The sequence below is a fragment of the Psychrobacter piscatorii genome (assembly GCF_904846415.1).
GTDB lineage: Bacteria > Pseudomonadota > Gammaproteobacteria > Pseudomonadales > Moraxellaceae > Psychrobacter > Psychrobacter piscatorii.
In genome coordinates, this window is record NZ_CAJHAR010000008.1 from 57,672 (window position 1) to 115,342 (window position 57,671).

A 57,671-nucleotide genomic window follows, 5' to 3' on the forward strand; every position below is an offset into this window, starting at 1 on the left:
CCATTCTCCACCAAAGCACCTGCCAGTAATCCATCGCCCACTTCTTTTTTGAGCGCTATTGACTCACCTGTTAAGTGACTCTCCACGCACCAGCCGCTACCATCTGTGACGATGCCATCGGTCGCGACACGGCTGCCTTGCTTGGCACGCAAGATATCGCCTATTTGCACATCAGACAGTGCAATGTTATGAAAATCACCATTTGGCTGCTGCTGCTCGACTTCATCAGGCGTCAATGACAATAATAAATCAATGCTGTTGAGGCTATGCTTCTTGGTACGTTCCTCCAAGTATTTACCAGTCCGCACAAAAGCAATAACCATTACCCCTGCTTCAAAATATACGGCTGGGCTATCACTGACAACGTGTGCGCCCATGTGTCCACTTTGCAAGAGGCTACCTAAAGTGCCATCGCCATGCGTGAGCCACAGATAAGTCGAATATGCCCATATCGTCACGGTACCAATCACCACCAGTACATCCATATTGGCAAGACCACCTTTGATGGATGCCCATGCGCTCTTATAAAATGGTAACGCAAAGCCAAACTGTACAATCGTCGCTAAAATAAACTGAATCCAAATGGGCGGCATCCACGCCATCCCAGCACCCACCAACATGCCTGCCATGCCCACCAAAAATGGCACCAAACACAACCATAAACCAATCAATCGCCATGGATATTGGGTGGCTGTGTCTTCATCTGTTTTTGCAAATAAACTGTCGCTGACTTGTAGGTTGGCAACAAAACCCGTCTTGTTTACCCACTCTGTGACCTGTTCTGGCGTCGTTTGCGTCGGATCATAATCTACATTTGCCGTTTCACCAGCAAAATTCACACTCACTTCATACACCGAAGGCTTTTTATTCAGCACCTTCTCAATCCGTGAAGCACAGGCCTGACACGTCATGCCATCAATCGCCAATTGTAGATGCGCATGTTGCGGTGCAAGTGGCGTATTTGATTGGATGTCAGTCTCAACATCGTAGGATTCATCACTAGTGGTACGGGTATTATCATTCATAAAAATAACTCTTTATAGCGTCTATATGTCCATAGAAGCCATAATAAAATATCAGTGGATTGACAAAAAAATCAAATGAAACAAGTAAAACACGATAACAATCAGTATGAATACGCTGTTTAGAATATCCAGTGATTATAGACAGACATATTGCAATATATTCAGGTAGCGCCTATTAGATGGTCACAACCATCATCTATTCAAGTAAGCCTCAATCATTTAGTAAATAGCAGCAAACTAGGACAGCCATGGACGTAATCTATAATCGGAATTTTTAACCATTAAAAAAACCAGCTATCATGCTAGTAATAACATGATAGCTGGTTTTTTAATAAATGATGCAATCTATGAATTAGCGACTGTTGCCTCAAATCCAGCATCATCAATAGCTGAAGCAATGGCCTCTGCACTGGTTTTGCTATCATCAAAAGTGACCGTCGCTAGATTATCAGCTAGATCAACGGTGATCGTATCTAAACCGTCAATGTCGGCAGTAGCAGTATGTACACTTGCCACGCAACCGCCACAAGTCATGCCATCAATTTGAATAATACGTGTTTGGCTTGCCATGGTTGGCTCCTTATTTTTATTAGTGAAAAGTAGCCTTGATAGCTGTTCTTCAATATTTACTTCTCAAAACCTATCAAAGCACCACTAAACAAGCATAAGCTCTATCATCAGCGACAGCAAGACACTTTGGTTGTTACTTTATTAACGAGATGCTATTAACAAGACAGGAACTTCTTAATAAAAACCTAAGCGCTACTCATTGCTTATTTAGCATCCAGATCGTCTATATATCTTAGTCGTTATGATGCGGATTTTGCGGCGCATCGATAGGAAATGGCTGAGTGACATAATCAACCATACTAATCGCCGCCGTCAAGGCATGGATACTCGTATCCGTATCATCATAACTGACCGTTGCAACATCATGCATAGGATCTAGATCGATAGCAGTCACGCCTGAGATATTTTTAAGAGCGGTCATTACACTATCTAGACCATCTTCATCGTTGATATTTTCTATACTGACTTTTGCCATCTGAATTGCCATTGCCTAATCCTCTTTTCACTTACCGTATCAATGCGTATCTAACATATCGAAGCCTTTGACCAAATCATCAATTTGCTTAAGCTGACGTAAGAACGGCTCTAACTGACTCATGCGCAGCGCACATGGTCCATCACATTTCGCCGTTTCTGGACTTGGATGTGCTTCTAAAAATAACCCTGCCAATCCTGTTGCCATACCGGCACGTGCCAGTGTGGTAATCTGCTCACGGCGGCCGCCTGCACTATCACTACGCGCGCCTGGCTGCTGCAAGCTATGTGTCACGTCAAAAAATACGGGGATATCCATCTGCTTCATGGTGTCAAAACCTAGCATATCGACGACCAGATTGTTATAACCAAAGGCACTACCACGCTCACAAAGTATCAGCTTATCATTACCGCCTTCTAGACACTTATTGACGATATGACGCATCTCATGAGGGGCTAAAAACTGCGCCTTTTTAATATTAATGACGGCATCTGTTTTTGCCATTGCATGGACTAAATCCGTCTGGCGTGACAAAAAAGCTGGCAACTGGATAATATCAGCAACTTCAGCGACTGGTGCTGCTTGATGCGGCTCATGTACATCAGTGATAATCGGTACTTGGAATTTTTCTTTGATTTGCCCGAGCCAATCGATACCTTGCTCTAGTCCCGGACCTCGGTAAGAATGCAAGCTTGAGCGGTTGGCTTTATCAAAACTCGCTTTAAACACATAGCCGATACCCAAGCGCTCACATATCTCAACGTATTGCTCAGCAATCTCAAACGCCAACTCTTTAGATTCTAAGACGTTCATCCCACCAAATAATACAAAGGGTTGATCATTACCAATGTTGATCGTCTTATTATTAGGCGTGTTAAGTGCAATGTGTGATTGCGACGTTAATAGGTTTTCCATTTAGCCATTACCTCTTATTTTGTTATGAATATGTCTGTCCCATATTGTAACGGATAGCTTGATGAAAAAAAGTATGCAAGCGTAATTAGATAGCATCAATATCGATAATCATTGAGCAACTATCCGCATTGCTCAAAATCAAGCAAAAAAAAGACCGATCCGAAGATCAGCCTTTTTTATAATAAACTCTTTCGATACACATTACATTCTGAGAGCTATTTTGCTTCGCTGTGGTTTTTCGCAGCTTTGACAAAGCTATTGAACAGTGGATGACCACCACGTGGTGAGCTAGTGAACTCTGGATGGAACTGTACGGCAACGAACCATGGATGCTCGCTAATCTCAACCGACTCTACCAAGTGCTGTTTGGCAGAATAACCAGAGATCGTCATACCCGCTTGCTCTAATGGCTCAATATAACGGTTGTTCATCTCATAGCGATGGCGATGGCGCTCAGTGATATTGCTCGCGCCGTAAATTTGGCTTAGCTTGCTACCAGAAACCAATTCGGCTTGCTGTGCGCCTAGACGCATCGTGCCACCAAGGTCTGAGTCATCACTGCGAATCTGTAGCTCGCCGCGCTCATCTAACCATTCAGTGATAAGCCCAATGATTGGCTCAGCTGTCTTACGATCAAACTCAGAAGAGTTGGCATTGATATTAAGTACATTACGCGCATACTCAATCACGGCCAACTGCATACCAAGGCAAATGCCTAGATATGGCACATTATTTTCACGAGCATAAGTAATGGCTTTTATTTTACCCATCGTACCGCGCTCACCAAAGCCACCTGGTACTAAGATAGCATTGGCATCTTTTAGCTGCGCCAATAGAGTGTCGTCACCTTCTAAACGCTCAGCATCGATATAGTCGATTTTGACATCAACTTTATGCGTGATACCTGCGTGTAGTAATGCTTCGTTGATAGATTTATAAGCATCTGGTAGCTCAACGTATTTGCCAACCATCGCAACTGTCACTGTCCCTTCAGGGTTAAGCTGGGCTTCAACCACTTTATCCCAATCGCTCAAATCTGCTTCGGGCACATCAAGACCAAAACGCTCACAGATGAGATCATCAAGGTCTTGCTCATGTAGCGTGCGCGGTATTTGATAGATACTTTGCGCATCTTCACACATAATGACCGCACGCTCTTCAACGTTAGTGAATAGCGCAATCTTACGACGGTTGTCTTGTGAGATATGGTGATCAGAGCGGCAAATTAGGATATCAGGCTGTAGACCGATAGAGCGCAGCTCTTTTACAGAGTGCTGTGTCGGCTTGGTTTTTGTCTCACCTGCACTGGCAATATAAGGTACTAAAGTGAGATGCATTAGCATAGCTCTGTTACGGCCAAGCTCTACTTGCATCTGACGTACGGCTTCCATAAATGGAAGCGATTCGATATCACCAACCGTACCGCCGATCTCGATAATCGCGATATCATAGCCTTCGCCACTAGCAAGAATTTTACTTTTGATTTCATCAGTAATATGCGGAATAACCTGTACCGTACCGCCTAGATATTCACCGCGGCGTTCTTTATTTAAAACGTTCTGATAGATACGACCACTGGTGAAGTTATTACTTTTGCTCATTTTTGAGTGACGTAAAAAACGCTCATAATAACCCAAATCCAAATCTGTCTCTGCACCATCTTCGGTGACGAACACCTCACCATGCTGAAACGGACTCATCGTACCTGGATCGACGTTGATGTACGGATCCATTTTGGTCATCGTGACAGTCACGCCACGTGCTTCTAAGACCGCTGCAAGAGAAGCTGCGGTGATACCTTTTCCTAGTGAGGACACTACCCCACCGGTCACGAATATAAACTTGGTCATAGTACTCTGTCGGTAATTGGTAAAGAAGGATTTTACTAAAAATACGCCATAAAATATAGGGCAAAAATGCAAACTGTTTGAAACTCTTATATTTTCGTGCTGCTAACAAACATTTTTCTATTATTAAAACGCTACACAACAAAAAACTCACCCCGAAGGATGAGTTTTTATAAACAGATTCTAATGGTTAGACTAGAATAAGTATTCTAGACCAGTACCAAGTACGAATACTTCAGCATCGCCAGGTGCACCAAAAGTTGTTACATCACCATCTACATTCACAGACTGAATATTGTCAGCTTTGTTCATACCAGCATAAGCATGAGCAATGATGTTGTCTTTAAAGAAGTACTGACCACCAACAACGATCTGGTCTGAATTTGCATCATCTACGCCATTCAGGTTATCAGTTTTGTTGTACTGAGTATAAATAGTTGCTGGACGAGCAAAGTTAGTTAGACCCATTGAAGCACTAACAACCAAACCTTTTTCTTTCTCAGTATCACCATCATAGTCATAATCAGCTACTTGATATAGAGCACCAAGTGTTACAGGTGCTGCGATGTACTTACCTAAATCGACACTAGCAGTACCACGGATGATATCACCGTCGATGTTTTGGTCTTTGTCATAAGCTAGACCAGCTGTAAAGCCTGTGCCTTGATCAAACATCGCAGCAACGCCAAAGCCAGAATTATTATTGAAGTCATCATCATCAGAGTTATACATGGCAAACATTTGTAATGGAAGACCTTCATACTTCGGTGAAGTCCAAAGAACTGAGCTATTGATACGGCTACTATCTGCCATGTTTAGTGCTTCAACAACATCGTCTCTCATTTCGTTGTTGCCTAGGTTATCCCAGTAACCTACGTTAACCACAACGTTATTAATTTTGTCTAAGCTAGATTGGTTTTTACCAACGCGGAGCTCACCATACTGCTTGTTGGCTAAACCAAGGTAAGTGTCACGGTTAGAAAACGTTGCATTATCACCATCGATACTTGTGCCATACTCTAAGCGATAGATTACATCAGTATTAGCTGTCATGGCTTCAGAACCCTTGAAGCCAATACGTGAAGAGTTAGAGTTGATCTCTACTGTATCTTCATCAAAATCAGCTGCTCCAGCAAGCCTTGAATCAAAGTCAGCATTTACATAGTCAGCACTTAAGAATGCTTTACCATAGATAGTCGGAGCTGCATTGGCGGCAGAGACAGATAGGGCAGCAACTGCTGTAGCTAAAAGTAGTTTTTTCATGGGGTATCTCCACTTTACAATTGTAGTAATGAGCAAGCTATTATTAGCTGGCGCCCATAATGGTATCGTCACAAATCCTCAAAGATATAATGTGTAACTGGCTACCGAGATTAGTCAGAAACAAGTGTGGCGAATCTTTATTACAGCAAGATGAAAAGAACAATAATTTACACGACTGGGATTAAGAGCGTAACTGCCGTGTAACCTGTTGTCTTTATCATTCCATTGCGTAACATCCGTTACCAAACTCATACTTCGAGTACAAGCATAACAACTTTGACATAATTTGCAACATATTTTTTTGATTTTTCGATACACTCAGTATCAAATGATAATCCATCTATAAAATCCAAATAGCCACAAAAAAAAGCGCTATCTACTCAAGTAGATAGCGCTTTTATTGATTAATATCGTTACTTATAGTATTAAAGTTTTTTAATAAATACAAAACAATTGCCCAAGAAATAGTACCATCTATTGATAAATAAATAGCGCTCATGAAGAATCGACTGGCGCATTTATGACATATTTAGCGTCACAAACGAGCAAGATTAGATACTACACCTTAGGCTTCAGCATACACTAAAACACCCATTGCTAAGCCGACCTCTCTAAGCATTGGCTTTTAGATCAAGGCGTGCTTGATGCAACAATGGTTCAGTATAACCACTAGGTTGCGCGCGTCCCTTGAAGACCAAATCACAGGCTGCTTTAAATGCATAAGAGTTATCAAAGTTATCTGCCATTGGCTGGTAATCACTATCGCCTGCATTTTGCTCGTCAACGACTTTCGCCATACGTTTCATTGTGTCCATCACTTGCTGCTCGCTTACCACGTCATGATGCAACCAGTTGGCAATATGCTGGCTAGAGATACGTAAGGTAGCGCGATCTTCCATTAAGCCTACATCATTGATATCAGGTACTTTGGAACAGCCAACGCCTTGGTTTACCCAGCGTACCACATACCCTAAGATACCTTGAGCATTGTTTTCAAGCTCTTGCTGCTTCTCTTCCTCTGTCCAGTTGGTATTTTTTGCCAATGGAATGGTCAAAATGTCATCTAAGCTGGCACGCTCACGCGACTTTAGGCTGTCTTGCACATCGGCCACGCTAACTTGATGATAGTGTATGCTATGTAAGGTAGCACCCGTTGGTGATGGTACCCAAGCCGTACTGGCACCAGATTTAGGATGCGCCGCCTTAGTATCCATCATCTCTTTCATTTCGTCAGGTTTGGCCCACATGCCTTTGCCAATTTGAGCATGACCTTGCAAACCAGTCTCTAGACCGATATCGACGTTCCATTGCTCATACGCAGGTTGCCATGCCTGCGACTTCATGTCGCCTTTTGGCACAAATGGACCAGCATTCATACTGGTATGCATCTCATCACCGGTACGATCTAGGAAGCCCGTGTTAATGAAGATAACGCGTTCTTTTGCTTGGCGAATCGCTTCTTTTAGATTGACCGTCATACGGCGCTCTTCGTCCATGATACCGATTTTGAGCGTATTACGCTCTAGACCCAGCAAGTCTTCTGATGCATTGAACAGATCATTGGCCATTTTGACTTCTTCAGGGCCGTGCATTTTTGGCTTCACAATATACATAGAGCCTTGGCGTGAATTTGATAGCTCGTTTTTGCCTTTGATATCATTGAGTGACAACAGTGGCGTAATTAAACCATCCATTAACCCTTCAAATATTTGCTCTTGACCATTGCCTAAATCAACCAAAATTGCAGGGTTCTGCATGAGATGACCCACGTTACGAATCAACAATAACGAACGTCCCGGCAAGATTAGTTTGCCGCCATCAGGTGTATTATATTCACGATCTGGGTTTTGTTTGCGAGTACGGGTTTTGCCACCTTTTTCAAAGGTCTCTTGTAAATCGCTGTTCATCAAGCCAAGCCAATTGCGATAGACTTCCACTTTTTCTTCTGCATCTACAGCAGCGACCGAATCTTCACAATCTTGAATCGCGGTCATGGCTGACTCAAGTAGCACGTCTTTGATATTTGCTGGGTCATCTTTGCCAACTGGATGATTACTATCAATCTGAATCTCAGCATGCAAGCCATTATTTTTGAGCAGTACACCAGTAGGCTGTTCGGCGTCACCGACGAAACCGACAAATTTGCTAGTATCTTTTAACTCTGTGCTGCTATCACCTTGTGCGACTTCAAGCTTGCCATCGACCACTTTAAAACCAGTCACATCATTGTATGAACCGGATGCGAGCGTGAAATGCTCATCTAGGAACGCTTTGGCATAGGCCACAACCGCAGCGCCGCGCTTAGGATTATAACTGCCTGTCGCTTCTTGACCGTTATCATTACTGATTACATCAGTACCATATAAAGCATCATATAGGCTGCCCCAACGTGCATTGGTCGCATTTAATGCATAACGAGCGTTACGTACTGGTACGACCAGCTGTGGCCCTGCGATATGAGCAATTTCGTCATCAACATTTTCTGTACTGACCGTAAAGTCATCACCCTCTGGCAGCAGGTAACCAATATCTTGCAAGAACGCCTTATAGGCTGGATAATCGATTTCGCCATCTTTTGCAGGGTTATCCAAATGCCACTGATCAATCTGTGCTTGGATCTTGTCTCGAGTTTCTAGCAATGCTTTATTACGTGGCGTAAATTCCTTGATAACCTTCTCAAAACCTGACCAATAACTGTCTGAATCAACACCAACTTTTGGTAGTACTTCGTTTTCAATAAAGTCATACAACTGTTGGTCGATGGCAAGGATGCCTTTTTGAATGCGATTGGCGTTAGAAGACTGGCCCATGTTGTTATCCTTATCTATTGGTGAGTATTGGTAATACTAAATTGCTACAGCGACTATTTAAGACTCGTTATTTTTATAAACAATTATTCATAAAATAAAAGATATCATTGCTACATATGGTATTTGATGCTGATACATAATTATTTGTTAAAGAGGTTTTCATCAGTCCTAAAATAGACTGTATAAATCTTCTGTTTTAATACGCGAATTGTCATTGGTATAATACTTGCCATTATCTACTAAGTGCTATTGATAGCAAGGCACTGTGGCTAAAGAGTAAAATCTCATCCTACTATCAAATAATAAAATAAACAAGCAAACGCCATTTAGTAAATAAATACTCGGATTGTATAATAATGATATCGTATAAGATATAAGCCTCACAGACCATGAATACTATTTAGAAATTAATGAATGCTCAGTTGAGACTAAACTGTAAGTAATCATTACCATCTATAGTTATACTTAAATACTGTCCATTATTCAGGCAACTTACTTAGCCGTATTAACTGTAATCCATTATTTTGAAAGCACCTATAAATTAGCTGCTTTAAACTCTCATTTATAAAAAAGCCCTTTTAGATTATGACTATAAACCAGCCCGACCTCTCGTCCTTACAACCATCAGCGCATGGTACTGATCACTACGATATTCATAAGGATAATCTCGCAAAAGAAGCGACCCTTTCACTAGTAAATGTCGTTAACGAAAGCAGTATGGACGTAGAGGAAGATAGCGTCGATATTACGCATCTACGTACTCCTATAAAGGTAGACCTATCCCCTGTTTATAATTTTTTGGGTGCGCGCACGACGCAAGCTTGGATAGATGCCGCTATCGAGAACTTACCACTTATCATTCAGGATCATGCCAATTGCGAAAAGAAAGCCGCAGGCACCGCGATGAATTTGATATTTCGTTATGAGTTCTCTTATGACTTGCAGCGTAAACTTGCACAGCTGATACGAGAAGAGATGCTGCACTACGAGCAAGTACTGGGTATCATGAATGAGCGCGGTCAAGAGTGGAAATATCTAAGTGCAGGTCGCTATGCCAAGGGCATGCTGAAACATAAGCGCACTTATGAGCCAGCAGCGATGGTAGATGTATTGATAATCGGTGCATTTATCGAGGCGCGCTCTTGTGAGCGTTTTGCAGCGTTGGCTGAAGTCATTGATGATGAGCGTTTAGCAAAATACTATCGCTATCTGCTAAAGTCAGAGAGCCGTCATTTTGAGGATTACCTTGCGCTTGCCCAGTCATTATCAGATGACAATATCGATGAGCGCGTTGCGTTTTTTAAAGAAGTAGAAGCTGAATTAATAGATAGTCCAGACGCTGAGCTACGCTTTCATAGTGGCACGCCTGCCTGAGATCCACTTATGACTGATATACGTTTATAACTGATATACGCTTATAATTTATAGGTTATTAGAACGATAAAAGGCACTGCAATTGTCTGAGTCGTATGCTCTGACCGATTGCAGTGCCTTTATATTGATACTTAGAAAAAAATACTAAGAATACCAGTACTCAGATGTTAATAAGCATCTCTGTGTTTATTGTTTTACTTATTACCTTCCATCAATGAGCTGTCGTACTGCTTATCACTTTTAGCCACATTATGTGGATCGTGATCTCCAGCTGCTTTGTCTGCTGCCGCTGGATTTACTTTTTGTAGAGCGTCATCTGGTACGATGCCATTATTATCATCTGCATCTTTTAGACGATACTCGTCAGTGACTGGCTTGTCGTTTGGCATATTTGTCTTACTCCCTATTATTATAACTATCCATCCAATATTGTAAGCACCTCTAACTGTTATCTAAATAATATAGATATCAGTCAATAATTACGCAAATATCATAGCTCTTTGCTCAGCTTTCTATTGTCGGTCTAGTCTTTGTCATCAGGATTTAAGGTGCGAGTCTGAGCATTATCAACATTAGCATAGCGATTCATGTTGTTAATTTTCTGGCTATCAGGCCCTTCGCTTGCAACGGTACTTTCATTGATATTATCATCAAAACCATTACCCGGTTGATCACGGCGATCTGGCTGGCGAGCTGGGTTGTCATTTTTATTGACATGCTCAGATGCAACTACCCCTTCTTCAAAAGTATCCGTACCTTTGTTTTCAGTAATGTTTTCTTCCAACTCATCATGGTTCTTAACCGTCTGAGAGCCATCAACTGTCTCGTGAGTATCAGTTTCTGTTATTCTATTTTCATTTAAAGCAGGGTCTCTGGTTTCCATTATCTTGTCCTTATCGTTGTTATAATTATTGCTCATATCATCAAAAAGTTAGCATAGCGCTGCTATTAGCGATATCGACGGTTAATTGTCTTCTTGACTTAGATCATAAGCATTTAGATCTGAGACATTTTTACCGCCGGCAGGTAAATTCTCTTCTTTGCGCGGATCAGCATATATCTCATCAGTTTCTTGTGAGTCTTGTTCAGGACCATCTATCTGCGGCTCGTGCTTGCGCCCCTCATAGCTACCCTCAGGATTTTCTGGTGCAACTGCTGCTGGATCATCCACAATTACTTTTTCTTCAGTGGCTGCCTTTTCTGGAATACTCATAGCGTCTCCCTTGCATTTTTATTTGTTATTGCTGCCTGACTGGATATTCGAACTTAGCTTTCTAAAACTGCTAGGTCAGCTATTACTTGTCCGTGCGTAATTCGTCGTCAATGAAAGGGGTACGCTCTTCTGGATTAAGGGACTCAGGAGCGTCGGCTGTCTTTTTGTCTTCTAAATTCTTTTCGATTTCCTGACCATCTGCTTGCTCAGCCGCTTTTTTGATATCTGAAGTGTCGTTGTCAGTAGTACTCATAATGCATTCCTTGTTTTTATTGTTTATTTATTTTAAAGGTTCTGTAGCGCTGTATGAATATGTGCTCAAGCGTTTTTAGATAAAGAGTTATCAAGCTTTTGATACAACATATTAAAATGCACCAGAATTGGTATCAATTATAGGTAAGATATTGTGAGCTGCACCAGTGTGCTGCCGTATCAATATGTGAATAAATGTGAGGTTGCAAGACAGTTTGTAACTTTTATAACGCATTAACTAAAAAACCAAGCGCTGGCATGTACCAATACTTGATTAAATAGTGTTTGACTAAATAGTGCTTGGTCAAATGATGAAGATGGCCCTCAATCAGTTAGCTGGACTCGTCGACACCATTGATCACTTTTAGTAGGTGTTCTTGAGCAACGTGTGGCACCTCCCCTGCTGCTGGCTGAAGCTGCTGCCAAACGCCTGTGCCATCCAGTGTCCACGCTTGCGTGTTGTCTTGTAGATAGTTTAGTAGCCCATCCTGATAAATTTGCTTAAACAGCTTTTTGTTTTCAATCGGGAACGCAACTTCGACGCGATGGAACAGGTTACGATCCATCCAGTCTGCGCTGCCGCAATATAAACGCTCATCCCCATTATTATAGAAATAATAAATACGGGTATGCTCCAAAAATCGGCCAATAATAGAGCGTACAGTGATGTTTTCAGATAGTCCTTTTACTTGCGGACGCAAGCAACACATAGAGCGAAGGATCAGCTCAATTTTGACGCCTGCCTGCGACGCATCATACAATTTGTCAATCAGGCGACGCTCAGTGAGCGCATTGGCTTTGACGATAATATGAGCGCGCTTGCCTGCTTTAGCATGAGCAATCTCATCATCGATAAAGCTCATTAGTTTTTCGTGCAAGGTAAATGGTGCATGTAACAGTTTTTTGAGATTGGCAGGTTTGCCCATACCAGTGAGCTCTTGAAATATCTTATGCACATCTTCTGAGATATCAGGATCGGCACTGAATAAGCCATAATCTGTATAGACCTTGGCATTGGCCGCATGATAGTTGCCTGTGCCTAGGTGGATATAGCGGCGGATTCGATCTTCTTCACGGCGCACGATGAGCATGAGCTTGGCATGGGTCTTGTAGCCGACGATGCCATAAACCACAACCGCACCTGCTTCTTGTAAATAGTTGGCGACAGCAATATTGGAAGCTTCGTCAAAACGCGCACGCAACTCAATGACGGCCGTGACTTCTTTGCCGTTACGGGCGGCAGCGGCTAGCGCCTTAACGATCTCTGAGTTGGTACCTGAGCGGTATAATGTCTGCTTGATCGCCAACACTTTGGGATCGCTAGCTGCCTGCCAAAGCAGATTAATAATGGGTGAAAATGCATGAAACGGATGATGCACGAGCACATCGCTTTTGCGCATAGCGGCAAACATACTGGATGATTTATCTGATTTATCCATCTCTCGGCGAAAGGCTTTTGGCACGGCATGAGTAAATGGCTGATAACGCAGTCCCGGGATATTAAAATCAAACAATAAGCGCGTCAGATTGACGGGGCCATTGACGCGGTACAGCTGATTGTCATGCAACTCAAACTCGTTGAGCAAATACTCACTGATGTGCGCTGGGCAGTCAGTTGTCACCTCAAGACGGACTTTGTCACCGAAGCGGCGGTTTTCAAGCTCGCCCTCGAGTGCCTTGGCGATATCTTCTACATCATCCGCCAGATCCAAATCTGCATTACGTGTCAGTCTGAACTGATGACAACCCGTCACACTCATACCAGGGAATAACTCACCGATATGCTCATGAATGATGGCTGATAGCATCACATGATGCTCTTTACCACCCGTTAGCTCATCTGGCAGACGAATCACACGCGGCAGACTGCGCGGCGCTGGAACAATCGCCAAATTAATGTCGCGGCCAAAAGCATCTTTGCCTTCTAAAGTGGCAATAAAGTTTAAGCTTTTATTCACCAAACGCGGGAATGGATGCGCAGGATCAATGCTAATCGGTGTCAATACTGGTACAACTTGCTCGGTAAAATAACGCTTCATCCATGCAGACTGCTCGGCATTGAGCTCATCACGTTTTAGGTAGCGGATATCCTCGAGCGCAAGAGCGGGCAAAATATCTTCATTCAGAATACGATATTGCTCATTGATAGCGTCGTGAGTGATCGCAGAGATCTCGTTTAACACCTCGCTTGGGCGCATACCGTGAGCACTGGTCGATACGTCACCGATGTTGAGTTTTTGCATGATGCCAGCGACACGTATCTCAAAGAATTCATCGAGATTCGATGAAAAAATAATGAGAAAAAACAAGCGCTCAAGCAGTGGGTGACGAGGACTGGCTGCCTGCGCCAATACACGCAGATGAAACTGTAATAAAGACAAATCTCGATTGATATAACTGCTGGGTGAATAGCTGCCGTCTTCTGAGCGTTGCCAGTCGATGTCGGTCAGATCATTATAGTTACTGCTTACGCTCATATTTTTATTAACGTTTTCGTTGCCATCTTCACTCACACTATTAACGTCGATCATCTCGTTCATATCACCGCTGTTCTGATTATTATTTATCTCTACCACGTTACTACTCCTTTTGCGTTATCGATACGCCGTCGTCTTTATACTATCGTCTTAAAGGTTATTAACTATTATTCTTTCCCGTTATTCTTGTTGTTAAGGCTTCTTTTAAAAGATTAAGACGCTTGCGGTAATACCGCATTTTTCATACGTTTTTTGATAATACGTTGCTTGTTGCGCAAGCCTCTGTCACCTTGATTGTCTTCGTAATACTTCGGATTGGTAAGCATCCCAATGAGGAGCGCTGATTCGTCTCGGTTCAGATTGGCCGCAGATTTATCAAAATAATGATGCGCGGCGGCATCGATACCATAGATACCATTACCAAACTCTGCCACATTAAGATAAGCGGTCAAGATACGCTGCTTGTCCCACAGCGTTTCTATCATGACAGTAATGACAGCCTCTTCTGCCTTACGCACATAAGAGCGATGCGAAGTCAAAAATAGGTTTTTTGCTAGCTGCTGCGTAATGGTTGAGCCACCAGCGGACATTTTGCCCGTTTCTTCATTTTTCTTTTGTGCCGCTTTGATACCTTTAATATCAAAGCCATTATGCTGGCTAAACGTGGAATCTTCACTCACGATCGCTGCTTGTTTGACAGACTTGGCGATGGCATCGTACTCAGCCCATGTCTGCGTGACTGTGCCACCCGTTAGGCGATGCGTCAACATAAACATGCTGTTGTTAATCGGCTGCGTTTTCCAGATTAGTAGTAGTCCGGTGACCAAAATATGGAATGCGACAACCAATAACATAATAGCCAATAACAGACGTTTGATGAACTTGCCAAAACTTGTCATGCGCGATATCCGAGTGATTAAAAAAGTAATAAGCTGAGAGAAAATGAGTAATCTTAGACAGGAACTCATCTTACCTAATCTCACAATCGCTGTCATTATTTACACCACTTCTTTATGATGTAATAATAAACCAACTATTTTTTACTTCTCATCAAGTCAGGCTAACCACCAGCACTTTTTGGTCGTGTTAAGATCAGAGACCAACCATGCACAATGATAACAATATAGAAGTATTACGAGCGCGTGTTATTGCCGCAAGCCCAAACCTCAATACCACTGAAAATAGCAATCAATGGTGGCTACTGGGCACCTCGGGCTGCCATTTATGTGATATCGCTGAGCAAATAATTACTCAGTTTCAGGCGGTACAACCGATTAGCTACCAATATGTCGATATTGCAGATTTCGATGAGACGCTTATGATGGAATTTGCCACCACCATTCCCGTAATTCTGACACCATCAAAACGATTAGACTATCCGTTTTCAGTCATGGATTTACAGCAACTGTTAGCTCACAACTAACGGCACTTTGTTTTGATGTTATAGAGCTTTTAAATTTCTTATATTAGAATATCTACCGCTAATTTTAGCTAGTATGGTATTTCAATATTTGCTAGACTACTTTTATATTCTGTTTGGTAAATTGATTATACTAATGCTAATGATTTACTGATCAATAATCTCAACTCTCCAACCTTGCACTCTGTTAAATCATATACATACAATTCTCAGCGAAAGCACCTAAGAGCAACTATTAGGGCGTGTTTAACACGCCTTAATAAATATAGTTAGCTGAATGTAAAACTGTTATGGATTTAAACGCGCTACTGGTATAAATTTTACTTGCGTGCTGCGTTCCCAGAGGCTGCGCAAAATTCATCCCAGTAGCGCTATGACATTTTTAGAGTGTATCGACTATAGTAATAACTTAGTATGACTTTAAAACCAGTAAAAAATAAGCTGGTATACACAACAATAAGGACTGTTAATAACAATAAGGACTGTTAATTATGTACACTTTCTTAGCCTTAGCGCCAATTCTCGTTGTATTCATACTACTCATAGTTATGCGCCTGCCAGCTAAGATATCTATGAGTATTGCCTATTTGGTGACAGCTCTGCTAGCCTTTTTCATTTGGCACGCTAGTGGTGCTCAGGTAGCGGCTGCTACTGTTAATGGGATTATTGTGGCACTTACTATTTTATTCATTGTATTCGCAGCTATTTTACTGCTGAATACGCTGAAAGAAAGCGGCGCTCTTGTCGCCATACGTAAGGGCTTTATGGATATTTCACCTGATAGGCGCGTCCAAGCGATCATTGTGGCATGGTTGTTCTGCTCTTTAGTAGAAGGTTCATCAGGATTCGGAACACCATCTGCAGTGGGTGCTCCGCTGTTGTTGGCTTTAGGCTTTCCAGCGATGGCATCGGTCATGGTTATTCTTATCATTCAATCTACACCCGTATCATTCGGTGCAGTTGGTACGCCTCTACTACTTGGCGTTTGGTCTGGTATTACTGATAAACAAGATTTAGCACAGTCCATTGCCCCTACTACTGCCGAAAATTATTTATTACAGATTACAGCTAACGTAGGCCTTGTACATGCGCTTATTGGGTTTTTGATACCTTTAATTTTAAGTGCTTTTTTGACAAGGTTCTTTGGTGAAAAACGCTCCTTCATAGAAGGGCTTAAAGTATGGCCATTTGCCATTTTTGCAGGTCTTTGCTTTACTATTCCTTATTTTTTGGTTGCTAAATTTCTAGGGCCTGAGTTCCCTTCACTCATTGGCGGTTTCATTGGGTTGTTAATTGTACTTCCCGCTGCTAAGCGTGGTTTTTTGATGCCTAAAGATACTTTTGATTTTGCCCCTCGCGCAAAATGGGACAAAGACTGGCTGGGTACTTTAGACGAGGTAAAATATGATGATTCAGCAACCCCAAAGTTCTCTTTAATTCGTGCATTTTCGCCCTATTTCATTGTGATTGCCTTATTGGTCATAACTCGAGTGATTGCACCACTCAAAGCTTTTCTGGTAGGGGATTTAACAACCATTAGCCTTACTAATCTTTTTGGTACAACAATCTCTAGTAAGATACAGCTCGCCTATTCTCCTGGTAGCATTCTAATTATTACTTCTTTATTATGTATTTTACTGTTCAAAATGAATAGCCAAGCGGTAAAGCGCAGTTGGAGTAACTCGGCAAAGACCATGGTTGCTGCCGCACCAGCTTTGCTATTCTCGGTGCCTATGGTACAAGTATTCATTAATTCAGGCTCAGCCGCTGAAGTCGCTACTGCGCTACCGGCTATGCCAATATTACTGGCTGAAAGTGCTGCCGATGCTTTTCAAAATGCGTGGCCGCTAGTGTCTCCATGGATTGGGGCAATGGGTGCTTTCATCGCCGGTTCAAATACTATTAGCAATATGATGTTTTCATATTTTCAATGGTCAACAGCCAATCAGATCGGACTCAATAGCGACCTTGCAGCACAAGTAATAGCCTTGCAAGCTGTGGGTGGTGCGGCTGGTAACATGATTTCGGTGCATAATGTGGTAGCTGCTTGCGCAGTAGTCGGCTTGGTGGATAAAGAAGGCTATGTGATTCGCAAAACACTGCTAGCGATGATTTATTATGTCGTGCAAGCAGGTTTGATCGGTATGGCTATCATCTTCGGTCAAATATGGTGGTGGGCTTTAGCCGTTCTCTGGCCCATAACATTCTTTGGACTGATGTCTTTTTGTGGCAAATTTTCCCGTAGAAAACTGAATGGACGATAATCAGGCAAGCTGACGCTATTAAACTAGATCTAGTAGCGTTAGGTTAAGGTTGCCTTCTAGTTAAAACATAACAGCAATAAGAGATAAACCTATGAAAGACTTAACTAAAATCACCGAAATCGAAGATCTGCGCCGTGTCGCTGAGCGCAAAGTGCCGCGTATGTTCTATGACTATGTCGATTCAGGCTCGTGGACTGAGACCACCTATCGTAATAACGAGACTGACTTTGACCGTATCAAGCTGCGCCAGCGCGTATTGGTCGATATGGATAACCGCAGTCTGGCAACGAGTATGATCGGTGAGCCAGTCAAGATGCCTGTAGCCATCGCCCCAACGGGGTTTACCGGCATGATGTGGGCAGATGGTGAGATACATGCCGCACGCGCCGCTGAAAAATTCGGCGTGCCCTTTTCACTATCGACCATGAGCATCTGCTCTATCGAGGATGTCGCCACGCATACCAGTAAGCCGTTCTGGTTTCAGCTCTATGTGATGCGCGATCAAGATTTTATGGCCAACCTCATTCGCCGTGCCAAAGAAGCCAACTGCTCAGCGCTAATTCTCACAGCAGACTTACAAGTGCTCGGACAACGCCACAAAGACATCAAAAACGGTCTATCAGCGCCGCCTAAGCCTACTCTAGCCAATATCGTCAACCTCATGACCAAGCCGCAATGGTGTATGAACATGCTAGGCACCAAACGTCGCACGTTTGGCAATATCGTCGGTCATGCACAAAATGTAGAGGATCTGTCCTCACTCTCTGCTTGGACTGCCGAGCAATTTGACCCACGTTTGAGCTGGGACGATGTCGCGCGTATCAAAGACATGTGGGGCGGTAAACTTATTATAAAAGGCATCATGGAGCCTGAAGATGCGATCATGGCTGCTCGCAGTGGCGCAGATGCCCTAGTCGTCTCAAACCATGGTGGGCGTCAATTGGATGGCGCGTTGTCTTCCATCTCTGCTCTATCGGATATCGTACAGGCAGTACAAGCCGAAAACAGCGATATCGAGGTGTGGCTAGACAGTGGCGTTCGCTCTGGTCAAGATGTCTTAAAAGCTATCGCATTGGGCGCAAAAGGCACGATGATTGGTCGCTCTTTTCTCTACGGATTAGGAGCCTACGGTGAAGATGGGGTGCGCCGCGCGCTTGAAATCATCTATAAAGAGTGTGATATATCCATGGCATTCTGTGGTCATACCGATATCAATACCGTCACGGATAATATCTTAGTAAAAGGTACATATGAGAACCTCAAAGTGGGTCGTTTTTAGAGCGGCTGATTGTAGAGCAATCGACGTTTAAAACTGGCTATACATAACATAATTTGCTCATACCCTTTATACTGTATCTATAACATTTTGATGACAGTTAGCCTTTATGACCATTCGACAATTATTAAAAACAGCGCCCGTCACTACCCTGCTATTAGCCAGCTTTATTGGGCTATTTGTCATGCAGCTAGTCACGGGCGTCGATGCCAATAACCCGTCAACTGAAGCGTTAGTTAAATGGGGTGCCAACGCCTTACCCTTAACGATGATGGATGATCCATGGCGCTTGGCCAGTAGTGCGTTTTTGCACATTGGTCTCATGCATCTACTATTTAATGGCTTTGCCATGTATTTCTTTGGGCAGATTGCCGAGCCGATGTTTGGCTCAGCCAAGTTTTTGGCCTTGTTTTTACTGGCAGCCATCGGTGGCAATTTGCTCAATAACTATGTCACATGGCAAAGTATCATAGAAGGAACAGGACAACCCGGACTATCAGCGGGTGCTTCTGGTGGTATCATGGGGATTGGCGCAGCATTATTGATTGCCGCCCTGTTTAAGATATCGGTCAATGGCATGGTGCTCAATCTCAAGAGCTTGATCATCATCATGGCGATCAACTTGGTGTATGGCTTTGCCGTACCGGGTATCGATAATGCTGGTCATATCGGCGGCGCGATCACAGGACTCGTCATTGCTTTGGCTTTTGCGATTGGTTATCGTCAGCGTCTCGCGGTCGCTATGCACAATGCCGCTATTGAGCAACCGCAGCGAGTCCACCCTTATCAAACTACCTATCACTACGGTGACCAAGGCAGCGATCAATATAATAGGCAATATAATAGGCAGTATAATGAGCCACTCGATAATTCAGACCGTTATGGCAGTAGTCCTATCGATCAATCATTTTCCCTCAATACTGATTCAATCAAGCAAAATGCTGAATTGGATAACAATGACTCTAGGTTAGACAACCGTGATGTGATTATGCCAGATATGCACGGCAGTGATATGGAAAGAGTTACTGCTGTAAATTTAGCTTTAAAGGACAATACAACTCACAGCACAGTCGAGTCTAAACACCCTATTAAACCTTCGTTTATTTGGCAATTATTACCGTGGCTTGCGATGCTGATTATTAGTATTGGCTTTGTCTGGTGGTGGCAAGATATTCATCAGCAAATCCTACAAGTGCTAAAAGCCATTGAGTAAATGCGCGTATTTATCTATCATTGCTAAATAGTTTCCAGTAACCGCCTATTCATTTAGACTACTTATTCGCTCTTTGCTCGTTTTTTACCTGACCTTACTACCCCGTTATTTCTACTCACCCACGAGACCCAATTATGTTAAAACTTGCAGCGCAACCTCACTTTTCTACGCGAGCCATGCTGAGCACGTTAACCGCTACGGCATTACTCAGTGTGTCTAGCATGTCTAGTGCCATCCCTTTTCTTAATAAAAACCTACCGACTGACAAAGACGCCGAATTAAGCGTTGGAGTCAATGTCATGGCGGTAAAATCCGCCTATGATCTCGAAGACAGCACTGAAATGCGTGTGCTGCCGGGCATTTTTTATGATAATAATAGGATCTATGCGCGCGGTGCTCAAGCGGGTGCGTATTTGATCAATGATGGTGTCAATCAGCTGTCTGCTTACGCGCAGCTCGCAGGGAATTCGTTTGATCCTGATGATGCTAATGGTGCCCTGCAAGGTCTCGATGAGCGCAAACTATCCGCAGAAGCAGGTATCAGCTATCAGCGTCGCACGCCTATCGGTGCGTTTCGTGGTCAGTTTGCGACCGATGTGTTGGACGAAAGTGGCGGTAATACTGGTCGCTTAACTTACCTTGCCAAGATCACGAGAAACAAGCTGACGGTCTATCCAAGCATCGGCTTTGAGTATCATGACGCGGCCTACAATGAATACTACTATGGCGTCAGTGAAGAAGAGTCAGCGGAAACAGGCGTTGCCGCTTATAAATCTAACTCAAGCTTGAATCCGTATGTCAGCGTTAGTGCCAACTACGACTTTAATGATAAATGGGCAGGATTTGCCAATCAAAGCGTGAGCTATGTACCCAATGAGCAATATGATAGCCCAATGGTAGACTCACGTACGGAAGCAGCGACAACGCTTGGTTTGCTTTATAAGTTCTAATTCAGACTAGAAGTTTGATACAAAAAAGACCTTACCGCGTGATGTGGCAAGGTCTTTTTTATTTAACACTCTATTTTTAACAATCGTCATAGTATCAGTCCTTGGTAATATTGGAGGGACTGACGGTGTTACCAAAATCACCTAAATAATTATAGATATAAATCTCGCGTCCTATCAGTAAAGGAAATTCTATATATTCTACAGGATGGCAGTCTCGTCGATGTGCTTCTATATAATCAACAAACCCCTTGTATGTCGCACTTTCCCAATTATGATTTCGACGAAAACTTCTCGCAAAGATTGCAATATGTTTATCTTTATAGCCATCTATAGATACAGTCAAAATCTTCATATTTATTTTTTTATCAATAAACGTACTTTCATAATACATACAGCCTTGTTTGAAATTACTTGGATCTTCCGCTAGCTTGTCGGCTATCAAGCGATATCCCCAAATTTTCATAAACAAACCTAGATAAATCAAAGAAAATATTATATAAAATCCAAATTGTTGAGACGTGGTGAATTGCTTTATATAGTCACGTAGATTTACTATCATTTGATATTCGCTTAAAAATAAAGGGGTCTAATATAGCTCTAACTGCTATGGCATCCTACTGGTTTGGATGAATAAAAGAACCTAGCCAAATCAGAAAGCAAAAAAAAGACCTTGCCACATTCTCATAAAGAAGTGACAAGGTCTTTTTATTTCTAAATTCTCAGTGGGGCAAATATGATGCTGCTACCAGAAAGACGAGGGCAAATTGTACTTATCGTACATTAAGCGAATCTGACGCCGTAGCAGGTCATTACTTGGTCTACTGCTTACTTAGGATGTACCATATCAGCAGGAATGACCCACTCATCAAACTGCGCTTCAGTTAGCAGCTCTAGCTCGACCGCCACTTGCTTCAAAGTCTTGTTTTCTTTATAAGCCGTCTTAGCGATTTTCGCTGCGTTTTCATAGCCAACATGACGGTTCAATGACGTTACTAGCATCAATGAGTTGTGCAAGAAATCATCAATTTTGTCTTTTACTGGCTCGATACCAACGGCACAGTTTTCGTTGAAGCTGTTGCAAGCATCGCCAAGCAGCTTGATAGATTGCAATAAGTTAAACGCGATAACTGGCTTATACACGTTTAACTCAAAGTTACCTGAGGCACCAGCCATGCTGATTGTCGTGTCGTTACCCATGACTTGAGCGACAACCATCGTCATTGCCTCTGACTGAGTTGGGTTTACTTTACCCGGCATGATAGAAGAGCCTGGCTCATTTTCAGGAATCGTCAATTCACCAAGACCACAACGAGGACCTGATGCTAACCAACGTACGTCGTTCGCGATTTTGTTTAAACTAGCGGCTAGTGTTTTTAGTGCGCCTGACGCAAATACTTCGGCATCACGAGCGGCTAATGCTTCGAATTTGTTTGGTGACGTAACGAATGGCAAGCCAGTCAAAGTCGCTAGTTGCTCAGCTGCTTTTACGGCATAGTCAGGATGGGCGTTTAGACCAGTACCAACCGCGGTGCCGCCTAGTGGTAATTCATATAGGCCTTGTAACGCGTTGTCGATACGAGTCAGTGAATGGTCAAGTTGGCTCACATAGCCGCTGAACTCTTGGCCTAGCGTCAAAGGCGTGGCGTCTTGCAAATGCGTACGACCAATTTTTACGATGCTATCGAATTCTTTCGCTTTTTTATCAAGGGTATCGCGCAATGCTTGGACCGCTGGAATCAATAAGCTGTTGATCTGACGCGCAGCAGCCACACGAATCGCTGTTGGGAAGCTATCGTTGGTAGACTGTGCATGGTTCACATGGTCATTTGGGTGAATCGGCGTATAGCTGCCACGCTCAGAACCAGCGATTTCGTTAGCACGGTTGGCCAGCACTTCGTTCATGTTCATGTTTGACTGGGTGCCAGAACCTGTCTGCCATACGACCAATGGGAACTGATCGACCAGACCACCATTGATGATTTCGTCAGCGGCTTGTACGATGAGATCACGCTTATCGCCTTCGATACGCTCTAGGCTTGCGTTGGTAATCGCAGCGGCTTTTTTGACCAGTGCCATCGCTTCAATCATTGGACGCGGCAAAGTCTCGCCACCGATTTTGAAGTTTTCGCGGCTACGCTGAGTTTGCGCGCCCCAATAAGCATCAGCTGGGACTTCTACGTTACCCATGGTGTCTTTTTCGGTACGAGTTGCCTGATTCTGTGTCGACATAACTACCCTCTTTACTGGTTTGTTGTTTTATGACTGCTCTAAAAAATGCAACATCTGCTGCACATAAAGGAGAATACGATATAAAGTGGCGTTATGATAGCATGACTAGGACGCGTTGAATATTCACAAATCGCCTTGGTCAATGCCTAAAAACGAATGTCTAAAAACGTCTGTCACCACCAATCTGATACTTCATTGGATAAGATATCTATGCACTCTGAAAAAATACTCACTGAGTCAAAAACTCTTAACTCACAAGAACACATACTAAGTAACCTACCTAGACGGCACTTTACTCGCCAGCGTCGTCAGTTAAGCGACGGTGCCCGTAGAAATTTAGCGCAAGCAGCCAGCTTGCATTTGAGCAAACTACAACAGCGCTTGCCAGCAAATGCGCGTATTGGGTTATATTATGACGGCTTTGGTGAATTACCCACTCAGCCACTATTGGACTGGTGTAAGCGCTTAGGCTATTTACCTTATTTACCAGTTGTTGGTTCTCTCGGTCGTACTAGTAATGGCAGTGATGATAAACGATTGCGCTTTGTGCCTGTTTATCATTCAAAACTGCTCAATATTCCTACTCATGTTCATCAGCTTGGCATGAAACAAAATCATAGCCGCGCTCTACTATGGGCGTCAGAACTAGACATAATTATTTGTCCGTTAGTCGCGGTAGATGAACACGGTAACCGTATGGGCATGGGTGGCGGCTTTTATGATACAACGCTTGGCAAAAGCTATCGCTCAGGGGCTTCAAGGCCATTAAAGATTGGCTGGTGCTATGATTTTCAATTGGTTGAGCAATTAGTGCATCAACCGTGGGATGTGCCATTAGATGGCTTAATTACACCAAGCGGCATAAGGTGGTTTTGATGACGAATAATAAACAATCTAAAAAAGGCTCCAGCGCTGACAATGTGGATGAATATTTACAAACATTAGGCAATGAGGACGCTAGAGAGCTGCGTTACTACAGTCAAGAGCAACCGTTTAGCGCTGATGAGATGACACGGCTCGTCAATGAAGAACGCTTAAACGAGTTGCTCACGCAAAGTGATGCATTTTTGAGTAGTTTGAATAGTGAGATTGGGGGTTTTGATGAATAACATCTATAAATGATAGAGCACAATTTGAATAAACGCGGTTATATGTTAGTTTGATTTGATCGACGTTTTCTTTTTATTGCCAAACTATTGTTTCTATATAACCTATAAACTATACTTATCGCAAATAATTATCATTACAGTATAGGTCGTTGATCGTGGACAAAGTAAAAAAAGAGTTTATGTCGCCCGCTTCGCTACAAGTTTGTTTTTATCTGTTTGTGCTATTACTACTGGCCACGCCTGCGGCTTATATTTATGATTACAACGGCTTTGATTTTGCTGAACTAAGAACCTTTTTGCTAGCGCTTGCAGCATTTTATACCTTCGCGCTTAGCACTCACATTGAAATGCATCATATAAAGTCTTCTAGCAGCACATCTTTTCTACATTTTTTGATCCCTATATCTCAATGCTTTTCTTTGATTCTACTATCTTTGTTTGCGTTGGCCACTATTGAATACATCAACGGTGATTTGAGGCTAGATCGTGTTTATGACCCATTCATTACACTGTTTTTCGTATACCTGTTGCGCAAAAATATAGAAAGTATAAAGCAAGATATCGGTACTTAAGATAACCGTCTAATTTAATTATTCTAACAATCCTATAACTAATGCAAAAAAAAGACGCTTACCGATAAGCGTCTTTTTTGTTGGGTACTTGGATTGAGTTAAAGGGCTGACCAAATCACTTACAACACCATCGCCGCAATCCAACCAAAGGCCAGTAGTGGAATGTTGTAATGTAAGAAGGTCGGCACCACACTGTCTTTGATATGATCATGCTGTCCATCGATGTTGAGACCAGAGGTTGGCCCCAATGTCGAATCTGACGCAGGCGAACCCGCATCACCCAGCGCGCCAGCCGTACCGATAATCGCCACAGTAGCCAATGGCGAAAACCCTAAAGAGATACATAGTGGCACATAAATCGCAGCCAAAATAGGAATGGTCGAGAATGACGAACCGATACCCATGGTCACAATCAAACCGATCAATAGCATAATAAAGGCAGCCATCGCTTTGTTACCACCGAACAGTGACGCCGCCCCATCAACGAGTGGCTGAATCTGCTCAGTGGCTTTCATGACTTCAGCAAAGCCCTGCGCGGTAATCATAATAAAACCAATCATCGCCATCAGCTTGATACCGTCATTAAAGACACCATCAGCATCACGCCATTTCACCACGCCCGTCGCCATAAAGACACCAAAGCCAAACATTGAGCCTAAGAGTAGCGAATCAGTATATAGCTGCACAACGAAAGCCGTCACGATAGCAGCCAGTGCAACCAGCGTCTTCAGCTTGCTTTGCGACTGTGCGCCAGCGGCGGTTTTGCTTAATGCATCGCCTTCTACGACGGCATCATGCGCTTGCTGATCTATCGCAATCTGCTGATACGCACGTGGCTTACGGTAGCTTATAAATACCGCGACCAGCAGACCAAGTAGCATGCCAAGCGCAGGAATCGCCATGGCTTTTACCACAGAGATATTGCCAACATCGATACCCGCTTCGCCGACGTTTTTTAGCATAATCTGATTGAGGTAAATATCACCGAACCCATAAGGAATAAACATATAGGTGGTGACCAGTCCAAAAGTAATCAGACAAACAATTAAGCGTCTATCAATCTGCATGCGGTTAAACGCCAATAATAATGGCGGCACAAGCAGAGGAATAAAGGCAATATGAATAGGGATTAGGTTTTGGCTAAAGCAGCTCATGGTGATAAGACCTGCAAACAGCATGTACTTAATCATCCCACTCGTACCAGCGGCATCAATGCGTCTAATCACTGTCCCTGCCAACGATTGCGGCAAGCCCGAATGCGCAATCGCTACTGCAAAAGCACCAAGCAGTGCATACGATAGCGCAATTTCCGCCCCATTACGGATGCCTTCTTGAAAAGCATTTAACGTGTCGGTAATACCCAGACCTGCTAACAATCCACCTGCCAGCGCCCCGATTAATAGACTGAGCACCACGTGCACTCGCGAAAGTGACAGTCCTAGCATAATGATAACTGCCAGCAGTACCGCATTGATGGCCATGTGTTGCCCCTTGCTCTTTATAGCTTGGTCCCATTGAGACCGATGAATATTGACACTGATGAATATCGCTGTGCTGTCTAAAACGTCTTAATGTCGGCTCGTTTCTCAGACGCGTTTTTAGACGCGCGCCAGTTTACCTTATTTTGGATATAAAGCCTACGTATAGAACCAAGCAGACATCCACAGCGTTCAAGTATCACTCACATTTTTTAAGCCCTCTATATCTGCTGTCTGTCTTGTCACTTATAAGCCAATCACATTGTTAATGACTATGTACCCAGACAACTATTTAACAAAGATAAGCATGTGACTTTATCAATGAGCCTTGCAATTTTATCTGTGGACACCATTTATCTAGACATGAACCACGAACTTGACTTTACAAGTCTGGGGAAAGAGGAAAAATATATGAGTGAACATAAAATAACCCAAGACAATATCGACATTGATGTCGACGTTTCAACGCCTACTGCAGAAAATAACGAGGCAGATACCTCGTCTAATGATGCGCTAGAGACAGCGTCAACTGATGTCAAAAACACTGATCTTGATAATACTGACTCTAATAACAAAGACGTAAACGACAACCAAGACGAAAGCTATTTGCCACTCTTGGCATTGCGAGACGTCGTCGTTTATCCACACATGCAGATCGCCTTGTTTGTGGGACGTGCGCCATCGGTGAAAGCCGTTGAGCTGGCACAGGCTGAGTATGGCAACAAAGTACTGGTCGTCGCGCAAAAAGACTCATTGACCGAAGATATTGATCAAGACAACTTGTATCAATACGGTACGGTGTGCCGCATCGTCAGCACCATGCCGCACGATAGCGATGAGAACTGCATCAAAGTACTCATCGAAGGTCAATATCGCGCCCGTGTCGATAACATCGAAAGTCATGATGACTTATTGATGGCGAGATTTGAGCGTGCTGATCTTGATGTCACCATGGATGAGAGCCAGCAAAAAAACACCATTCAGGCGTTGACCACCCTGTTTGAAGGCTATGCGGATGCGCGTCTGCGTAATGCCCGTGAGCTGACCCGCGTGGCGAAGCGTATCGATGATTTGCTTGAGCTTGTGTACTTTATCTCAACTCGCGTCTCGATGGACCTTGATATCAAGCAGTCGTTCTTAGAAGAAAACGATGTCAAAACGCACATCAACACCTTGACGGAATATCTGGTCAAGCAAAGTGCTGAGCAAAATATCGAACAAGATATCCAAGATGCCGTTCGTCAGCAAATGGAAGACAATCAGCGCGAATACTTCTTGAATGAGAAGATGAAAGCCATCAAAAATGAGCTGTCAGATATGAATGACGGCGCGTTCGATGGTGAAGATGATGTGGCTGAGCTAGAGCAGCGTCTCGAAGATGCTGACCTGCCAGACGATGTGCGCAAAAAAGCTGAGCAAGAGTTTAAAAAGCTCAAAATGATGCCGCCTGCATCAAGCGAATCGTCAGTCGTGCGCAATTATATTGAATGGATTTTGGACACACCGTGGAATGCGACGACTAAAGTCTCGATCAATTTAGACAAAGCCAAAACCACACTTGACGAAGATCATTACGGTCTAAAAGATGTGAAAGACCGCATCTTAGAATATCTCGCCGTACAATCACGCGTGAAAAAACTACGTGGCCCGATTCTTTGTCTCGTCGGTCCTCCAGGTGTGGGTAAAACCTCACTGGGTGAATCGATTGCCCGTGCAACGGGTCGTAAGTTTGTGCGTATGGCGCTTGGCGGCGTACGTGATGAAGCAGAAATTCGTGGTCATCGCCGTACCTATATCGGTGCGATGCCAGGCAAAATCGTGCAATCGCTTGCGAAAGTAGAAGTGAAAAACCCATTATTCTTATTAGATGAAATCGATAAGATGGCGCAAGACTTCCGCGGTGATCCAGCATCAGCATTGCTCGAAGTATTGGACCCTTCACAGAACGATACCTTTAACGACCATTATTTAGATATGGACTTAGACTTGTCGCAAGTGATGTTCATCTGTACGGCTAACAGCATGGATATTCCGCCTGCGCTACTTGATCGTATGGAAGTCATTCGCTTGCCGGGTTATACCGAAGAAGAAAAGGTCAATATCGCACAGAAGTACCTCGTGCCAAAAGCCATTAAGAATAACGGTCTCAAAGAAGGCGAGATTGAGATTGTTGAAGCGGCACTACACAGTATCGTGCGTAGCTATACCCGTGAAGCGGGTGTGCGTAACCTTGAACGTGAAGTCAATAAAATCTGCCGTAAGGTGGTTCGCGGTTCGGTTGAAAACCATGGCGCCCGCGCTCCGAAAAAAGCGGAACGTCAGCTAGTGACCGTCGATGACAAAAATATCGATGACTATCTAGGTGTGCATCAGTATGACTACGGTCTGGCTGAAGAAGAGCCTGAGATTGGTCGTATCACCGGTCTTGCGTGGACACAGGTCGGTGGTGAGCTGTTGACCATTGAAGCGGTCGGTATGAAAGGTAAAGGTGAGCTGAGCTTTACTGGTTCACTCGGCGATGTGATGAAAGAATCGATTCGTGCGGCGATGAGTGTGGTTCGTGCTCGCGGTGATAGCTTAGGTATTGACTATGAGACGATCAAAACCACAGATATTCATGTCCATATGCCAGAAGGCGCGACGCCAAAAGACGGCCCCTCTGCTGGTGGCGCACTGACGACAGCACTTGTATCTGCATTGACGGGTATTGCCATTCGTCCAGATATCGCGATGACAGGTGAGATTACCTTGCGTGGTAAAATCCTACGTATCGGTGGTCTTAAAGAGAAGTTGCTTGCGGCGCATCGTGGTGGCATCAAGCATGTCTTGATCCCAGCGACCAATGAGCGTGATTTGGCCGATATCCCTGATAACGTCAAAGAAGGCTTGACCATTCAACCAGTTGCGACGATTGAAGAGATTTTAAAGGTTGCTCTGGTAGATATGCCAAAGCCGCTTAAGCCTGCAAAAGTGACGGTTGATAAAACGGCAGGCAAAGCGCTACACAACTAATTGCGTATTCGTTAGTCAAATTCCTAAAAAATAAGAGCCGCTCATCACGATGATGGGCGGCTTTTTTTTGGCAATAATAAACAACAATCTCGCTAACATACTATGATATATTTCAAACAAATGTTTATTTTTTGGAAAGTTATAATGTCAAATAATTTACGGATGCCTTTAGCGATAATAAGCGCATTATTACCTCTCGCCCTACTAGGCTGCCAAACCAACAGCCTCAATCATTCAGCGCAAACCAATACCGTCATTGACGATAAAAACTGGTCAGCGACCACGCTCGAATCCAGACTGTTTCAAACTGCCACAAAATATGATTGGCAATTGACCCACGTCAGTGATGATAAAGGCAGTCTCATACGCCTCGACCTTCAGCCACCATTAACTATGGATGTTCGCCCAGACCTATTAACCTTCGATGATGGCTGTTACCGATACCTCGTGTCCTTTAATATGTGGTTGCCCTTACCTTATCCTTATACAGATGCGTCATTACAAGACACAGCTAAATCACCAATCACGGCTGCTGACTGCACTACAATATATCAAGCAACGACCCAAGACTGGCGCGGTAATACACTCATCCCTAGCGATACAGCACATATATTAAACACGACTTTTGGGCCTTATGCAGGAACGCATTTTACATTTGCCCCCGCGCTGCCTCAGTCAGTACGTGCTACCAAAACCTTAGAAAAACAGCTGGCTTTAAAGACGGATAAGGACAAAACCCTAATCTTTTCGGGCACGCCCAAGCCTGAACATCCTATAACTGGCATACCGCTTACCAATGAGTTATTAGAGGGCTATCGTTGGCAACTGTTACAAGTGACGGACCAAACAGGCGCAGTCATGAGCGAATTTACGCAAACAGAAAAGCCCATTACGCTTTCCTATGGTTTGAATAACTATAGTGGCGATGAAAATGACGAAAAAAATGGCTTTCAGTCAGGTGTATATGGTCAAAGCTTTGGTATTTCTGTTGGCTGCAATGGTGTTGGTGGAGCTTACGCCCTCTCTTTCAATCAAAGTTTACTCACTGGCAGCTTTCCTTCTACTATGATGAGCTGTGGCGATTCTCTTGATGATATTGAATCACGGCTTGGACGTATGATGACCCATAGTAAGAGTCGACTGATCTTAATGCACGCGGATAATAAGGCAAAGGCAACTATAGAGCAGTCAGAGCAAAACTACTTACTCACCCAAACGCTAGATTCTGGCGAGACGTTGGTTTGGAAAAATAAGCCAAAGAAAATGCTTTAATGTACTTTCAAACCCATACGTTACTTACATTTATTAACCGATTGTTGCGCATTTGATGAATAACTATAGGGTTTGCTTGGCTATACTGACGGTGATGTTAACGAATATCGATACGAGCTTTAACAGAACAATAAATACAGATATTTGTGACTTTAATCACGTTCTAAATAACGAATAAAACAACTGGAGATAATAATGAATAAGACAATGCTTGCAAGTGCCCTACTATGTGGTTCAGCGTTAGCGATGACTGGCTGTCAAACTGTCGAAAGCCAAATGCAAACAGGCAACCCTTTGTCTCAGCCTACTTTGAAATCAACTATTAAAGCAGTCAGCGGTGATAAGAACGAAGTCGGACAGATGTTTCTACGTCCTGTCGACGGCGGCGTACAGGTCTATGGTAAGCTGATGAATCTACAGCCGGGCCAAACAGTGGCGCTGCATATTCATGAGACAGGCAGCTGTGCTGACATGGGTAAAGCGGCAGGTGGTCACTTTAACCCTGACAACAAACCACACTCTAATCCAGATGACATGAATGGCCATGCGGGCGACCTGCCTAACCTAACAGCTAATGAAGATGGTGTCGCTACCATCAACTATGTGAACAAAAAAATCACTGCTGATGAAGCTGGTAAATATAGCGTCAATCGCTTAGCCTTTATCGTACATGCAGGCGCAGATGATTACACTAGCCAGCCTTCAGGCGCATCAGGCGATCGCGTTGCTTGTGGTATTATCGAAAAGAATTAATAGCGTCTACACTTAGCTATTATTGATAGCACAAAAAAACCTCTTAGCATCTAAGAGGTTTTTTTATGGTCGATAGAAAAGTTGTTACTCTTCTACCCACTCGCCTTTACGCCAGTACACACCCCAACGTGTGGCCTTACCATTCTTTTCAGAGCCGATGTACTGCTCTTTTTTCTTACGCGACCAGCGCAAGATGGTTGGGTTACCCTCAGGATCTTCATCGGGTCCTGCAAACAGATACTGGAACTTGTCTTCCATCTTGTCTTTAATTTCTCGTAGCTCAGCGAGTTTCGGTGGACGCGTTTCTCTAACCTTTGGAAACTTAGAGGCCGCGAGGAACATACCAGCCGCGCCTTCACGCAAAATAAAGTAATCATCATGTTTGGTCGACTTTAGCTCCGGTAGATGGATTGGATCCATACGCGGCGGTGCTGCTTCGCCTGTTTTGAGTACCTTACGAGTGTTATCGCAGTTTTGACAAGCAAAGTATGGGCCAAAGCGCCCTGTCTTTAGCTCCATTTGCCCGTCGCATTTATTGCAATCAATGGTTGGTGCATCTGAGCCCGGTACTTCAAATTTACCTTCTTCTAGAATATAACCATCGCAATCAGGGTTGTTACCGCAAATGTGTAGTTTGAGACCACCATCTACGATATAACCATTCATCGCGGTGCCACATTTCGGACAGCGTTTTTTCTCCATCAAATCTTTGACTTCTGCCGCTTCATCATCACCTTCTGCATCATCTAGATTTGCGAATGCTTCGACTGGCATTAAATTTTTGGTGCCTTTACAGCGTTCTTTTGGTGGCAAGTTGTAGCCAGTACAGCCTAAGAATACCCCTGTTGAGCCAGTACGCAGCTGCATCGGACGATCACAAATATCGCAATGCACATCTGGCACATCGGTTGGATCATTCGGACGCATACCATCTTTGCCTTTGGCATGCTCAAGGGTGGTTTTGAACTCACCATAGAAATTATCGAGCACGTCTTTCCAGTCTTGCTCACCTTCTGCCACATGATCGAGCTTGTCTTCAAGCGCAGCAGTAAAGGTATAATCCATCAAGTCTGGGAAGCTGGCCGTCAATCTATCGGTGACGATATCACCCATTTTTTCGGCAAACAGTCGCTTATTCTCAAGCTTCACATAACCACGATCTTGAATCGTTGAGATAATTGAGGCATAAGTCGATGGACGACCGATACCTTTTTTCTCAAGCTCTTTGACTAGGCTTGCTTCAGTATAGCGAGGCGCAGGCTTAGTAAAGTGCTGACTTGGATCAAGCTTGTCTAAGTTTAACTTATCGCCTTTTTTGACATCAGGTAGTAAGGTATCGTCAGTCTTGGCTGGTGGCATCACTTTTGTATAGCCATCAAACACCATGGTGCGACCGCGTGCTTTTAGCTCGATATCGCTTGCACCGACAAACAGGTTCACTGATAAATATTTGGCAGGCAACATCTGACATGCCACAAACTGACGCCAGATTAGCTCGTATAAGCGAATAGCATCACGCTCCACGCCTTTGAGCTGCGTTGATTTCATATTGACATTAGAGGGACGAATCGCTTCATGCGCCTCTTGTGCGCCTTGTTTATTACCATAGAAATTTGGCTTTTCTGGCACGTATTTTGCGCCATAGCTGTCTTCGATATGACCTCGAACAGCAGCAAGAGCATCACCCGACAAGAACGTTGAGTCGGTACGCATATAAGTAATATGACCCGCTTCGTATAGACGCTGCGCCAAAATCATGGTTTTCTTAACAGAGAACCCTAAGCGCGTACTAGCGGCCTGTTGCAAAGTCGAAGTAATAAAGGGCGCACTTGGGCGTGATTGCGTTGGTTTCTCTTCACGCTCTTTGACGATAAAATCGCTTGCTTTGAGTATCTCTAAAACTTTATCGGTCTGCTCTTTATTGCCGAGCTTTAGCGTTTTGCCGCCTTGCTTGGTCGCCTCTAAACGGATACCGATTTGCTCCGCATCTGAGGCTTTTTTGGCTTTACCATTATCAATGTGCGTGTCTGCATGGATTTGCCAGTACTCTTCTGGAATGAACGCGCGAATTTCATGCTCACGCTCAACAACCAAACGCATGGCGACCGACTGTACGCGGCCAGCTGATAGTCCGCGAGCAATCTTTTGCCATAATAGCGGCGATACCATAAAGCCAACGACACGGTCCAAGAACCTGCGCGCTTGCTGAGCATTGACACGATCGATATCGAGCTTTGATGGTTGTTTAAAGGCGCTTTGGATGGCTGATTTGGTAATCTCGTTAAAGACCACACGCTGGTATTTGCTATCAGGCCCACCGATGACTTCTTTTAGATGCCAAGCGATCGCTTCCCCTTCTCTATCCATATCCGTTGCCAGATAGATTTTGTCAGCGTCTTTGGCTAATGCTTTAAGCTCTTTGATGACCTTGGTCTTATTCGGCAGTACTTCATAGACGGCCGCCCAATCATGCTCTGGATCTACGCCCATACGGCGTACCAGTGCTTGCTGTGCTTTTTCTTCTTTGGTCAGACTGTCATCTTTTTTAGCGGTCGTTGCTTTCTTTGCGCTTTTGCTCGCACTGACCGGCAAATCACGGACGTGACCGATACTTGAGCGTACGATAAAGTCATCGCCAAGATATTTATTAATCGTTTTTGCCTTGGCTGGTGATTCTACAATCACCAAAGACTTGCCCTTTGGGCTGTCAGCAGCTGGTGCTGCGGCTTTTTTGGTTGTGGTTTTTGCCATATTCGACGACACCATAATATAGGTAAATTAAAAAATATAAGTAAACTAAAAGTGAAATTACAGTCAGCAGTAAAGGGATTTATAATAATAATGGCTGCTGATAAAAAAGGTTATAAAACAAATTATAACCATAAAATAAAGATATAGTTATAAAGACGTTACACTGCTAAGCGTTAAACTGTCAACTTTAAATAAATTGAATATGAAAAACTGCTTGCATATCGCCCTTTAATGGAGACAAAAAAGCGCTTTACTAGCCTTTCACGTCTTTTTGCATTTGTATCGCCCACTTCTCAAGGTTTGTTTTGAGCACTAACAGATCTGCCTCAATCCGTTGCTGATGATACGTGGGATTAGAGTTTGGGCGCACGTAAGCTATGTCTTCCCAATAGATGATAATGCTATTTGCCTTGGTCATCAGCCCTTTAACAAACGGCTCAATGCTCACTGGTAGCTCTAATGGCGCTTTGTCCAAGCTAAAATCGGTTTTTTTCACCGTCACATTATTGCTGCTTTGCGTAGAGCGAATAGCGCTTGGAATATGGAGTGTTTTCGCATCATCACTGGTATCAACGAAACTGCTATCTGGTCGCCATTGTCCATCGATCACTTGGTAACGTGTATGCGGCAGTTTGGTCTCTTCTAATATCAGACAATATTGCCCAAGCATACCGCGGCCATATTCATTATCACGACCCTTGATCCAATCAGGGCAAGCAACGAGCTTTGGATTAAGCTGCAAACGGCGCGCGGTCATACGCAGCTTCTCTAAACGCTGATCAATACCATTCGGTTTGAGCGCCATCATACTCCCTAAGACGAATAGTACGATGATAACGCCAATCACTGTTCCCATGATGCTCTGGCCTTTTTACTAAATAAAAATGATGCTAAACAATATCAATATAACTACTACGGCTGATAACCGCTGTCTACGCTAACAGCAAAAATGACGGTTTTATAAATAACTACTGTATAAATAGTTAGCGTGAATTGGCTGCTACTCACATGACAGATAACGATATAGCAAGACTTATAATGAGCTCGAACCCGCAAAAATCAAGCACTGCCACTCAACTACTACTCAAAAACTGGCCGTATGGCTCACTCTTTATTTGTTAGTTATACTGTTAAATCAGACATTTAGCGTACCTAATCATAAGTAGCATAGCCACATACAAAAACCAGATACAAAAAGTGGTCGGCGTAAAAAAGTGCTATGATAAACCATAATTTTAAACGCGCGCAGGTTTATTATGAATTATCTTATTAAATCAAACTCATTAAGCGCTTATCACGTGAGCAAGCTGACAGGTAAAATCCTGAGCAAAACTGGCATGAGCTTATCGCTACTTGGCGCAATTGTGCTAACAATGTCAGGCTGTGCCACCACCCAAAGCCTGACCCCGCAGCAATGTCAAAGCAGCAACTGGCAAGAAGTCGGTTATGCCGATGGTCTACAAGGTCGTTCAGGGGCTTACTTCGGGCACTATACCAACAGCTGCGCCAGTGTCGGCGGTGCTAGTCCTAACCGCATACAGTGGGAGCAAGGACGACAGCAAGGTCTCAAAAACTACTGTACCGAGCTGAATGCTTATAAGCTCGGTCGCGAAGGCTATGACTGGCAGCCAGTCTGTCCATTAGAGGGCATTGAGAAATTAGAGGAAGCTTACTCTCAAGGACGCTACTATTATATCCGTCAGCGCGATCTAGACTACTTGCGCTCGCCTTATCCATTTGGTTATGGACATCTGGGCTTTGGCTACCGTCCATTTGGGTATGGCTGGTAAAAAGAAAACCTCAGTGATGACTTAATTTGAGGTTTAAGTCGTCACTGAGGTCGGAGAAAAGCTTATTATTTTAATCGTTCTTATTATTGTTATGGTGCTCGTTCTATTCATTGGCTTGTTGATTTATATCGCCAATTTTTTACTGTAACGGACGTTGCATTTCGCTACTTATTACTACTTACTACCATTTATCGCTACCATTATTCATTGACAAAAGCAATCTTGGTAAGTCCCGCTTGACTGGCAGCCGCCAAGACCTGAGCGACCGTATCATACTTACCTTCTTTATCGGCGCGCAGTTGTACTGAAGGATCTTTGCCGCTTGCGCCTTGCTCTTGCAGACGCACCTCTAGCGCTTCCATACTGATGGGATCGCTATCCCAAAATATGCCCGCGTCTTTATCAATACTGATTTGAATGGCTTCTGGCGGGGTTTGGTTGACCTCAGCACTGGTCTTTGGCAAATCTAAAGGAACCGTCGGATTCAGCACGGTCGCTGTCAATAAAAAGATAATCATCAATACCAGCATGATATCGATAAGCGGAATGAGGTTCATCTCATTCATACCTTGAACGTCATCATCACCCAGTTGAAATGCCATAATTATTCTCAATACTTGTGTTTATTGTCATGCCGCCAAGAGGTGCTTTTTTATTCTGCTACAGAGCTGCTGTAGTGGCGCGTTTGCTGCGCGTCTACTGCTGCATCGATAGTATTTGAGCGATTGCTTTTGGCCGCCTGCACCGATGTTGCGCCCGCTTTTGGGCTAGTAGACGATGGCACAGTTTCAGCAGGCTCAGCAGACCTGGACAACAGATCATGTGCTCTATCATTGGCTTGATACATCACACGGCGATTGATACGTACTGCTAGGTTATAAAACACGACGGCTGGAATCGCTACTGCAATGCCAAGACCTGTCATAATCAGTGCCTCACCAACGGGGCCTGCCACTTGTCCCAATCCTGCCTGTCCACTCATACCGATATTATGCAGCGCGTGGAAAATACCCCATACCGTACCAAATAAGCCGATAAATGGCGCAATCGCGGCCGTCGTTCCAAGAATAGGTAAGCCACGCTCGCTCGCAAAACGGTAGCGTCCTATGTGCTTGAGTAATGTTTGCTCGGTGACCAAACGACGAGCGGCAGCATCAGAGCCAACCAAATCGGCCTGCTTTGCTTGTAGCTGTTGACTCAAATCATCTGCCACACTGGTCGCCAGTTTGCGACTTTGCAATACGCGGACGATACCTGTCACCCAAGAGAGAATAGATAACGCAAGTAACAAAAAGAACAACGTCTTTGTCACCATGTCGCTGATCTGCCAGTATTGCATAAAGTCCATGTCAGACTCCTTAATGTTTGATGCCATCACATGCTACTAAAGTGAGTATCATGCCTTGTCTTATTATGAAAGATTATCAATAAATACGTTGTTATAAAATATAAATGCTTAAGGAACCGCATAGCTGATCGGCAATGTCACATTACCTACCACTGGTGCGCCATTCTTGGTAAAGGGTTTGAACTTGCCAGAGCGTACTTGACGCTGGGCTTCTTTATCCAGCAAAGTATTGCCTGAAGACTGCGCCAATCGCACGCTATCGATACCACCTTGTTTATTGACGCGCAGTACTAATACCACGTTGAGCGTATCACCTGAACGCGCTCTACGTGCCGCACGATCAGGAAAGCTAAATCTTGGTGCAGATGCCCAATTAGCAGCACTCGCAGTAAAGCTCACAGGCTCATTACTCTGTGCTCGAGCAGCAGCTTCCGCAGCAGCCTCAGCGGCTTCTCTAGCGGCTTGTGCTTGGGCGGCAGCTTCTGCTTCTCTAGCAGCTTTGGCTTGTGCCGCAGCCTTAGCATCCGCGACTCTTTTAGCTTCTTGCGCCGCTCTGTCTTGTGCTTCTTGAGCGGCTTTTTTGGCTCGGGCAGCAGCCTCTTTGCGCTGTTCATCAGCAGCCGATGTATCGACTATCGGTTCTGGGCTTGTCTTTTTTGGTACTACTTCTTTTGGTACAGGCTTTTGACTACTGTCAATAGATGTTTTTTCTGTTGCAATGATCGGCGGTGTTTCAGATACTTTTTTTACCACAGGCTTCGCTGGTTCTATAGGTGTCTCGACACGCTTCTTAGGCGGCGGCTCTGCTTTCGGCTTTTGTACAGGCTCAGGTTGCACTTCTTTTTTGACGGTGACCTTTTTGACCTGCTGCACGGGTTCTTTCGTTTCTGCTATAGGCGCTGCGCTTTTGGCAGGTAGCGTAACGAGCTCTATTTCGACCGGCGGTATGTCTTGTTTTGGCTCAGGCTGTAGTTTGGGCGCTTTTATGCTCACCAATGCGACTGCTGTTAGCACATGCAGCCCTACTACTACTAGAATAGAGAGTAGGATCGATCTGATTGGTGGGGCCTCTAAATCCGTTGAACTCATAACAGCCTAATATTTATTGTCCGGGATGGAATGGCGTAGATAATAATGCAAACGATAATTATTATCAATAATAATTTACAATATTTCTTTGTTTGCCAACTTTTTTAAGCTTCTTTTGCTTAGCTTATTTGATTGACTAATACCTCTATTTTAAGACATGTGGCTTATCTACCGACCATCTTTAGGAAAAAGCACTAACTGTTCAATGATACAAATACTGACTCATCTTGTAGACAATTATTTATAGATAGTCATCTATTGCTAATAAAAACCATTATCATTTATATTGATAATGAGTCTCAACTACTTTATCATAGCGGCTGTTCTGTCTAGCAGTCCTATTTTAAAAAATGATTTATATAAGCATATTCAAACGATAAAAACGCCTAACCTATAAGAACAAGGTTAGCAGGCAGAACCGATGAGATTTCTATCAGCCTATCTCAAATTTATTCAAAAACATGCTTGATAACTCTCGTCATTCTCCTATTTTTTATTGTCCTACATATGCAATTAGATTGTTAAAAGATTGCCTAAATACACGATATACCGAGTCTATTATGTCTACTACTTCATTATCAAATCGCTCTACCAGTCCTTTTTTTAAGCGTCCATTATTGGCTACTATGATGGCAGCTTTAATCGCTGCTATCAGTGTGACAGGCTGTAGCTCACCTGAGTCTGACGCCTCTGAATCAGCTGATACTACAGCTACCAATCAAACGGCTAATGAGTCTGCAAACGTTGCCAACAACGATGCCGTATCTGCTGAAAAAATCACGGTGAATACGGTTAAGGGTGATGTTGAGCTGGCAATGAGTCCCTCACCGTTAGTGGTGTATGACATGACCTTGATGCAAGACTTGGCGGCACTAGACGTGGCTGTTGACGGCATGCCTGGTAACTTGCGATTAGACAATTTACACTCAGAAACGCAGCCTGAACCAAAAGCGGTCGGTACTGTGTTTGAGCCAGATCTTGAAGCATTAAACGCCATGCAACCACAAGCAATCTTGGTGGGCTCACGCATGGCAGAAAAGTATAACGAGCTGTCAAACATCGCGCCGACGTTGGATATGTCTATCGACACGGCTAATATTTATGAGTCGAGTAAGCAGCGTTTGCATGACTTGGGTGCGCTGTTTGGCAAAAGCGATCAGGCTGCTAGATTGCAACAAGACATAGATACGCTTATCGACGAGACAAAAGGTGTCACCAAAGATAAAGGCACGGGTTTGGTCGTTATGGTCAATGGCAATAAAATGTCAGCATATGGCGACAAATCTCGTTACGGGTTTATCCATACGGTGCTAGATGTGCCAATGGCAGATAAGCAGATTGCCGATGCTCCTCATGGACAGCCGGTCTCTTTTGAATATATCCAAAAAGCCAACCCAGACTGGTTGTTTGTTATCGATCGCAGCGCTGCAATTGGTGAAGACGGTATTGGTGCCAAAGCCGTATTGGACAATCCGCTGGTCGCGCAGACCAATGCGTGGAGCAAGCAGCAAGTGGTTTATCTGAGCCCAGACTCTTACCTAGCGTTTGGTGGCTATTACCAATGGATGCAGGATCTCACAACGATTAAAGATGCTTTTGCTAACGCCAAGTAACTGTGCTTATTGTTGAATAACCGCCCTACTAGGTCGTTGCGCAAGTCACTGCACACAACGCATGCAGCTATTACTACCGTTATCACTGCTCATTTTTAAGCCAATAAAGATTATGTCGTTATTTTCACACCGTGCTCGTGCTAGGCTCAAACCTAGCGCTTCTTTGCCAGTATCAAATTGGCAAGGAAGCGCTAGCCATACTTTAGGCTCGAAATATCGACGTGCCGCCATACCACCATGGTTAATTAACACCGCAAGCCTCATTATCATGGGGCTTTTGGTGCTATTGAGCTTGTCGATTGGCGTAGCAGATTTTTCGTGGTTAGGTATTTTACAAAGTATCATCAGCCATAGCGCCAATGCTGACAGCTCACTACTACTGGTTAGCCGTATCCCGCGTACCGTTGCGATTATTTTGACGGGCATTGCGATGGCAGTGGCTGGAATGATCATACAAGTGGTGCTAAAAAACCGCTTTGTAGAGCCGTCCATGGTCGGTGCTACCCAAAGCGCGGCCCTTGGATTACTGGTAGTCAGTCTGCTATTTCCTGCCAGCGCGCTCATTGTAAAGATGAGCGTGGCGACCATCGCCGCCATGCTGGGCATGATGCTCTTTATGCTACTGATTCATCGTATACCGCCGACGGATTTTTTGATGATTCCGCTGATTGGTATTGTGTTTGGCGGTATTATCGAGGCGGTCACCACGTTTATTGCCTATCAAACCGAGTCACTACAGATGCTGAGCGTGTGGCAGTTTGGTGATTTTTCAGGTGTGTTGGCAGGTCGCTATGAGCTACTGTGGCTGACAGGCGGACTCTGTGTGCTCGCCTATATCATCGCCGACAAGCTCACCATCGTCGGTCTGGGTGACAATATCGCCTTGAACTTGGGTATTAGTAAACGCCAAGTCACGTGGATTGGCGTGGGTATGGTCGCCATGATGAGTGCCGTTGTGGTCGTGACGGTCGGTATGATTCCTTTTATTGGCCTCGTCGTACCAAACATTGTGAGCCGACTGATGGGAGATAAATTGCGTCGCAGCTTGCCCGCAGTCGCGCTACTTGGCGCTTCGGCAGTATTGCTGTGCGATATTATCGGTCGCTCGATTCGCTATCCATTTGAAGTGCCTGTTGCCACCGTCTTTGGCGTGGTCGGTACAGTGCTGTTTTTGTGGCTATTATTGCGCGCGCCAGCTGAGCAATAAGACTAAGCAGTAAAGCTGAATAATAAAACAGCAATCGTTAAGCGATTAACCATTTATTTAATACCGTTCATTTTTTGCTTGAATAGATAAGCTTGGCACCATAGGATTTATTTATGTTCTCATCGACTAAGCTTACTGCCACAAAGGCTCGTTCTACGGAAACTAGTACAGCAATAGACAGCCCATCTTCAGCAAATGGTCAGCATTCAGCTGCTGCCCAAAGTCAGTTGGCAAAATTTTGGGCATGGATAGCTGCGCATCCGAAATCTATTGCAGCCATTATTCTACTGATCTCGATGACCTTGTTTATGACACTCAATGTCAATGGCTATTGGGACTTTGCGTTACCATTACGCGGCAAGAAATTACTGGCACTGATGGTGGTTGGCTATGCGATTGGCGTGTCGACGTTACTGTTTCAGACGTTGACTCATAATCCAATTCTAACGCCCTCCCTACTCGGGTTTGATTCACTCTATGTTCTGTTGCAGAGCTTACTGGTTTTCTTTTTAGGGGCGATTAGTTTTACCAGTCTCGATCCTATTGCCAAATTCACGCTAGAGATTGTCCTGATGTTTGGGGCATCTTTATTATTATTTAAGCTATTATTTTCTAAAAGCAGTCAGGATCTGACACGCTTGATATTGGTGGGCGTTATCTTTGGCGTGTTGTTCCGCAGTTTATCCGCACTCATTGCACGGCTGATTAACCCTGATGATTTTGTGGTCGTACAATCTGCTAGCTACGCACAGTTCAATACCGTCAATCCTCAGCTATTAGGCATTAGCCTATTTATCTGTGTCATCACTGCGGTGTTTGTGTGGCGCTGGCGCTACCAATGCGATGTGTTAATGCTCGGACAAGCCCAAGCCATCAACCTTGGTATCAATTATCAACGTCTGGCATTTGGTCTATTAACCATCATCGCTGTACTGGTCGCCACTGCGACTGCCTTGGTCGGTCCAGTAACCTTTTTTGGTCTATTGGTTTGTGCATTGACCAATCGTATGGCACGCCATATGTATCACACCGAGCGGCTGATATTGGTCAGTTTGGTCGCCATGATTTGTCTGGTACTTGGTCAAACATTCTTTGAGCAAGTGCTGGACATGGCAGGCGTATTGTCCGTCGTAATAGAGCTAGCAGGCGGCCTCGTGTTCTTGGCATTGATATTTATGTCTCAGCGTCGCTCGTTATAACCACTTAGTTGATACTGTTAATAAAGAAAACCCTAAGACTTCTTAAAATAAGACTCGCTATGATTCAACTGAATAATATCTCCCATCATATTGGCAAACAACAGATATTGCATGACATTACGCTATCCTTGCCGACTGCGCAGGTGATCGCGTTGATTGGCCCCAATGGCGCTGGAAAATCGACGCTGTTTTCTGTCATGGCACGCTTGCAACCGTTACAAGCTGGGCAAGTAAGCTTTGCTGTAGATAATGAGGAACGTGATATTGTCAGCTGTCAGGCGCGCACACTGGCCAAGACGGTCGCGATGCTCGGACAAGACAATCATGTACAAGGACGACTGCGCGTGCATGAGCTGCTGATGTTTGGTCGTTACCCTTATCATCAAGGGCAACCAACCGCAGAAGATCAGCAAAAAGTAAAAGAAATCCTCGAGCGCTTTGAGCTGGAGCCACTTGCTGAGCGTTTCTTGTCAACACTATCAGGTGGACAGCGTCAGCGCGTGCTGATCGCGATGATTGTCTGCCAAGACACGCCTTATCTATTGCTCGATGAGCCACTGAACAACCTAGATATGTATCATGCTGGTCGGCTGATGCGTGAGCTACGCCAGCTTAGCCATAATCAGCAAAAAACCGTGGTAATTGTCCTGCATGATATCAACCAAGCGGCACAGTTTGCCGATACAGTGGTTACGATGAAAGCAGGAGAAGTGACGGCGGTTGGTCGCCCTGCTGATGTTATTACTCAAGAAACGATGAAAGATCTGTACAACGTTGATGTCACTGTCCTAAGTCATCAGGGTCGTCCAGTGATTGTTGATACGGTTTAAGTACAGCATTTCGCAAACAACAGAAGAAATTATCGATGCATAAAGCGCTATTAAATAATCGATGGATAAACTACAAAAACCTGTCTCTATTAATTTTAGTGATTAGCTTTTGCCTGTCCATTTATTACGCTTTAAATAAAGAGGTGTCAGATACCTTTTTTTGGTTAGGAATGACTTTATATGTTCTAAGATTAGTGGTTATTCCTATGGATTTTACTCAAGATATTGCTTCAGTAAATTACACAAAAAACTATGACGAAAATAATGGTTGGCATAGGTGGGTCATGCTAGGTGAAAAGTTTGCTTGCTGCATTTTCACTGTTTGCATAGCATACGACATATTTTTATTATTAAAGTGATAACTAGGGTATGGTTTTCATTTAGTAAATAAGGATCTAAATGAAAACACACCCTAAGAATATAAATACATCATCGGCCCTTTTGCAACGCCTTTAAACGCTGCTGTCGGCCTTTCCACCAGAGATACACACCTGTCCCTGATAGCACCGTAACTGCCAGTCCAATCATTGCCAAAAATGCTTGATACAGTCGATGGCTCCAACCTTGACCGATATGTCCCATATGCAGCGTTGACAGCCATTGGTCTACTTTGTTACCAAAACCGCTTTGATAACCGAAATGAACACGCGCAACCTCTCCTGTGGCAGCATCAACCGTAATAGATGACGCGCCGCCGTGTGTACCAATATCTCTGTCTGTTTTGAAACGCATCTGCCATTGCTCGTCCTCTGCAACCCAGCGGATACCCAATAACTGCTGTACAGCCGTGCCATTCTGCCGCGCCGCAATATCGGCTTGGGCACTCAGATAGGCAATGCTATTGCTCTTATTGACTATTTGAGCGGTGGCGTCCGCTGTATTGCGGATATCGTTAACAGTCGTATTTGAGTTTATAGACTTATCTACCCTACCCTGATTTTCTACTGTTTTATTCGGTTCAGGCTTGGTTGGCGGTCGCCCTCTTTCTCTTGGCGTCAGACCGACCACTGCCTGCATGACAGGCTGATAAACGGGTTTTAGATTAAACCCAACGCTCGACCAAGCGATGACAAATAGCATAACCCATAGCCACAGACCAAACGCATGGTGCAAATCATAGTTCAGCTTAAAGGTATTGGTTTTGCGGCGAATTTTCCATGCAGGTAGCCAGCGTTTAAACAGCGAGGCGCGTTTTTTGCTAGAGACTTGTTTTGACTGACTCGATTTGACTGCTCGAGGAAAGGTCAAATAAAAGCCAATAAAACAATTAATCGTCCATACCAATGAGACAATGCCCAAGACCCATTTACCAATATCACCAAGCAATAAGTCGCGATGCAACCAAAACACTTTCCACATGGTGTTGTGCCATGCCCAAGTATCTTTATTCCGTGTGCCGATGATGTCGCCAGTATGAGGGTCAACATAAACCTCATGAAAGGTTGGCTCAGGTGCGTCTGAACTGGCATTACCGCGCCATCTGTCTACAGCAAATACAACCGATTTACCGTCATCAATAGCGGTTGGCATACTAGAAAATGTGTAATCGGGATACGTCGTTATTACTGTGTCATGTAGCGCGGCGATAGATCGTAGCGGCGTGTTTTGCTTCTCGATATAAGCCAGCTTATGATTAAACACATCATCAAGCTCATGATGAAAAGCGAGCAGCACACCCGTGAGACTGGCAATGATTAAAAAGGCTGCCATAGCAAGCCCCGTATAACGGTGAATCCACAAGCAGGCTTGGCGAGGATTGAATGTAATCATGGGTCTTGGTTCTTTATTATATGTTGTTTGGGTAGGTATTTATCAGTTAGCACTTCATTACTGCTATAGCCAATCCAAAAGCCAGTAGGCAATAAAAAGCCAGCTCCCATATACAGACAGCTGACTCTATAAGTACGATTAGACTCAAACCAGATAAGCTATATTAAAACTGATACGTTAAAGACGTTTTGATATTACGTCCCATTTCAAAATCAGTATAGGCATCATCGATAGAGTTGCGCGATGCATGGCTTGCATAAGTCTCATCAAAGATATTGTATACACCTAGCGTGGCTTTTAGACCTTCGATTTGAGTTGGCGCATAAGTCATAAAGATATCATGCACGTCATAGCCTGGTTTTTCGTTGTCATCACCAGCGGTATTCGGTGTCACATCGGCGACATAAGTACTGCGCCAGCCAAGCTCGGTAGTGCTGGTTGGAGCGTAACCAAGATTGACCATGTACTTGTCACCAGACTCTGAGCCACTGCCACTGACAGAAGAGATATTGTAACCCGTATCTTCGCCTTTGCTACGCGCACGAGCATAGCTTAGACCCATGTTGAAGTTATCTGCTCGATAATCGGCTGATAGCTCTACGCCTTTGATCTTAAAATCTTCGTCATTATTAATGACACCTTGGCAGGCTTCAGGGGCAGCACTTGTACCTAGTTGCCCAGTGGTACAATTCATACCAGTTCTACTGCCACCTGCACGTACGAACTCAATATAGTTTTCGATATTGGTTTCAAAGTACTTAGCGCTCAGCTTTAAAGAGTCATCAGCCATGGTCAAACCACGCAGCGTTGTCGCAATACCGACTTCTGCATTGTCACCTTCTTCTGCTTTTAGGTCATTGTTCACATAGGTATCAACACCGTCGGAATTAAAAATCGTTTGGCTAAGATCTGGGCCATTAAATAACTGCGTATAGCTCGCAAATAGCTGGGTACGCGGTGCAATCTCATAACTGGCAGCCAATGCGCCAACGATATTGTCGTAAGTCTTGCCAGCCGATACATACTCTGGAGACTCATAACGGTCATAACGGACACCTGGCGTTAAGCTAAGCTTGCCCATTTGCCATTGGTCTTCCAGATACACTGAAGTATTGGTTGCCTCATCAGTGCTCGCCTTGCCAAAATCGCGCGCCATCTCAGATTCTTTTTTGTAATGCTCAACCCCAGCGATTAACTTATGAACCCCTGGTACGCCGTTGATAATACTGCTATCAACGATACTGGTGTTCTGTATTTTGCCGCCTGTGGTTTTGACTTCCGCATCAAACTCAAACCCAGGTATGCCATCAGAGTTACGCAAAATCTGTGTGCTGGTCTGATATATATTGGCGTCTACATCGACCAACTGGTTGGCAGGACTATAAGCGTAGTCAAGCGCATAGGTATCGCGTTTGACTTCCTGCGGAATGATTGGGTTCCAGCCACCAGCAGGAAAATCTGGACGTAATGGGAACTTGCCTTTGTTTTCGGTACGGCTAAAGCTAGCGCCTACATGATGATCACTACCGACATACGCACCCGCTTTTAATAAGATGTTTTCGCCTTCGCTGTTTTCCGTTTGGATTTTACGACCTTTACCATCTTCACCAGCGTCCGCATCACGTTTGCCATAATAAGCCAGTAAATCAACATTTTCTGTTGGCGCACCATACACAGTAGCTGAGGTTAACAGCTCATCATTGTTGCTAGCATAACCTGTATGCAGCTTAGCACCTACTTTTTGACCAGGCTTAAGTAAATCTGCCGCGTCGACTGTCTCAAAAGCAACGGCACCGCCGATAGCATCATTACCGAGCGTCACTGAGTTATTGCCCACTGACACTTCTGCTTGTTTTAGCAGATCTGGATCAATCGTGACATCACCCATATGGTAGAACAACGCGCCTTCTTGACGTGCGCCATCAATCGTTACTTTTAGATTGGTATCATCAAGACCACGTACACGAATACGTTGGTTGACTGATGAGGTACCGCCTACGCTTACCCCCGGTACGACGTCCAGAAAATCGCTCAGATGGCTTGCTTGAGCCGCTGGCGTATAGTCATCTATATAGACAGAGTCTTCTTGTACACTATCGCGGACAGAGCTATTTGCTGTCACGGTAATCGTTTGCAACGTCGTATTTGGCATATCTGCTGCCGTTGCAGCACTGGCAGCTTGTGCACACAATGCCGCTGCTACACCCATAGATAGCACAGTCAATCTGCTAGATAACTTTACTTCGCGCATAACACATCTACTCACTTTATTTACTGTCAAAAATTAGAATTATTTTTAAAACCTGTCATCGAATAGCCTTTAAATAGCGCCTATCAGACGATTCATTACCTTAAAAACACTCAATCATATCGTGCAAATAACACTATTAATGCTAATGATAATGATTAGCGTTTAAATAAAGAGAGGCATAATAACTAAGTATTAACAATTTGGCAATAATTAATATCATACATTCTCAATTCTAGTACTTAGTACGCCAAGTGAACGCAGCAATACAACGCAGCAACGCTTGGTACTAACTATAAATAGGCTATCGAATATGATAATGACTACGAGTTGAATCTGTATCAGCAAGGCTTAAAATCATCACTTCTATAGCAGCCTGCTATTAACTTAGCTCATCACTTGTATTTCTTGTACTACTGTACTAGAATGCTGATACAAGCCAAAAATATCATGGCTATTCTGACTGTTTTTGATTAAGACGACTGATTATAAGACGATAAATTATGAGTACCGACCCTTATCACAGCTTACTGAGTCATCTGGCAAACTGTACTGATAGCACAGAGATTGAAAAGCTACTCAGTGCCCTGCTGACGGATAAAGAGCAGCACGACATTGCTAACCGTATTCGTATCTTTGACTTGCTTGATCGAGGTATCACGCAGCGTGACATCTCTGAGCAACTAGGCGTTGGTATCGCGACTGTCTCTCGCGGTGCTAGAGCCATGCACAGCCACGATGTAAGTGCATTGCTTGCGACCCATAGAGAACGTGCCTAAACCCTCGATCCCAATACTTTCTACCCTTTTACTCATTACTTTATTAATTGTTGATTGACACATATTTGAACCATTTTGGACTTTATTATGACTGCTAGTACGCCCATACATACCCAACCTGCACCTATCGATATCCCGAGCAAACCACAGCGCATCAAGCTCACGCAAGATATCGATTTTTTTGCGCTATTCAAACGTATCGAAAGCGCTTTCGACACCTGTTATTTACTCGAATCATTGGGTGAAGACAGTCATATCTCACGCCATCATGCCATCGGCTTTGACCCTGTGACCACCATCGCCGCTATTGACCGTAATACGCTCGCTATCACTGACAATAAAACGACTGAAACGACTCGTTATCAAACTGACAATCCTTATCAATTGCTCCGCACCATCACACCGCAGCATGTCATTGCCCGTGATCAAAGTGGCGGTCTCGTCGGTTATTTGGGCTATGACTGTGTGAATTTTTTTGAGCCAAGCCTGACAGCCAAAGCCAGTGAAGACTTTGAGCCGTTCAAATTCGGCGTGTATTTAGATGGATTAACGCTAGATAAGATGACCGGCGAGATTTTCTATTTTTATTATCCAACCGCTCAGCAAAACAATCGCATCGAGCAAATCAAAGCCTTACTTGATGAGCCAGTTCCCAGCTATGAAGCGCCCACCGTTGAATTTTTGGGCGATGGTATGAGTCAAGAGGAGCATGCTAATGTGGTGATGCAGGTCAAAGAGGACATCATCTCTGGTCGTATCTTTCAGTGTGAGGTTGGGTTTAAGTCCAAATATCGTATCGCTGGCGACAAGATGCCGATTTATGAAAAACTGCGCGCGGTCAATCCGTCACCGCACATGTATTTTATGAAATTTGCTCAGCAGTGCATCATTGGCGCTTCCCCTGAGCTACTGTTTCGCTTGCGTCAGGGAGAGATGGAAACTTACCCACTCGCAGGTACTGCCAAGCGCGGCGTCGATGTGGTCGAAGACCGCAAACTTGCTCGCGCATTGCTCAACGATGACAAAGAAATTGCCGAACACAATATGCTGGTCGATTTGCATCGCAATGATATTGGCCGAGTGGCGCGATTTGGCACGGTAAAAGTGCGTAGTTTGATGGATATCAAGCGCTTCTCGCACGTACAGCATATCTCCTCTGAGATCGTCGGTATCTTGCATCCTGACGAAGATATGTTTAGCGCCCTTGCCAGCAACTTCCCCGCTGGGACGCTATCAGGTGCACCCAAAGTAGAGGCCATCAAAGTGATCAATGAGCTTGAGCCAGATGGGCGCGGTGCGTACGGCGGCGCGCTGGGGTCATTTAACTTTAATGGTGATTGTATCTTTGCCATTCCAATTCGCAGCCTGTTTATCAGCGGTGAGTCAGCCTACGCGCAAACGTGCGGTGGCAATGTCTATGACTCAAACCCAGCGGATGAGTATCTAGAGATTCAGCGTAAACTGTCGGCGATGAAAGTCGTACTAGACAGCTTTATGCAACCGTAATTGCTACCAGAAGTACTGTGTAAATCGACCATATTTTACCTAGCTATATTCTTACAAAAGAGTTTATGACCCATGAATGTTTTAATTATCGATAACTACGACTCGTTTACCTTCAATCTCTACCAATATGTCGGCGAGATTTTGCAAACCTTGAGCGATGATAAAGAAACCAGCGTCATCGTTAAGCGCAATAATGAAATCACCCTTGCAGATGTGGAAGCAATGAATCTGGATAGAATCATCATTTCACCTGGCCCTGGCTCCCCTGATGATCCCGCTTACTTTGGTATCTGTAGTGAGGTCATCGGGAAACTGGGTAAAACTGTGCCGCTACTGGGCGTATGCCTCGGTATGCAAGGCATCGCTCATGTCTTTGGCGGCGATGTAATACGTGCCAGTGTGCCAATGCATGGCAAGGTATCATCGATTCGCCATGATGGTAAGGGTATTTATCAAGGATTACCGCAAGAGCTTGAGATCATGCGCTATCATTCACTGGTGGTAAAAGCCGATACGATCCCAAGCTGCCTGACGATTACCTCAGTCGTCGCCAATGACGAGCGAGCGACATTAAGCTTCGATGAGTCTGCGCTGACGGGCGATGAGATTATGGGACTAAAGCATAAAGACTATCCGATACAAGGCGTGCAATTTCACCCAGAATCTTTTGCCACTGAAGGTGCTAAGCGTTTGCTAAGTAACTTTCTATTGCAGGTGTAAGCGCTACTATCCAGCCACGCCTTCCATTTTAAATGACAGTCGATTAAATTTAGACCACGCCCTAGTAGCAGTTTACGATCTTTTAATGATAGACTTAAAAAACCAACAAAAGACAGCCCTTGAACCGGTTGTCTTTTCTTATTGCAGTATGGCTTGGCGCGCTTACATCACAAGCGCTCTAGCAATAACCCAATGTCATTTAGATCGTAAGAAGAAACCACTATGGCAAATATCGACAGTACAGCGGCGATACACTCGCATCAGTCATGGATAGGCATTGTCCAAATCATTACCGCGGCAACCTGCTGGGGGACGCTTGGGATATTCTCAACCTATCTCAATCAAATGGGCTTTAGTGGTTGGCAAGTCACGATATTACGCATCGTGACGGCAGCAGTGATTATTTTAGCCATGCTACCGACCCTATGGCCACAGCTGATCAAACTACGACCCAAGCAGTGGTTTGGGCTGGCACTTCAGTCCTTGATTGGTGTGCTGGGGATGTCCGTCTGCTATTTTTTTGCTGTCAGTTATGTTGGCGCGGGCCCTGCGGTGGCTTTGCTTTATACCGCGCCTGTGTTTAGTTTGTTATTCTCAAAGTTTTTGCTCAGTGAGTCCATTACGCGAAAATCTATCGCGCTGGCATTCATGGCGGTTTTTGGGGTTGGGTTAACGATGCTGGGTGAGCAAGCAGAGGTTAATTGGGGTGTTTTGCTCGGATTGGCAGCAGGGATGTGCTACTCACTATACGGCGTACTCGGTAAGCGTGCGATGCATGATGCGCACCCTGCCCCTTTGGTATTTTTCACTTCCGTAGTGATCAGCGCGTGCGGGCTGCTACTACTGCCCGAAACGTATCACACCTATGAGCAGCTAATGTCCTTGCCACTACTGACTTGGGGCTATGTGTTAGGGCTATCACTCTTGGGTACTGTCGTGCCCTTTGGCCTTTATATGAAAGCATTAGAGAAGCTCCCCGCCTCTCGTGCTTCTGTTTTTACGATTTTTGAGCCGTTGACGGCGATTGCGCTGGCAATGATACTGCTACATCAAGCTTTATCTTGGATTCAATATCTGGGCGTGACGCTGATTTTGCTAGCGGCGTTGTTAAATGCAGTTGTTAATGGCACAACCACGCGCATTCCTCGCTGGCTCAAAAGACGGCAAGCGGTCTAGCTTTATTATTTGGTGGTCTGGCAGGGTGCGATAGCCAAATCTAGATTAAAAAAGCGAAGCAATAGATAGACTCGATTAAAAGGTATTTTTCTCGCTTGCTGTATCTACGCTGACAGAGGCTATGTAAAATTTATTCCAAACCGTCAAACTCAAATTATAGACATAAAAAAAGCCCTGAATGGGCTCTTTCTAACTAAACATATTGCAACGATATAAATCGCTTACTGCTCGATACGCTGCAAAAACGCTTGCGTACGTGGATGCGTTGAGTCTTCAAACAACTGCTTGGCGCTACCCTCTTCGACGACAACGCCGTCTTCGATCAAGACCACATGGTCTGCCACATCGCGAGCAAAGTTAATTTCGTGAGTGACCACGACCATTGTCCAGCCCTCAGAGGCGAGCTGCTTCATGGTTTCAAGGACATCCTGTACCAGCTCTGGATCTAGTGCAGACGTTGGCTCATCAAACAGTAACAACGAGGGTTCAATCGCGAGCGCACGAGCGATACCAATACGCTGCTGCTGACCACCAGATAACTGGAATGGATAGAGATCAGCTTTGTCTGATAGTCCTACTTTATCTAGCAATACCAAAGCCTGTTCACGTGCTTGGGCTTTGCTTTGTCCTTGTACGACAGTAGGCCCAAGCATCAAATTTTCAATGGCTGTCTTATGCGGGAACAAATTATAAGACTGAAACACCATGCCAGATTTACGCTGCAAAGCGAGCAGCATTTTTTTGCTTGGCTTAGTCGCAAAGTCAACTTTTAAGCTATCATCATCAAACGCAATGACACCTTTATCAGGAATCTCCAGCGCATTAAGACAACGCAAAAATGTGGTTTTACCAGAGCCTGAAGGTCCTAATATGACGACCACTTTACCTTTATGAATGGTCAAGTCGATGCCTTTTAGCACTTGATTGCCACCAAAGGCTTTATGAATATTAGTGACTTTGATCATAAAAATTCCTGTTATGCTAGGGCGTGTCTATTGAGCCATGACTTATTTTACTACGTAGCTTATTTTGCTACATAACGATCCAATCTGGTTTCAAGCTTGCCTTGGATAAAGGTCAAGAACAGACAGATACCCCAATAAATAATCGCCGCTTCGGTATACACCAGCATAAATTCATAGTTACGAGCCGTGATGATCTGCGCTTGTTTAAACAGCTCAGTGACCAATACCAGTGAAGCAAGTGAGGTATCTTTTACCAGACTGATAAAGGTATTAGATAATGGCGGCACCGACACGCGCAGCGCTTGCGGTAAAATCACATGACGGAAAGTCTGCAAATACGTCAAGCCAACGGTTGAACCCGCCTCCCATTGCCCTTTTGGAATAGACAAAATCGAGGCGCGCACCGTCTCTGATGCATACGCACCAATATTGAGCGAGAATGCAATAATCGCTGAAGGAAACGGATCGAGCTTGACGCCCACACTTGGTAAACCGTAGAAAATAATAAACAGCTGAACCAGCATCGGTGTACCACGAATCGCGGATACATAGATACGAGCCAAGCGATAAATGATCTCATGGAACCAACCAGCACGCGGTACAATCCGAATCAATGCAACGGTCAGGGCAATCGCCATACCAATAGCAAATGAGATCAATGCCAGCGGTATCGAATAATAGATACCGCCTTTGAGCATTGGCCAAAACGACGAGATGACAATCTGTGCTCGATCAGGACTCATAAATGGCAATAATGCCAATAGTTCAGCGAGCACAGATGTGATAGAAGCCAACATTACTTTTGTTGACTTACATCAGCACCAAAGAACTCTTCACTAAGTTTGGTGAGTGTACCGTCAGCGGCAAGTGCTGCCATTGCTTCATCCAATTTTGCCACAACTTCATCGTTGCCTTTGATAAGCACGAGACCTGAGCCTGTTTGCTCACTTGGTGGGGCTGTCAGTTTGATCTCAAGATCAGAATCTGGAAATTTTTTGAGATAATCAAGCACGGCTAGATTGTCATTCATCGTGAAGTCAGCGCGGTCTTGCTTCACCAATTGAATCGCTTGTGCCATACCATCGACAGGGACAATTTCTGCGCCGTATTTTTCTGCTAGCTCGCCGTAGTTACTGCTGAGTGATTGCGCGGTACGTAAACCCTTTAGGTTATCCCAAGAGCTATAACGGTTGTCATCAGTCGGTGCCAATGCAACCGCGCCTGACCAGCTATAAGCCATAGATTTGTCATACTTGGCTTGACGCTCAGGCGTCGTTAAGCTGACTTGGTTGGCAACCATATCAAAGCGTTTTGAGTCCAAACCTGCCAGCATCGCATCCCACTGAGTCTCTTTAAACTCAACATCAACGCCCAGTTTGTCCGCGACAGCACGCGTCACTTCGACGTCATAGCCTGTCAGCTTACCACTCTCATCATGATACGTGAACGGCGGATACGTACCCTCTGTACCGACGTTAATCGTGCCGCCGTTATTGATACGTTGCAGCAAATCAGAACCGCCTGTCGACGCAGTGTCAGTGGCAGTAGTATCGGCTTCATTAGTATTAGACTGACCACAAGCGGCAAGCAAAACAGTACTAGCAGCAAGGGCTAAAAGAGTACGACGTTTCATAAGACGTCCTTATAAGAGTAAATGAATAAGTGAAAATGGTTAGCGCCAACAAATAGGGAAAGGCCGATACAAGAGGATAATATAATAACCGCTCTGCAATATTCGGCTTTGGCTGCTCGATTTGAGGGTGCTCAGCATATTTTTCAATGCGGCTTCCCTATTATTTTTGAATTTTTTAAGCGTATTACGATCAGAGTGCTCTTCAATAAATCGCTACTGCTGCTAAGTAAATCGCAGCTCATGGATATAGTATCTCACTTTAGACAGAAAAAACGTACAAAATCAGTGAGTATACGTCAGGTAGTGACTGTCATTAATGGACGACTACAGCTCACCCGAGAACTGATAGCGATCACCGGCATGCCACATCTTCACAAAAGTGACGACCTGACCGGCTGAATAAGTCTGGCGACGTAATACGAGCGTTGGTGACTGCGCTGCAATCTGTAAAGCATCTGCCACCTCGACTGGTGCCGCAAGCGCACGTATAGTATAGCTACCACTCTCTAGCGGTATTTTGGCAACCAAATAATCACTGGTATTAACCACAGTAAAATCCTGCTTGATAAACTCAGGCACTTTTTTGGCATCGACCCAGCGCTCTTCGAATTGTATGGGCTGACCATCGGCAACGTGAATGATTTTCACCTCGTATAAAATCGGTGCATCACTAGCGTCTTTATGAGTCACGGTAGCCATCTCATCAATACCAAACTTACGGCGCAACTCATCATCGAGCATCGAGGCTGTGACCGCACGCTTACTCACCACTTTTGCTTCATAATCGCGATTGGCAGATTTGAGATCCTCTGCGATATTACGCACTTCCACAAAGGTATGATTGAACTGCTGCTGCGCGACAAACGTCCCTGAGCCTTGACGGCGCTCCAATACACGCTCTTCGCTTAGCTCTTTGAGCGCGCGATTCACCGTCATCCGAGAAACACCAAACTCCTCAGCCAGTGCCATTTCTGTAGAGATCGCATTGCCTGCTTGCCATTTGCCAGAGTGAATATTGTCTAATATCGCATTTTTAATCCGCTGATACGCCGGAATCGTTTTTGTCATATTTGTTTTAAACCGTCAGTTCCGCTAATAAGAGTAGCGCCATAATATCACGACAATCATGCGAACTCTTATTCATATCACTCTATCAGTTATGCTCTTTTTTTCATTAATTCTAATTTTTATCAAAAAATCCTTGCATGAAAAAAGTATCTTTGATAATTTGTATATACAACTTATAGCAAGTCTAAAAATCTTGACCTAGCTACTCTATATTTCGATGCGTTTATAGACTGACTGTAAAACACCTACTCTGATTATTTTATTACCCTATTAGTTACCACAAGGATATGACCATGACTACTGAAAATGGAATCAACAATAAGCTTACCCGCCGTGATGAGTCTCGCGATATCGCCGCGCCTACAGGCAGCACACTACATTGCAAAAGCTGGCTGACCGAAGCGCCGTATCGTATGCTGCAAAACAACCTACATCCTGATGTAGCAGAAAACCCAAAAAGCCTTGTGGTATACGGTGGTATCGGACGCGCAGCCCGCAATTGGGAAAGCTATGATCAAATCTTAGAATCGTTAAAAGCGTTAGAAGATGACGAAACGTTATTGGTGCAATCAGGTAAACCTGTGGGCGTGTTTCAGACCCATGAAAACGCACCGCGCGTGTTGATTGCGAACTCTAACCTTGTACCGCGCTGGGCAACGTGGGAGCACTTCAATGAGCTCGATCGTAAAGACCTATTTATGTACGGTCAGATGACGGCAGGTAGCTGGATTTATATCGGTACACAAGGCATTGTCCAAGGCACATATGAGACTTTTGTCGAAGCAGGTCGTCAGCATTATGATGGCAGCTGGGCAGGTCGCTGGATTTTGACCGCGGGTCTGGGCGGTATGGGCGGCGCACAGCCACTAGCCGCGACTTTTGCGGGTGCGACTTCACTGAACATCGAATGTCAGCAGTCTAGTATCGATTTCCGCTTACGTACGGGTTATGTCGACAAGCAAGCGCGCGATCTTGACCATGCTTATGAGTTAATCAAACAACATACGAACGCAGGCGAAGCCGTCTCTATTGCTCTACTTGGTAACGCTGCAGATATCTTGCCTGAAATGGTTAAACGCGCCAACGCTAGCGGCATGAAGCCTGACTTGGTCACCGATCAAACCTCGGCGCATGATTTGATCAATGGCTATCTACCAAGCGGCTGGACCGTTGAAGAATGGAAAGCTGCCCAAGAAGATCCGGAGCAACACGCAGCCCTCACCAAAGCCGCTGCTCAATCTTGTGCGGTACACGTCCAAGCGATTTTGGATCTGCAAGCGATGAATATCCCAGCGACTGATTACGGTAATAATATCCGTCAGGTGGCGTTTGATGAAGGCGTCAAAGATGCCTTTAACTTCCCAGGTTTTGTCCCTGCTTATATTCGTCCGTTGTTTTGCCAAGGCAAAGGCCCATTCCGCTGGGTAGCACTCTCAGGCGATCCAGAAGACATTTATAAGACCGATCAAAAAATCAAAGAGCTGTTCCCTGAAAACAAGCATATCCATCGCTGGCTCGATATGGCAAAAGAGCGTATTCAATTCCAAGGCTTGCCTGCTCGTATCTGCTGGTTAGGACTTGGCGAGCGTGACAAAGCAGGTCTAGCATTTAACGAAATGGTCAAAAACGGTGAGCTCAAAGGCCCTATCGTCATTGGTCGTGATCACCTAGATACGGGCTCTGTCGCCAGTCCAAACCGCGAAACAGAAAGCATGAAAGATGGCTCAGATGCGGTATCTGATTGGGCACTGTTAAACGGTATGCTGAACGTGGCAGGCGGTGCAACGTGGGTATCACTACATCATGGCGGCGGCGTCGGCATGGGTTACTCGCAACACTCAGGCATGGTCATCGTGGCGGACGGTACAGATGCTGCCGCCAAACGCTTGTCACGAGTACTGGTCAATGACTGCGGATCAGGCGTCATGCGTCATGCCGATGCAGGCTATGAGCTGGCGATCAAAACTGCAAAAGATTATGGCTTAAAGCTACCGATGATCAAATAATTTGCCCTCTGTCCTTATGAGCTTGTAGCTAGGCATAAGGACATAATCGCCTATTTATCAAGGAGGATAATATGATTGAACAAGACACCATCTCTGATCTGCATGATGACCATGCAACGACATCGTCAAAAAAACTGCTATCAAAGCCTCTAGCACTGATACAGCTGATTGTCTTTAGTGCTATCGGTCTGGTGATGTTTTTTG

49 protein-coding genes (2 of these 49 cut by a window edge) are annotated in these 57,671 nt (G+C 44.4%); 22 read left to right on the top strand and 27 right to left on the bottom strand.

Going from position 1 to position 57,671, the window contains the following annotated elements; translation table 11 throughout:
* The 7 genes from JMX83_RS05455 to JMX83_RS05485 all read right to left on the bottom strand — a co-directional run.
* Nucleotides 1-1,025: the 5' end (the start) of a heavy metal translocating P-type ATPase gene (locus tag JMX83_RS05455; protein WP_201599522.1), read on the bottom strand. 1,333 nt of this gene lie to the left of the window's left edge; 1,025 of the gene's 2,358 nt are visible here — the first part of the coding sequence; its start codon is at nucleotides 1,023-1,025; its stop codon lies off the left edge, out of view.
* A 345-nt stretch (nucleotides 1,026-1,370) separates the two neighbouring features.
* Entirely contained in the window at nucleotides 1,371-1,595 is a 225-nt protein-coding gene (locus JMX83_RS05460) for a heavy-metal-associated domain-containing protein (protein ID WP_201599523.1), read from the bottom strand.
* Between the two features lie 232 nt (nucleotides 1,596-1,827).
* A complete protein-coding gene (locus JMX83_RS05465) occupies nucleotides 1,828-2,082 on the bottom strand; it encodes a heavy-metal-associated domain-containing protein (RefSeq protein ID WP_201599524.1) in 255 nt (84 codons plus the stop codon).
* 27 nt (nucleotides 2,083-2,109) lie between these two features.
* Entirely contained in the window at nucleotides 2,110-2,985 is an 876-nt protein-coding gene (kdsA, locus tag JMX83_RS05470) for a 3-deoxy-8-phosphooctulonate synthase (RefSeq protein ID WP_201599525.1), read from the bottom strand.
* A 215-nt stretch (nucleotides 2,986-3,200) separates the two neighbouring features.
* Entirely contained in the window at nucleotides 3,201-4,835 is a 1,635-nt protein-coding gene (locus tag JMX83_RS05475) for a CTP synthase (RefSeq protein WP_201599526.1), read from the bottom strand.
* Between the two features lie 192 nt (nucleotides 4,836-5,027).
* A complete protein-coding gene (locus tag JMX83_RS05480) occupies nucleotides 5,028-6,095 on the bottom strand; it encodes a porin (RefSeq protein WP_201599527.1) in 1,068 nt (355 codons plus the stop codon).
* Nucleotides 6,096-6,706: 611 nt separating this feature from the next.
* On the bottom strand, nucleotides 6,707-8,905 hold the full coding sequence (locus JMX83_RS05485) for a malate synthase G (protein ID WP_201599528.1): 2,199 nt from the start codon (nucleotides 8,903-8,905) through the stop codon (nucleotides 6,707-6,709).
* Nucleotides 8,906-9,622: 717 nt separating this feature from the next.
* Between JMX83_RS05485 and miaE the strand changes: the two genes are divergently transcribed.
* Entirely contained in the window at nucleotides 9,623-10,279 is a 657-nt protein-coding gene (gene miaE, locus JMX83_RS05490) for a tRNA-(ms[2]io[6]A)-hydroxylase (protein ID WP_201599587.1), read from the top strand.
* 194 nt (nucleotides 10,280-10,473) lie between these two features.
* Here miaE and JMX83_RS05495 read toward each other — a convergent pair whose 3' ends face one another.
* The 6 genes from JMX83_RS05495 to mtgA all read right to left on the bottom strand — a co-directional run bounded on the left by JMX83_RS05495 (nucleotide 10,474) and on the right by mtgA (nucleotide 15,120).
* Nucleotides 10,474-10,668: a hypothetical protein gene (locus tag JMX83_RS05495; protein ID WP_201599529.1), complete on the bottom strand. Its 195-nt coding sequence runs from the start codon at nucleotides 10,666-10,668 to the stop codon at nucleotides 10,474-10,476.
* Between the two features lie 134 nt (nucleotides 10,669-10,802).
* Nucleotides 10,803-11,162, bottom strand: a complete 360-nt coding sequence (locus JMX83_RS05500) for a hypothetical protein (protein WP_201599530.1) — start codon at nucleotides 11,160-11,162, stop codon at nucleotides 10,803-10,805.
* Between the two features lie 81 nt (nucleotides 11,163-11,243).
* A complete protein-coding gene (locus JMX83_RS05505; protein WP_201599531.1) occupies nucleotides 11,244-11,492 on the bottom strand; it encodes a hypothetical protein in 249 nt (82 codons plus the stop codon).
* A gap of 82 nt (nucleotides 11,493-11,574) precedes the next feature.
* Entirely contained in the window at nucleotides 11,575-11,745 is a 171-nt protein-coding gene (locus JMX83_RS05510; protein ID WP_201599532.1) for a hypothetical protein, read from the bottom strand.
* A gap of 331 nt (nucleotides 11,746-12,076) precedes the next feature.
* Complete coding sequence (ppk1, locus tag JMX83_RS05515) at nucleotides 12,077-14,221, bottom strand: polyphosphate kinase 1 (RefSeq protein ID WP_227675751.1); 2,145 nt, start codon at nucleotides 14,219-14,221, stop codon at nucleotides 12,077-12,079.
* Between the two features lie 212 nt (nucleotides 14,222-14,433).
* Nucleotides 14,434-15,120 (bottom strand): monofunctional biosynthetic peptidoglycan transglycosylase, encoded by a 687-nt coding sequence (gene mtgA, locus JMX83_RS05520; RefSeq protein WP_058024100.1) that lies wholly within the window; start codon nucleotides 15,118-15,120, stop codon nucleotides 14,434-14,436.
* A gap of 206 nt (nucleotides 15,121-15,326) precedes the next feature.
* Between mtgA and JMX83_RS05525 the strand changes: the two genes are divergently transcribed.
* The 5 genes from JMX83_RS05525 to JMX83_RS05545 all read left to right on the top strand — a co-directional run bounded on the left by JMX83_RS05525 (nucleotide 15,327) and on the right by JMX83_RS05545 (nucleotide 21,344).
* Nucleotides 15,327-15,644 (top strand): glutaredoxin family protein, encoded by a 318-nt coding sequence (locus JMX83_RS05525; protein ID WP_201599534.1) that lies wholly within the window; start codon nucleotides 15,327-15,329, stop codon nucleotides 15,642-15,644.
* Nucleotides 15,645-16,132: 488 nt separating this feature from the next.
* Nucleotides 16,133-17,905: an L-lactate permease gene (locus JMX83_RS05530; protein ID WP_093071257.1), complete on the top strand. Its 1,773-nt coding sequence runs from the start codon at nucleotides 16,133-16,135 to the stop codon at nucleotides 17,903-17,905.
* A 91-nt stretch (nucleotides 17,906-17,996) separates the two neighbouring features.
* Nucleotides 17,997-19,184 (top strand): alpha-hydroxy acid oxidase, encoded by a 1,188-nt coding sequence (locus tag JMX83_RS05535; protein WP_201599535.1) that lies wholly within the window; start codon nucleotides 17,997-17,999, stop codon nucleotides 19,182-19,184.
* A 106-nt stretch (nucleotides 19,185-19,290) separates the two neighbouring features.
* Entirely contained in the window at nucleotides 19,291-20,394 is a 1,104-nt protein-coding gene (locus JMX83_RS05540) for a rhomboid family intramembrane serine protease (protein WP_201599536.1), read from the top strand.
* A 134-nt stretch (nucleotides 20,395-20,528) separates the two neighbouring features.
* Nucleotides 20,529-21,344, top strand: a complete 816-nt coding sequence (locus JMX83_RS05545) for a MipA/OmpV family protein (protein WP_201599537.1) — start codon at nucleotides 20,529-20,531, stop codon at nucleotides 21,342-21,344.
* A 94-nt stretch (nucleotides 21,345-21,438) separates the two neighbouring features.
* Here the strand turns inward: JMX83_RS05545 and JMX83_RS05550 are convergent, their stop codons facing one another.
* Together JMX83_RS05550 and fumC are read right to left on the bottom strand one after the other, a co-directional pair.
* Complete coding sequence (locus JMX83_RS05550) at nucleotides 21,439-21,807, bottom strand: hypothetical protein (RefSeq protein ID WP_227675745.1); 369 nt, start codon at nucleotides 21,805-21,807, stop codon at nucleotides 21,439-21,441.
* 362 nt (nucleotides 21,808-22,169) lie between these two features.
* Nucleotides 22,170-23,573: a class II fumarate hydratase gene (fumC, locus tag JMX83_RS05555; RefSeq protein WP_201599539.1), complete on the bottom strand. Its 1,404-nt coding sequence runs from the start codon at nucleotides 23,571-23,573 to the stop codon at nucleotides 22,170-22,172.
* 210 nt (nucleotides 23,574-23,783) lie between these two features.
* Here fumC and JMX83_RS05560 point away from each other — a divergent pair, with 210 nt between their 5' ends.
* A complete protein-coding gene (locus JMX83_RS05560; protein WP_227675746.1) occupies nucleotides 23,784-24,449 on the top strand; it encodes a 5-formyltetrahydrofolate cyclo-ligase in 666 nt (221 codons plus the stop codon).
* On the top strand, nucleotides 24,449-24,682 hold the full coding sequence (locus JMX83_RS05565; RefSeq protein WP_201599541.1) for a hypothetical protein: 234 nt from the start codon (nucleotides 24,449-24,451) through the stop codon (nucleotides 24,680-24,682). The genes JMX83_RS05560 and JMX83_RS05565 overlap by 1 nt, the downstream gene beginning before the upstream one ends.
* A gap of 691 nt (nucleotides 24,683-25,373) precedes the next feature.
* On the opposite strand, the gene JMX83_RS05570 is transcribed toward JMX83_RS05565, so the two are convergent.
* Complete coding sequence (locus tag JMX83_RS05570) at nucleotides 25,374-26,735, bottom strand: Na+/H+ antiporter family protein (protein ID WP_201599542.1); 1,362 nt, start codon at nucleotides 26,733-26,735, stop codon at nucleotides 25,374-25,376.
* 408 nt (nucleotides 26,736-27,143) lie between these two features.
* On the opposite strand from JMX83_RS05570, the gene lon reads away from it, so the two are divergent.
* From lon to JMX83_RS05585, 3 genes are all read left to right on the top strand, one after another.
* Nucleotides 27,144-29,744, top strand: coding sequence for an endopeptidase La (gene lon / locus JMX83_RS05575; protein ID WP_227675747.1), 2,601 nt, complete (start codon nucleotides 27,144-27,146; stop codon nucleotides 29,742-29,744).
* 144 nt (nucleotides 29,745-29,888) lie between these two features.
* Nucleotides 29,889-31,016, top strand: a complete 1,128-nt coding sequence (locus JMX83_RS05580; RefSeq protein ID WP_201599543.1) for an META domain-containing protein — start codon at nucleotides 29,889-29,891, stop codon at nucleotides 31,014-31,016.
* Nucleotides 31,017-31,211: 195 nt separating this feature from the next.
* The gene (locus JMX83_RS05585) at nucleotides 31,212-31,769 is read left to right on the top strand and encodes a superoxide dismutase family protein (RefSeq protein WP_201599544.1); all 558 of its coding nucleotides are present in this window, start codon (nucleotides 31,212-31,214) and stop codon (nucleotides 31,767-31,769) included.
* Nucleotides 31,770-31,853: 84 nt separating this feature from the next.
* Here the strand turns inward: JMX83_RS05585 and topA are convergent, their stop codons facing one another.
* Nucleotides 31,854-34,520 (bottom strand): type I DNA topoisomerase, encoded by a 2,667-nt coding sequence (gene topA, locus JMX83_RS05590; RefSeq protein ID WP_201599545.1) that lies wholly within the window; start codon nucleotides 34,518-34,520, stop codon nucleotides 31,854-31,856.
* Between the two features lie 253 nt (nucleotides 34,521-34,773).
* Complete coding sequence (locus JMX83_RS05595) at nucleotides 34,774-35,376, bottom strand: hypothetical protein (RefSeq protein ID WP_201599546.1); 603 nt, start codon at nucleotides 35,374-35,376, stop codon at nucleotides 34,774-34,776.
* Between the two features lie 400 nt (nucleotides 35,377-35,776).
* On the opposite strand from JMX83_RS05595, the gene JMX83_RS05600 reads away from it, so the two are divergent.
* Complete coding sequence (locus JMX83_RS05600) at nucleotides 35,777-36,310, top strand: DUF2799 domain-containing protein (RefSeq protein WP_227675748.1); 534 nt, start codon at nucleotides 35,777-35,779, stop codon at nucleotides 36,308-36,310.
* A 200-nt stretch (nucleotides 36,311-36,510) separates the two neighbouring features.
* On the opposite strand, the gene JMX83_RS05605 is transcribed toward JMX83_RS05600, so the two are convergent.
* The 3 genes from JMX83_RS05605 to JMX83_RS05615 all read right to left on the bottom strand — a co-directional run bounded on the left by JMX83_RS05605 (nucleotide 36,511) and on the right by JMX83_RS05615 (nucleotide 38,747).
* The gene (locus JMX83_RS05605; protein ID WP_201599547.1) at nucleotides 36,511-36,912 is read right to left on the bottom strand and encodes an ExbD/TolR family protein; all 402 of its coding nucleotides are present in this window, start codon (nucleotides 36,910-36,912) and stop codon (nucleotides 36,511-36,513) included.
* 50 nt (nucleotides 36,913-36,962) lie between these two features.
* The gene (locus tag JMX83_RS05610; RefSeq protein ID WP_201599548.1) at nucleotides 36,963-37,658 is read right to left on the bottom strand and encodes a MotA/TolQ/ExbB proton channel family protein; all 696 of its coding nucleotides are present in this window, start codon (nucleotides 37,656-37,658) and stop codon (nucleotides 36,963-36,965) included.
* A gap of 108 nt (nucleotides 37,659-37,766) precedes the next feature.
* On the bottom strand, nucleotides 37,767-38,747 hold the full coding sequence (locus JMX83_RS05615; protein ID WP_201599549.1) for an energy transducer TonB: 981 nt from the start codon (nucleotides 38,745-38,747) through the stop codon (nucleotides 37,767-37,769).
* 560 nt (nucleotides 38,748-39,307) lie between these two features.
* Between JMX83_RS05615 and JMX83_RS05620 the strand changes: the two genes are divergently transcribed.
* From JMX83_RS05620 to JMX83_RS05635, 4 genes are all read left to right on the top strand, one after another.
* A complete protein-coding gene (locus JMX83_RS05620; RefSeq protein ID WP_201599550.1) occupies nucleotides 39,308-40,360 on the top strand; it encodes a siderophore ABC transporter substrate-binding protein in 1,053 nt (350 codons plus the stop codon).
* Between the two features lie 112 nt (nucleotides 40,361-40,472).
* Entirely contained in the window at nucleotides 40,473-41,567 is a 1,095-nt protein-coding gene (locus JMX83_RS05625; RefSeq protein WP_201599551.1) for an ABC transporter permease, read from the top strand.
* Nucleotides 41,568-41,680: 113 nt separating this feature from the next.
* Nucleotides 41,681-42,766: an iron chelate uptake ABC transporter family permease subunit gene (locus JMX83_RS05630; RefSeq protein ID WP_201599552.1), complete on the top strand. Its 1,086-nt coding sequence runs from the start codon at nucleotides 41,681-41,683 to the stop codon at nucleotides 42,764-42,766.
* 59 nt (nucleotides 42,767-42,825) lie between these two features.
* Nucleotides 42,826-43,596 (top strand): iron ABC transporter ATP-binding protein, encoded by a 771-nt coding sequence (locus JMX83_RS05635; RefSeq protein WP_201599553.1) that lies wholly within the window; start codon nucleotides 42,826-42,828, stop codon nucleotides 43,594-43,596.
* A 429-nt stretch (nucleotides 43,597-44,025) separates the two neighbouring features.
* On the opposite strand, the gene JMX83_RS05640 is transcribed toward JMX83_RS05635, so the two are convergent.
* Nucleotides 44,026-45,366, bottom strand: a complete 1,341-nt coding sequence (locus tag JMX83_RS05640) for a PepSY-associated TM helix domain-containing protein (RefSeq protein ID WP_201599554.1) — start codon at nucleotides 45,364-45,366, stop codon at nucleotides 44,026-44,028.
* Nucleotides 45,367-45,529: 163 nt separating this feature from the next.
* Complete coding sequence (locus JMX83_RS05645) at nucleotides 45,530-47,617, bottom strand: TonB-dependent receptor domain-containing protein (RefSeq protein ID WP_201599555.1); 2,088 nt, start codon at nucleotides 47,615-47,617, stop codon at nucleotides 45,530-45,532.
* Between the two features lie 500 nt (nucleotides 47,618-48,117).
* Between JMX83_RS05645 and JMX83_RS05650 the strand changes: the two genes are divergently transcribed.
* From JMX83_RS05650 to JMX83_RS05665, 4 genes are all read left to right on the top strand, one after another.
* Complete coding sequence (locus tag JMX83_RS05650; protein ID WP_201599556.1) at nucleotides 48,118-48,393, top strand: Trp family transcriptional regulator; 276 nt, start codon at nucleotides 48,118-48,120, stop codon at nucleotides 48,391-48,393.
* A gap of 87 nt (nucleotides 48,394-48,480) precedes the next feature.
* Entirely contained in the window at nucleotides 48,481-49,899 is a 1,419-nt protein-coding gene (locus JMX83_RS05655) for an anthranilate synthase component I family protein (RefSeq protein ID WP_201599557.1), read from the top strand.
* A 72-nt stretch (nucleotides 49,900-49,971) separates the two neighbouring features.
* Nucleotides 49,972-50,619 carry an anthranilate synthase component II gene (locus JMX83_RS05660; RefSeq protein WP_201599558.1) on the top strand — a complete coding sequence of 216 codons (648 nt, stop codon included), beginning with the start codon at nucleotides 49,972-49,974 and terminating at the stop codon, nucleotides 50,617-50,619.
* Between the two features lie 222 nt (nucleotides 50,620-50,841).
* Entirely contained in the window at nucleotides 50,842-51,795 is a 954-nt protein-coding gene (locus JMX83_RS05665; RefSeq protein WP_201599559.1) for a DMT family transporter, read from the top strand.
* Nucleotides 51,796-52,016: 221 nt separating this feature from the next.
* Here JMX83_RS05665 and JMX83_RS05670 read toward each other — a convergent pair whose 3' ends face one another.
* The 4 genes from JMX83_RS05670 to JMX83_RS05685 form a co-directional block, all read right to left on the bottom strand.
* The gene (locus JMX83_RS05670) at nucleotides 52,017-52,760 is read right to left on the bottom strand and encodes an amino acid ABC transporter ATP-binding protein (protein WP_201599560.1); all 744 of its coding nucleotides are present in this window, start codon (nucleotides 52,758-52,760) and stop codon (nucleotides 52,017-52,019) included.
* Between the two features lie 59 nt (nucleotides 52,761-52,819).
* Entirely contained in the window at nucleotides 52,820-53,557 is a 738-nt protein-coding gene (locus JMX83_RS05675) for an amino acid ABC transporter permease (RefSeq protein WP_075106828.1), read from the bottom strand.
* The gene (locus JMX83_RS05680) at nucleotides 53,557-54,393 is read right to left on the bottom strand and encodes an amino acid ABC transporter substrate-binding protein (protein WP_075106829.1); all 837 of its coding nucleotides are present in this window, start codon (nucleotides 54,391-54,393) and stop codon (nucleotides 53,557-53,559) included. The genes JMX83_RS05675 and JMX83_RS05680 overlap by 1 nt, the downstream gene beginning before the upstream one ends.
* Nucleotides 54,394-54,717: 324 nt before the next feature.
* Nucleotides 54,718-55,461 carry a UTRA domain-containing protein gene (locus JMX83_RS05685; protein WP_201599561.1) on the bottom strand — a complete coding sequence of 248 codons (744 nt, stop codon included), beginning with the start codon at nucleotides 55,459-55,461 and terminating at the stop codon, nucleotides 54,718-54,720.
* Nucleotides 55,462-55,754: 293 nt separating this feature from the next.
* On the opposite strand from JMX83_RS05685, the gene hutU reads away from it, so the two are divergent.
* Together hutU and JMX83_RS05695 are read left to right on the top strand one after the other, a co-directional pair.
* Nucleotides 55,755-57,467, top strand: a complete 1,713-nt coding sequence (gene hutU, locus JMX83_RS05690; RefSeq protein WP_201599562.1) for a urocanate hydratase — start codon at nucleotides 55,755-55,757, stop codon at nucleotides 57,465-57,467.
* 71 nt (nucleotides 57,468-57,538) lie between these two features.
* Nucleotides 57,539-57,671, top strand: partial view of a YjiH family protein gene (locus JMX83_RS05695; protein WP_201599563.1) — the start only. Its footprint extends 1,232 nt past the window's final position; 133 of the gene's 1,365 nt are visible here — the first part of the coding sequence; the start codon lies at nucleotides 57,539-57,541; the stop codon falls past the right edge of the window.

Bases quoted from the DNA above. Each gene is read 5' to 3' on its own strand.
- JMX83_RS05655 (WP_201599557.1), top strand. From the start codon at position 48,481: ATGACTGCTAGTACGCCCATACATACCCAACCTGCACCTATCGATATC.
- JMX83_RS05685 (WP_201599561.1), bottom strand. From the start codon at position 55,461: ATGACAAAAACGATTCCGGCGTATCAGCGGATTAAAAATGCGATATTA.
- JMX83_RS05670 (WP_201599560.1), bottom strand. From the start codon at position 52,760: ATGATCAAAGTCACTAATATTCATAAAGCCTTTGGTGGCAATCAAGTG.
- JMX83_RS05585 (WP_201599544.1), top strand. From the start codon at position 31,212: ATGAATAAGACAATGCTTGCAAGTGCCCTACTATGTGGTTCAGCGTTA.
- JMX83_RS05460 (WP_201599523.1), bottom strand. From the start codon at position 1,595: ATGGCAAGCCAAACACGTATTATTCAAATTGATGGCATGACTTGTGGC.
- JMX83_RS05620 (WP_201599550.1), top strand. From the start codon at position 39,308: ATGTCTACTACTTCATTATCAAATCGCTCTACCAGTCCTTTTTTTAAG.
- JMX83_RS05550 (WP_227675745.1), bottom strand. From the start codon at position 21,807: ATGAAAATTTGGGGATATCGCTTGATAGCCGACAAGCTAGCGGAAGAT.
- topA (WP_201599545.1), bottom strand. From the start codon at position 34,520: ATGGCAAAAACCACAACCAAAAAAGCCGCAGCACCAGCTGCTGACAGC.
- JMX83_RS05580 (WP_201599543.1), top strand. From the start codon at position 29,889: ATGTCAAATAATTTACGGATGCCTTTAGCGATAATAAGCGCATTATTA.
- mtgA (WP_058024100.1), bottom strand. From the start codon at position 15,120: ATGACAAGTTTTGGCAAGTTCATCAAACGTCTGTTATTGGCTATTATG.
- JMX83_RS05650 (WP_201599556.1), top strand. From the start codon at position 48,118: ATGAGTACCGACCCTTATCACAGCTTACTGAGTCATCTGGCAAACTGT.
- JMX83_RS05500 (WP_201599530.1), bottom strand. From the start codon at position 11,162: ATGGAAACCAGAGACCCTGCTTTAAATGAAAATAGAATAACAGAAACT.
- JMX83_RS05610 (WP_201599548.1), bottom strand. From the start codon at position 37,658: ATGGACTTTATGCAATACTGGCAGATCAGCGACATGGTGACAAAGACG.
- JMX83_RS05675 (WP_075106828.1), bottom strand. From the start codon at position 53,557: ATGTTGGCTTCTATCACATCTGTGCTCGCTGAACTATTGGCATTATTG.
- JMX83_RS05560 (WP_227675746.1), top strand. From the start codon at position 23,784: ATGCACTCTGAAAAAATACTCACTGAGTCAAAAACTCTTAACTCACAA.
- JMX83_RS05660 (WP_201599558.1), top strand. From the start codon at position 49,972: ATGAATGTTTTAATTATCGATAACTACGACTCGTTTACCTTCAATCTC.
- JMX83_RS05565 (WP_201599541.1), top strand. From the start codon at position 24,449: ATGACGAATAATAAACAATCTAAAAAAGGCTCCAGCGCTGACAATGTG.
- JMX83_RS05635 (WP_201599553.1), top strand. From the start codon at position 42,826: ATGATTCAACTGAATAATATCTCCCATCATATTGGCAAACAACAGATA.
- JMX83_RS05595 (WP_201599546.1), bottom strand. From the start codon at position 35,376: ATGGGAACAGTGATTGGCGTTATCATCGTACTATTCGTCTTAGGGAGT.
- JMX83_RS05535 (WP_201599535.1), top strand. From the start codon at position 17,997: ATGAAAGACTTAACTAAAATCACCGAAATCGAAGATCTGCGCCGTGTC.
- JMX83_RS05540 (WP_201599536.1), top strand. From the start codon at position 19,291: ATGACCATTCGACAATTATTAAAAACAGCGCCCGTCACTACCCTGCTA.
- lon (WP_227675747.1), top strand. From the start codon at position 27,144: ATGAGTGAACATAAAATAACCCAAGACAATATCGACATTGATGTCGAC.
- JMX83_RS05570 (WP_201599542.1), bottom strand. From the start codon at position 26,735: ATGGCCATCAATGCGGTACTGCTGGCAGTTATCATTATGCTAGGACTG.
- JMX83_RS05625 (WP_201599551.1), top strand. From the start codon at position 40,473: ATGTCGTTATTTTCACACCGTGCTCGTGCTAGGCTCAAACCTAGCGCT.
- JMX83_RS05600 (WP_227675748.1), top strand. From the start codon at position 35,777: ATGAATTATCTTATTAAATCAAACTCATTAAGCGCTTATCACGTGAGC.
- JMX83_RS05485 (WP_201599528.1), bottom strand. From the start codon at position 8,905: ATGGGCCAGTCTTCTAACGCCAATCGCATTCAAAAAGGCATCCTTGCC.
- fumC (WP_201599539.1), bottom strand. From the start codon at position 23,573: ATGTCGACACAGAATCAGGCAACTCGTACCGAAAAAGACACCATGGGT.
- JMX83_RS05480 (WP_201599527.1), bottom strand. From the start codon at position 6,095: ATGAAAAAACTACTTTTAGCTACAGCAGTTGCTGCCCTATCTGTCTCT.
- miaE (WP_201599587.1), top strand. From the start codon at position 9,623: ATGGACGTAGAGGAAGATAGCGTCGATATTACGCATCTACGTACTCCT.
- JMX83_RS05545 (WP_201599537.1), top strand. From the start codon at position 20,529: ATGTTAAAACTTGCAGCGCAACCTCACTTTTCTACGCGAGCCATGCTG.
- JMX83_RS05510 (WP_201599532.1), bottom strand. From the start codon at position 11,745: ATGAGTACTACTGACAACGACACTTCAGATATCAAAAAAGCGGCTGAG.
- hutU (WP_201599562.1), top strand. From the start codon at position 55,755: ATGACTACTGAAAATGGAATCAACAATAAGCTTACCCGCCGTGATGAG.
- JMX83_RS05640 (WP_201599554.1), bottom strand. From the start codon at position 45,366: ATGATTACATTCAATCCTCGCCAAGCCTGCTTGTGGATTCACCGTTAT.
- JMX83_RS05615 (WP_201599549.1), bottom strand. From the start codon at position 38,747: ATGAGTTCAACGGATTTAGAGGCCCCACCAATCAGATCGATCCTACTC.
- JMX83_RS05505 (WP_201599531.1), bottom strand. From the start codon at position 11,492: ATGAGTATTCCAGAAAAGGCAGCCACTGAAGAAAAAGTAATTGTGGAT.
- kdsA (WP_201599525.1), bottom strand. From the start codon at position 2,985: ATGGAAAACCTATTAACGTCGCAATCACACATTGCACTTAACACGCCT.
- JMX83_RS05645 (WP_201599555.1), bottom strand. From the start codon at position 47,617: ATGCGCGAAGTAAAGTTATCTAGCAGATTGACTGTGCTATCTATGGGT.
- JMX83_RS05475 (WP_201599526.1), bottom strand. From the start codon at position 4,835: ATGACCAAGTTTATATTCGTGACCGGTGGGGTAGTGTCCTCACTAGGA.
- JMX83_RS05630 (WP_201599552.1), top strand. From the start codon at position 41,681: ATGTTCTCATCGACTAAGCTTACTGCCACAAAGGCTCGTTCTACGGAA.
- JMX83_RS05605 (WP_201599547.1), bottom strand. From the start codon at position 36,912: ATGGCATTTCAACTGGGTGATGATGACGTTCAAGGTATGAATGAGATG.
- JMX83_RS05680 (WP_075106829.1), bottom strand. From the start codon at position 54,393: ATGAAACGTCGTACTCTTTTAGCCCTTGCTGCTAGTACTGTTTTGCTT.
- JMX83_RS05495 (WP_201599529.1), bottom strand. From the start codon at position 10,668: ATGCCAAACGACAAGCCAGTCACTGACGAGTATCGTCTAAAAGATGCA.
- ppk1 (WP_227675751.1), bottom strand. From the start codon at position 14,221: ATGAGCGTAAGCAGTAACTATAATGATCTGACCGACATCGACTGGCAA.
- JMX83_RS05465 (WP_201599524.1), bottom strand. From the start codon at position 2,082: ATGGCAATTCAGATGGCAAAAGTCAGTATAGAAAATATCAACGATGAA.
- JMX83_RS05525 (WP_201599534.1), top strand. From the start codon at position 15,327: ATGCACAATGATAACAATATAGAAGTATTACGAGCGCGTGTTATTGCC.
- JMX83_RS05530 (WP_093071257.1), top strand. From the start codon at position 16,133: ATGTACACTTTCTTAGCCTTAGCGCCAATTCTCGTTGTATTCATACTA.
- JMX83_RS05665 (WP_201599559.1), top strand. From the start codon at position 50,842: ATGGCAAATATCGACAGTACAGCGGCGATACACTCGCATCAGTCATGG.